Raw genomic sequence first — 56,222 nt, forward strand, 5'->3', positions numbered from 1 at the left:
CGTTCCACCATGCTGCTGATCATCCTGGGCGCCATCGCCCTGGCTGTGGGCTCGCTCACCGCCCTGTTCATCACCCGGACCACCAACAGGCAGTTGGGCCAGGACCCGGCGGTCATCGCGGACATCGCCGAGACCATTTCCAAGGGAGACCTCAAGCTCTCCTTTGAGGACAGGGCCAACGGCGTCTACGCGCACATGAAGGAGATGGCCACGCAACTGGCCGGCGTGGTCGCCGAGGTCAGGGAGAGTTCCTCCAACGTGGCCTCGGGCAGCCAGGAGATGTCCGCCTCTGCCCAGTCCCTGTCCCAGGGAGCCACCGAGCAGGCCGCGTCCATCGAGGAGATATCCTCGTCCATGGAACAGATGGGCAGCAACATCCAGCAGACCTCGGAAAACGCCAGGGCCACGGAAGAGATAGCAACCCTGGCGGCCACGGAGGCGGCAACCAGCGGCTCGGCGGTCAACGAGGCGGTTACGGCCATGAAGGACATCGCGGAAAAGATCTCCATCATCGAGGAGATCGCCCGCCAGACCAACCTGCTCGCCCTGAACGCGGCCATCGAGGCCGCCCGCGCGGGCGAACACGGCAAGGGGTTTGCCGTGGTGGCCGCAGAGGTGCGCAAACTGGCCGAACGGAGCGGCGTGGCTGCAGGGGAGATCGGAGAACTCTCCGTAACCACCATGGACGTGGCCGAAAAGGCCGGGAAAATGCTCGAGACCATGGTCCCGAACATCCAGAAGACGGCGGAACTGATCCGGGAGATCACCGTGGCCAGCAACGAGCAGAACGCCGGGGCCGAGCAGATAGGCCAGGCCATTTCCCAACTGGACGAGGTCATCCAGCAGAACGCTTCTGCTGCAGAGCAGATGGCCTCCACCTCCGAGGAACTCTCGGGGCAGTCGGCGCAGTTGGAACGAGCCATGGCCTTCTTCAAGGTCAACGGAAACTCGGCGGCGGCAGCCAGGCCGCGTCTCGCGTCATTGCCCGCTCCGGAGGCTCCTCCGCCACCCCGGGGCGTCGAGCTTGCGCTGGAGGGAGGCGACGAGGACTTCCAGCGGTTTTAATAACGCAACACGCCCCGTCCGGCACAGCCGGGCGGGGCGCTCTTCTTTCGGCAAAAGTAATACGGGATACCGTTTATTGATTGTAGTAGGCCATCCACAATCCTTCCATGACAAGCTCGGGACGGAGCTCGTCGATGCGCTCGCTGACCTGGGCGATGGTCCGGGCCAGCCCCCCGGTGGCGACCACAAAGGGGTCCCGCATACGCAGGGAGAGCTTGTCCACCAGGCCGTCGATCATGGACGCGAAGCCGAACACGAGCCCCTGGTTGAGGCACTCCTCCGTTGTCGTGCCCCAGCTCAGGCTGTCGCCGTCGATGGTCAGGTCCACGTTGGGAAGCTTGGCCGTGCCGCTGGCCAGGGCGGTCCGGGAGGACAGCACGCCCGGGCAGATAAGCCCGCCCTTGAAGGCGTTGCCCTTGACGCAGGCCAGGGTGGTGGCCGTGCCGAAGTCTATGACGATCAGGTTGTCGTGGTCATAGGTCAGCCGGGCGGACAGGCAGCCCACCAGGATGTCCGCGCCCACCTTTTCGGGCCGGGCGTATTCGTTGTCCAGATCCAGAAGAAGGTCGCGGCCCACGAACACGGCCTCGCACTCGAGAAAGCGGCGGGCCATGCGGCTGATGAGCGGATCGAGCGGCGGAACCACGCTGGAGATGACGCACGCCTCCACGCTGCGAGGCTCAACGCCCTCGCGCTGCAGGATCGCCTCGATCTTGAGGCCCCAGTCGTCAGCGGTGTTGGCCGGTCGGGTCGGCAGGGAATAGCTCTCGCCCAGCCCGTTCTCGTCGGCCAGACATATCTTGGTATTGGTGTTTCCGGCATCTAAAAGCAGTACGTTGCCCATGGCGTTCTCCTTTCCCGGAGGTTCTACCCTTTTCGGAACAAAAGACAAGGCCCGCGCCCAGGGGCGCAGGCCTTGCCGGGATAGCTGCCTGGTCAGAACCTTTCGAAGTCCCCGTCGTCATCGTCCATGTCAAGTGTCAGGCCCTTGCCCGTCCCCTTTGCCGGAGCCGCGTCCAGGGCCCGAGGCTCGGACCGGACCACCCGCTGCGAGGGGATGTTCCCGGCACCTGCCGACGCCTCCAGGCGGAAGTAGCCGATGATTTCCTGAAGCTGTGCGGCATGTCCGGCCAGGGTCTCGGACGAAGCGGCCACGTGCTCGGCCTCCGCCGAGTTCTGCTGCACCACACGGTCAAGCTCGAGAATGGCGTCCTTGATCTGGGTGGAGCCGGTGTGCTGCTCGGTGCTGCCCGCAGTGATCTCCTGAACCAGTTCCGCAGTGCGGGTGATATCCGGAACCATCTTTTCCAACACCTTTCCCGCCTCTTCGGCGATATCCACGCTGCTGGCGGAAAGCTGGCTGATCTCACCGGCCGCCACACCGCTCCGCTCGGCCAGCTTGCGCACCTCTGCGGCCACCACGGCAAACCCCTTGCCGTGCTCGCCCGCGCGGGCGGCCTCGATGGCTGCGTTCAGGGCGAGCAGGTTGGTCTGGCGGGCGATCTCCTCGATGATGGAGATCTTGTCCGCGATCTCGCGCATGGCCTCGATGGTCTGCGAAAAGGACTTGCCGCCGCGCTTGGCGTCTTCAGCCGCCTGGCGGGCGATCTTTTCCGTCTCCTGCGCGTTGTCGGTGTTCTGCTCGATGTTCGAGGTCATCTCCTCCATGGACGAGGAGACCTCCTCCACTGACGCGGCCTGGTTGGTGGCGCCGTCCGACAGCGCCTGCGAGGTGCCTGCCAGCTCCAGGCTTCCTGCGGTCACGCTCTCGGCCGAGAGCTGAACGTTATGGACCACTTCCCGCAACTGGTCGGACATGGAATTGAGCGCAACGGCCAGTTGCTCGAGCTCGTCCCTGGGCCTGCCTTCCCGTTCAGGCAACCGCTCCACGAACAAATCGCCCCGATTGATCTGAGTCATGGCCGAAGCCACCCTGCCGATGGAGGCGCTCATGGCGCGAGCAAAGTAGAGGATGACAAGAATAGCCACCACGACCATGACCAGGCTGATGCCGCCGGACCACAGGGCCGCGTTGGCAAGGGCGTCGTCCGCGGCCCGCTTTCCGGCCATGAACTCGTCCTCGTAGCCGGTGCCGAGAACAACCCAGCCCCAGGGACTGAACTCCTCGGCGGTCAGCAGGACCCGCTTGCCATGCAACGAGGTGCGGATGGTGACCGGCTTGCCACCGGCCTCCCGCGCCTTTTCCACGGCGGTTCGGTAGACGGTGTCCCCGCCATCGTCACGCACATCGGCCCAACTTCTCCCTTCCTGCCCGGAATCCTTGTGCATACGGACCACGCCCAGTGACTTTTCCATGCCGCTCAGGACGGTCAACGCGCCGGACTCGCCGAGCACGACGGACATGAGCCCCTCGCGCAACTGCTTGACGCCCTCCTGCAGGATGCCCACATACAGGCAGCCGATGACCTTGCCGTTCGCATCCTTGATGGGCCGGTACTGGGTCAGGTACCAGGCGTTCACCACGTAGGCGGTCCCCCGGTAGGTCTCGCCCGACCGGATGCTCCTGGCCACCGCCGAGGAACTGGGGATGTACGTGCCCACGGCCCGCTTGCCGTCGGTCTTCAATATGTTGGTGGCCACTCGCAACAGGTCGCCCTGTTCATTCATGGTCTGGAAGACCGTGCAGGTGGTCCCGGTCAGCTTCATGATCCGATCCACCAGCGGCGTACGCACGCCAGGGTCGGCATTGTTGCCCAGCCACTGCCCGCCCATCATCATCCTGGGCAAAGCGACGGTCGATTGGGCCTTGGTAATCTGATTCACCGCGTTCCACTTCGCCCGCTCTGCGGACAATCGCAGCCCGCCGCCCTGCTCCACCATGTCGAGCAGGACGCGCATGTCGTTTTCCAGTTCCTTGGTAAGGGTGGCGTGCTGCGTCGCCAGCAGGCTGGTTGCGTCGCCCACGGCCAATTCCATTTCGTGCTTGGCCTGCTTGTCAAAGAAACCCGCCAGGGTATCGCCGACAATCGCATTCCGCCACAGGAACATGGCCAGAATACAAGCGGCAGTTGCGCCGAGCAGCACCACGCCAAGCAATGTCATCTTGGGTCCTATCTTCACCTCAATATCCCCTTGAAATAGATTCCTTCCCTTCGGCTCGAACTCATACCCGAAGGTTTGATGCCATTGTACGACACGAGAAGAATTTTCCCATTATAATCCGGCATGATCCGCATTAAGTGCCCAATGGTGGTAATGAAGGACGGGTTGTATTCGCAGGGTAAATCACCTATACGGTTAAAGGAAAATCCAAGGAGGCGCCCATGAATCCGGCCACGCTCATACCGGTTCCAGACCCGCTGCCCATCCCCTACGGGTGGTTCGACGTGCTGCTCATCGTCACGTTTACGGTTCACATCATCCTGATGAACGCCCTGGTGGGGTCCGCTGCCATCGGCCTGGTCAGGTCGTTCAAAGGCAAGAGCCAGCTGGCAAAGGACATCGGGCAAAAGCTGCCGCCACTGCTCGCCCTGACCATCAACCTGGGCGTCGCCCCCCTGCTCTTTCTCCAGGTCAACTACGGCCACTTCGACTACGTCAGCTCAGTGCTCATGGGTGGCTGGTGGCTGGCCATCATCGGCGCGCTGCTCTTCTCCTACTACGGATTCTACTTCTACAAGTTCCGTTTCGAGTCCCTGTCCCTGAGCTGGCGCAGACTGATCTTCGGCTCGTCCCTGGCGGGGCTGCTCTTCACCGGGTTCATGCTCACCAACAACATCTCGCTGATGCTCGTCCCCAATAACTGGCTGCAATATTTCTCCGGCCAGGGCGGATTTCTCAACCTGGCCGACCCGACCCTCATCCCCCGCTACCTGCACTTCATGGTCGGGGCCGTAGCCGTCGGCGGCCTGTGGGTGGCCCTGCTCGGCCAGATGCGCAAAGAGGACGAATACGTGGAGTCGGGCATGAAGTGGCTGACCCACGCCACCATCGCCAACCTGGCCGTGGGCCTCTGGTTCCTCATGGCCCAGCCCCGGGAAATCCTGCTCGCCTTCATGGGCGGCAATGTCCCGGCCACCGCCACCCTGGCGGCGTCCCTGGGCGCGGCGGGCATGCTGCTCTTTTCGGGCTTCCGCAAGAACCCCAGAAGCGCGGCAGTGTGGGCGGTCATCACGGTCTTCCTCATGGCCTGCGCGCGCCATTGGCAGCGCGTACTCATGGTCTCCCCCTGGAAGGAAATGGACGCCATCCCGGTCACCCACCAGTACGGCTCCTTCTACCTCTTCCTCGGCTTCCTCGTGGGCGGCCTCGCCCTGATCGCCTACATGGTCAAACTCTACTTCAAAGCGCGCACGGGGAGGGCATAACCCATGGAATATCCCATCTGGCAACTGACCACCCTGGGCGGCGGCTTCTGGATCGCCCTGATCGCGACCCTGCATGTCTACGTGGCCCACTTCGCCGTGGGCGGCGGCCTGCTGCTGGTGCTTGTCGAGCAGGCGGCCTACCGCAACAACAACGTCCACCTGCTGGACTACGTCAAGAAGCACTCCCGCTTCTTCCTGCTCCTGACCATGGCCTTCGGCGCGGTCTCGGGCGTGGCAATCTGGATCACCATCGCGCTCCTTGCACCACAGGCAACCATCACGCTCATCCACCAGTTCGTGTTCGGCTGGGCGGCTGAGTGGGTCTGCTTCCTGGGCGAGATCGTGGCCCTGATCGTCTACTATTACACCTGGGAAAGCATGGACCGGCGCGACCACCTGACGGTGGGCTGGCTCTACTTCCTCTTCGGCTGGCTCTCTCTCTTCCTGATCAACGGCATTATCGGGTTCATGCTCACTCCCGGCGACTGGATCACCACCAAGTCCTTCTGGGACGGCTTCTTCAACCCGACCTTCTGGCCCCAGCTCGTGTTCCGCAGCTTCTTCTCGGCGGCCTGCGCGGGGTTGTTCGGCTTCGTTACCGCCACCCGCATCCAGGACGAGGACACGCGCCACGCCATGGTCAGGACCTGTTCGGTCTGGACCACCCTCGGCATCGTGGCCACCATCCTCTCCGGCCTGCTCTACATGGCCGCCCTGCCGCCCGCGCAGATGGAACTGATCACCCTCAAGTCCCACCGCGTGCTCGGCTTCATGACATGGTTCTGGATCTTTGCCGGGGTGACTCTGGTGGGCGGGCTGATCCTGGCCTTCAGGATGCCCCGGACCATGTCCTTTTCCCTGGCCATGCTGGTCATGCTCTCCGGCCTCGGCCTGTTCGGCTCCTTCGAGTTCATCCGCGAGGCGGGCCGCAAGCCCTATCTCATCTGGGATTACACCTATTCCAACTCCATTCAGAAGGCGATGGTCCCGGTCATCAACCAGGAAGGGGCCATCAAACACGCCAAGTGGGCACCGCCGGAACTCAAGGCGGGCATCACCGAGGCCAACGTCCTCAAGGCGGGGGAATTCCTCTACCAGCTCGAGTGCGCCTCCTGCCACGCCATCGGCGGCCCCATGAATGAAATCCGCAAGCGGACCAGCATGTACGACGAGAACGGCATGGACGCCTTCCTGACCGGCATGGGCAAACTGAACAAGTACATGCCGCCCTTTGCCGGGACCACACAGGAACGCAAGGCCCTGGCCGCATACATCGCCGTGACTTTGAACGGCAACAAGGCAACGACAGCGGCGACAATCCCCGACCCCGAGGCCGTGGAGCCCTCGCCCTTTGATCCGGACAGCGCGGAATACGCTCTGCTGGCCTGGGCCGACCAGGGCATGCGCTTCTTCGCGCAAAACGACAAATGGACCCTGCTGCCGCCCCGTAGCGTGGTCCGCGCACAGCTGGTCCTGCGGGACGGGCTGCCCGAGTTCGTCACCGACGGCGTGACCATCGAATACGCCGTGGAAGACGGCATCGAGGCGGCGGCCCCGACCGGCACCATGCAGCTTCTGGGCAGCCAGAACCGCTTCGAGGCGGATCTCGCCCTCAAGCCCTACCGCTCCGGCCAATTCGAGCCCCTGCCGGTGGTCACCCTGACCGCCAAAGTGGACGGCGAGACCGTTGCCACCGCCAAGGTGGCCGTACCCGTCAGCGACCAGATGGGTTGCCGCAACTGCCACGGCGGCGACTGGGCCGAGGACGGCTCCGGCGTCTCCCAGGGCACCGTGGAAAACATCCTGGCCGCCCACGACCGCATGAACAAAACCGACCACGTGGCCGCATCGGCCAAGGGCCCGATAACCTGCGCCAACTGCCACGCCGATCCGTCCCAGGACAGCGAAGGCCGCGACAACCTGCCCAGCCTGGCCGCCGCCATCCACGGCGTGCACGCGGTCTACATGGCCGGGCGCGACTCCGCACAGTCCTGCATGCTCTGCCACCCGCAGAACACCCTGCGCGACAACCACGGTGAGGCCGGTTTCGAGTGCGCCAACTGCCACGGCCCCCTCGAGGACCACGCCATCAGCCTGCTCAAGGGCGACCAGGAAGCGGGCCGCAAGGGCGCGAACAAGCTGCTGCCCCTGATCACGCCGCGCAACGTCGGCAACGCGGACGCGGTCAACCCGCGCACCCCGTGGGTCAACGAGCCCGACTGCCTCAACTGCCACGTGGACTTCGCCGCTCCGGACAGCGACTCCACCTTCAACGAGTGGACCGACGACGAGACCGAACTCTTCGCGGCCCGGCGCGACGAGATGGACGCCGTGAACTGCGCGGCCTGCCACGGCTCGCCCCACGCCCTCTATCCGGCCACGGACCGAGACAACGTCATGCCCGGCCAGTATATGGACCAGGCCCGGATATTCGGCGCCGCAGGATCCTGTACCGTCTGCCACGTGGATGAGATGGAAGACCCGGCCCACCACGCCGGCATGGGCCTGAACTAACCGCCCATACGACAACATCACAAAGGGCCGCCCGAAATCGGGCGGCCCTTTTGCTTTGGGTTGCGCTCCTGGGCGGGTTCGCCCATACTCCGGCTCATCATCAACAACCCCGGAGCGACCATGCTGGAAGGACTGTGGACACTGGAAAATCTCATCGCCCTGATCACTCTGGCCGGGCTGGAGATCGTGCTCGGCATCGACAACATCGTCTTCGTGGTCGTGGTCACCAACAAGCTGCCCGAGGCATCGCGCGCAACGGCCCGGCGGCTGGGCATCGGGCTGGCCATGTTCTCGCGCATCGCCCTGCTGCTCGCCATCTCCGCCATCATGGGACTGACCGCGCCGCTCTTCACCCTCTTCGACCACGTCGTGTCCGGCCGCGACATCGTCCTGCTCACCGGCGGCCTCTTCCTGCTGGCCAAGGCCACCCACGAAATCCACGACAAGCTGGAGGAGCCGGGGCTCGCCGAGACGCATGTACGCAAGCAATACTCCTATTTCTCCGCCATCATGCAGATCATGATTCTGGACCTCGTCTTTTCACTGGACTCGGTCATCACCGCCGTAGGCATGGCCCAGCACCTGACGGTCATGATCGCTGCCATCGTCGTGGCCGTAGGCGTGATGCTGTTGTTCGCCGGGCCGGTCAGCGACTTCGTGTCACGGCACCCCACGGTGCAGATGCTCGCCTTCTCCTTCCTCCTTTTGGTCGGAATATTTCTCATGGCCGAGGGCATGCACAGGCACATTGATCGCGGGTATATTTATTTCGCCATGGCGTTTTCGTTGTTTGTGGAGTTTTTGAATTTGCGATTGCGGAAGAAGAGGAAGGCCGCTCTTTAAGGAGCGGCCATTGATGATGGGATGCGCGCCTGCGGCGCGAGAGCCAGCGTTGGGGCCTGCGGCCCCTCGCTTCCGGGAATCGCGCTTGCAGCGCGTGGAGAGCCGGGTTCGGGGCTGCGCTCCCAAAAGCCCTCCATGCCCTCCCGGCGGGGTCCATTTCTTTTGCTGCGCCAAAAGAAATAGACGAAAGAAAAGGCGCTTGGAGGGGCATCCCCGCCCCGGTGCTCTCGGACGAGAATCTCAGCCAACCCGGTCGGCTTCGGACTTCGTTGAGTGAAACGCTCTGCCAACTTTATCGAACGGAGGCCGTCCCACTCCGTGCGGGTCCCGAAACAAGAGCCGCCGACCGGCTTGGTGAGCTTCTAGGCCCGTGAGCAAGGGGCTCAGGGCGGACCTCCGAAGGGGCAGTCGAAGCGCCGAATTTTTTCTTTCTTATTTGTACAGAGATGTTAGCTCGGCTTGATGGGAAAAGTTGTCCTTATTCCATAGCTGAATGCTAGCTCGATTAGTTGGGCAAAGGCCGGTTGCACCATCCGGCAAGCTACCGATCACCCCGGCAACGACCAGTAATCGAGCTCGGGGCTTAGAGCCGCTTGCACACGGTGAAGCCTAGCCCGAAGCGCGCCTACCCGTAGGCTTTCGCTTTTCGGGCAGCGGAACCGTGTTAGCGGCTCTTGGGCCCGAGAGCGCGCTGCAGCACAAAAAAGCGCGTCTTTTGCCTTCTTTTGGACGCGCTAGCCCAAAAGAAGGTCGGCCCGGAAGGGCCGAAACCCTTGCTCCGTCAATCGCCGCCGACAGGCGGCTTCCTTATCTCTTAAGGCCGCGCCGCCAGGCGCACCTTTTCATTCCCCCCGTTTTGCATTACACCATGGGCAAATCAATCAGGAGTAGTTCGATGCTTGATCTCAAGTTGATGCAGAAAAACCCGGATGTGGTCCGGGAGAGCCTGGAAAAACGCGGCTCGAAAATAGACGTACAGGAATTTACCGACCTCGACGCGCGGCGCAAGGCGCTCATCGGCGAAGTGGAAGCCCTCAAGGCCGAAAAGAACGCCGTGGGCCCGGAGATCGCCAAGCGCAAGAAGGCAGGCGAGGACGCCTCCGACCTGCTGGCCAAGATGGGCGAGGTTGCGGCCCGCACCAAGGAGCTCGACGCCGAGCTGGCCGAGGTGGAGGCCGCCCAGAAGGACTGGATGATGTCCGTGCCCAACATCCCGCACGACTCCGTGCCGCTGGGCCAGTCCGAAGACGACAACCCGGTACTGCGCTACTGGGGCGACAAGCCCGAGTTCGACTTCGCGCCCAAGGAACACTGGGAGCTGGGTACCGCCCTTGGCGGCCTGGACTTCGAGTGCGCGGCCAAGCTGTCCGGCTCCCGCTTCTCGATCAGCTTCGGCGCCATCGCCCGGCTGGAACGCGCCGTTGCCCAGTTCATGCTGAACACCCAGACCGAACTGCACGGCTACACCGAAGTCCTGCCCCCGGTCATCGTCAACAAGGCGACCATGACCGGAACGGGCCAGTTGCCCAAGTTCGAGGAAGACCTCTTCAAGCTCACCGACGACCGCGAGCTGTACCTCATCCCCACCGCAGAGGTCCCGCTGACCAACGTTTACGCAGGCGAGGTCATCGAGGAAGACGTCCTGCCGATCAAATTCTGCGCCCTGACCCCCTGCTTCCGCTCCGAGGCCGGGTCCTACGGCAAGGACACCAAGGGGCTCATCCGCCAGCACCAGTTCTACAAGGTGGAGATGGTCAACTTCGCCCACCCGGAGCACTCCTACGAGGCCCTGGAGGACATGACCCGCTCGGCCGAGCGTATCCTGGAGCTGCTGGAGCTCCCCTACCGGACCATCACCCTGTGCACCGGCGACATGGGCTTCGGCGCTGCCAAGACCTATGACATCGAGGTCTGGCTGCCCGGCCAGGACAAGTACCGGGAAATCTCCTCCTGCTCCAACTGCGAGGACTTCCAGGCCCGCCGCGCCAACATCCGGTTCCAGCCCAAGGACTCCAAGAAGAAGCAGTACCCGCACACCCTCAACGGCTCCGGCCTGGCCGTGGGCCGCTGCCTGGTGGCGGTCATGGAAAATTACCAGCAGGCCGACGGCACTATCAGGGTGCCCGAGGCGCTCAAGCCCTACATGGGCGGCATCGACGTCATCGGCCCCAGATAACGAGCGGCGAAAAAAACAACAAAAGGCCGGAGCGTTCACGCTCCGGCCTTTTCTTATTGTTCCTGTCGGTTGAAAATCGCTACTCCGCGCAATGCACGCAGAGTACGGTCTCGGGCATGGCCTTGAGCCGGGCCATGGGGATGGGGTCGCCGCAATCCTCGCACAGGCCGAAGTCCTCGTCCTCGTCCACCCGCTTGAGGGCCTCGGTCAGGCGGACGAGCCGGACCCTGGCCTTGGAGAGCTGCGCCTCGGCCACGGACTGGTTCACGATGTTATCCATGCGCGAGATGCGCCCGATGGCGTTGTCCGGGGCCACGGGCTTGACCAATTCCTCCAGCCGGGGAATTTCGGCCTTCAACTCCTCTATCTCATCCTGGGCGAAGCGTTTGAAAGCCGCCTTGTCCCGATCGTTCATTCGCCCAGCCTCCTCAGCCGGGCCATGGCATCCTCCAGCACCGGCATCTCCTTGGCGAAGCAGAACCGAACCAGCCCCTCGCCGACCTCGCCCTCGTAGAAGGCCGAACCGGGAACACAGGCCACGCCGGTCCGCTCCAGCAGGAACAGGGCGCGCGCCTTGGCGTTGCCGCCCGGCAGCGAGGTGACGTCGGCCAGGGTGTAGTAGGCTCCCTCGGGCACATGGGGCGTGAGCCCGATGTCCTTCAGGGTGGAGCAGAAGAGGTCGCGCTTGAGCTGGTGATCGTCCGACACGGATTGATAATAGTCCGGTCCAAGCTCCCTGAGTCCGCAGGCCGCGCCGAGCTGGAGCGGCGCCGGAGCGCAGACGTATACCAGGTCGTTGAAATGGCCGATGGCCAGCGCCCATTCCGGGTCGCAGATGGCGTAGCCCAGCCGCCAGCCCGTGACGGCGAAGACCTTGGAAAAGCCGGAGATGGTGATGGTCCGCCGGGCCATGCCGGGCAGGGTGGCCGGGGAAATGTGCTCACGCCCGTCAAAGACGAAGTGCTCGTAGATCTCGTCTGTGAAGACGAAAAGGTCGTGGGCTTCGGCAAAGTCTGCGATGCATTGCAGCTCGCTTCGGGTGAAGACCTTGCCCGCCGGGTTGGAGGGCGTGTTCAGAATGATGGCCCGGGTCCGGGCCGTGACCTTGGACTCCAGGTCTTCAGCGGTGAAATTCCAGTGGGGCGGAGCCAGGGTGACGTAAACCGGCTTGATCCCGAGGGAGGCCATGGTCACGATGTGGTAGCCGTAATACGGCTCGAAGACGATAACCTCGTCGCCCTCGTCCAGCAGGGCCAGGCAGGCGGCGTAGAACGCGCCCGTGGCTCCTGCGGAGACCACCACCTGCCCTTCGGGGTTCACATCCATGCCCGCATACCGCTTCTGCTTGGCGGCGATGGCATCGCGAAGCTCCACGCGCCCGTCGAAGCGGGTGTAGATGTTGCTGCCCCGCTCCATGGCCTCCTCGGCTCCCCGGATGACCGGGGCGGGCACGGGCAGGTCGCAGACCCCCTGCGCCAGGTTGATGCCACCCACGCGGGCGCATTCAATGGACATGTTGCGGATTTCTGACTGGGCGACCAGGGGACGGCGTTTGCTCACTTTCAATGACATGGGATCGATTCTCGCGTATGTGGATTGAACGTAAGGGAGAATCATATATGACTTTGCTTGAGAATAAAACCCTGGTGCTCACGGGAGCGTCCAGGGGAATAGGCAGGGCTCTGGCCCTGGAACTGGCCCGCGAGGGCGTCGGCCTGGTCCTGGGAGCCCGGGACGAATACCGTTTGAAGGAAACCGCGGACGCCTGCCGAAAGCTGGGCGGGAAGGCCATGTGCATATCCGGAGACGTGTCCTCGTCCAACGTGGCCCAGGAGCTGGTCCAGGTGGCCATCGAGCTGGGCAATTTCGCCGGATTCATCCACGCGGCGGGAGTGCTCGCCCCCGGCCCGGCGGTGTGGGAGTTGAACAAGACCCGATTCCGGGAGGTCATGGACGCCTCGGTCACGGGAGCGCACCAACTCATCCGGCACGCCGTCCCCCATATGCTCATGAACGGCGGCGGGCTGGCCCTGTTCTTCGGCTCCGGCGCGGCGGACCGCGCCCAGCCCGGCATCGGGGCCTACTGTGCGGCCAAGGCGGCCGAGGAACACCTGGCGCGCCAACTGGCCGCGGAAGCCCAGATTCTGACCACCATCATCTGGCGGCCCGGCATCGTGGAGACGCGCATGCAGGGCCAGGCCAGAACCGCCGAAGGGGAGAGCGCGGAGCAGATCAAGGCCGTGTTCACCCCGTGGAAGGAGGCCGGTCTACTCCTGACCCCGGAGGAATCCGCCCGGGGGCTGGTGGAGTTCCTGAAAGACGAGCCCGAAAAGTACAGCGGCAAGGTCGTCGACATTCGAGAAATCTGATAGGGTAGCCTATCTTTACCCGTCACCCCCCAAAAGGAGTCACCCATGAAACGCCTGATACCCGTCTTCTCTATGATCCTGGCACTGTGCCTGCTCGCCGCCTGCGGCAGCGACGAACCCACCTCGGAATCCAACCAGTCTCCCGAAGCGGCAGCAGTGACCGAAGCGGTGGGCGGCCCGTTCACCGAAGCTGAGTTCGAAAAATTCCTCAAGGACCTGCCTTCCATGCCCGGCATGACCGCGGCCAGCCAGCAGGCCATGGCCGACGGCGCAGAAGCGGCCCTCCCGGCTGCGATCAAGGCCAAGGCCAAGGAGCTGGGCTGGTCCGAGGACAGGTTCATGTACATGTACGGCCACTCCATGGCCGTGCTGAGCGTGGAGCAGCTCGGCGATATGCAGAAGCAGATGCGCGAGCAGATGGCTGACATGCCCGAAGCCCAGAAGCAGATGATGGAGCAGATGCTCTCCCAGCAGACCGGCGAGCAGATGGACGCCATCAAGGCCGAGATGGACAAGCAGGTCCCGGCTTCGGAACAGACCATCATCCGCGACAACATGGACGCCCTGTGCAGCGCCATGGGCATTCCCAAGCCCTAGATGATCGAACGGCTGACCCTGTGGGGGCTGGCTCCGGCCAGCCCCCGCACCGACATCCCCCTGCCCGGCAGCCCGGAGCGGAGCGCCTCTCGCCTGGCCGTGGAGGACGAGGCCGGGACGGTCTGGGTCCTGGAACGGCTGCGACCTGAGCAGGCGGACCGGCGGGAGCGCATCGGGTGCGCCCTTCTCCGGCTGGCCGAAGCTGGCCTGCCCGTGGCCCCCTACAGGCCCGGCCCGCAAGGACGGTTCGTCCTGGAAGCCGAAGGGGCGTGCTGGCAACTTTCACCGTTCGTCGAGGGCGATCCCCTGCCCCGTCCAAGCTTCATAGAAGACCCCGCGCGAGGCACCGCACTCGGGCGCTTCCTGGCAGACCTGGCCAGTGCCGGAGAAACGGTGCGTGAACCATGCCCGACGTTCACGCTGGAAGAATACGTCAACGAACTCTTGGCCAAGACGGCCGCACGACGCCCGGACGTCCACCGGGTCCTCCTTCCGGTCCTGCCGGTCCTGGCCCCGCTGTTCGAGGCGTGGCACGGCCTCCCGCACACCCTCTGCCAGGGGGACTTCCACCCCCTCAACGTCATCTGGCGCGGCACGGAAATCGGCGCGGTCATCGACTGGGAGTTCATGGGCGTGCGTCCGGCCCTGTATGACGCGGCCAACTGCCTGGGCTGCGTGGGCATCGAAGACCCGCGCGCCCTAGTGCGCGGCCTGGCTCCGGCCCTGCTCGCCGAGCTTAGGGACAGGGAAGCCCTGCCCCCCGAGGGATACCGGCTCCTGCCCGAGCTGGTGCTCGGCCTGCGCTTCGCCTGGCTCTCGGAATGGCTGCGTCGCAGCGACGAGGAGATGATCGAGATGGAACTGAGCTTCATGCGGCTGTTGGCCAACAGCCTGGACACCCTTACCCCTGCCTGGAACCGGCTTCTGGAGCACTGACCAATGCCCTTCGACAACACCTATGCCCGGCTGCCGGAAGACTTCTTTCAACGCATCACCCCCGTGCCGGTGGCGGCTCCGTCCCTGATCCGGCTCAACCGCGAGCTGGCCGAATCCCTCGGGCTGGACCTGCCCGATGACGACACGAAGCTGGCCGAGATTTTCTCCGGCAACGCGCTCCTTGAGGGCAGCGAACCCATTGCCCAGGCCTATGCAGGGCATCAGTTCGGCGGGTTTGTTCCCCAGTTGGGGGATGGACGGGCCATACTCCTGGGCGAGGTGGTCGACGCGCAGGGGCGACGCTTCGACATCCAGCTCAAAGGGTCGGGCCAGACGCGATTCTCCCGCAGCGGCGACGGACGCTCCCCCCTGGGTCCGGTCATCCGGGAGTACGTGCTCAGCGAGGCCATGCACGCCCTGGGCATCCCCAGCTCACGCGGGCTGGCCATGACCGCCACGGGCGAGACCGTCCGGCGCGAGACGCCCCTGCCCGGCGGCGTATTCACACGGGTGGCAGCAAGCCACATCCGGGTGGGGACCTTCGAATATTTCGCCTCCCGCCAACAGGAGACGCATCTCCGCACCCTGGCCGACTACGCCATCGACCGCCATTATCCCGAAGCGCGCGAAGCGGCCAACCCCTACGCGGCCCTGTTCGACGCCGTGTGCCGAGCCCAAGCCAGACTGGTCGCGCGCTGGCTGTGCGTGGGCTTCATCCACGGGGTCATGAATACGGACAACACAACAATCTCCGGAGAAACCATCGACTACGGCCCCTGCGCCTTCCTGGACCGGTACAACCCCGCCAAGGTTTACAGCTCCATCGACATGCAGGGGCGGTACGCCTACGACAACCAGCCGAACATCGCCCGCTGGAACCTGTCCAGTCTGGGCGGCTGCCTGATTCCGCTGCTCGACGAAAACCGGGAGCGCGCCCATGCCGTGGGCGAAGAGATTCTTGAGTCCTTCGGCCCGGTCTTCACCGAAGCCTACCACTCGGGCATGTGCCGCAAGATCGGACTGACCGGAGCGGACGGCGACTTCGCCCTGGCCGGAGAACTGCTCTCCCTCATGGCCCGTGACCGCGCGGACTTCACCCTGACCTTCCGCCTCCTGGGCGACAGGGAAAACCCGGCCCGGTTCGAAGGACTGTTCGCTTCGTCCGGCGAGATCACGGCCTGGAGGGAAAAATGGGAAGACCGCCTGGAGCAACAGGGAAGAGCGCCGGATACCGTGGCCGAAGCCATGCGCACCGCCAACCCCGCCTTCATCCCGCGCAACCACCGGGTGGCCGAGGCCATCGCCGCCGCCGAAAGGGCGGACTACGGCCCGCTCAACAGGCTCATGGAGGTGCTGGCCGAGCCCTACGCCGACCAGCCTGAGGACGCCGAGTACATGGATCCGCCAGCCCCGGACGAGGAAGTCCGGCAAACCTTTTGCGGCACCTAGGGCAAGCTTGACGATTTTTCAAAAAAAAGACCCGCCATCCGAGGATGGCGGGTCTTTTGTCTCTTTGTCGAAATCGCCTAGTCGTCGAGCTCCTCGGCCAGGGCCGCGATCTCCTCGCGAATGATCCGGGCGGCCTCGGCGGGCACCAGTTGGGCAATCTCCTCGCGCAGGGTGTGCTCCAGTTCCTGCACACGCGCCTCCAGTTGGGCGACCTGTGCCTGTAGCGCCTCCACGGAGGGGGCGGCGGGTTCCTCGGTCACGTCGGCGAGCAGATCGTCCACGTCCACGTCGTCGCTGATGTCCGTTCCCATGTCCGAAGGCATGGCCTCGGCCGCCAGGGCGTCTCCGAAATCCTCCACGGAAAGGCCGGACTCGACGCTTTCCTCCTCAATGTCGGAAACGTCGACCTCCACGTTATCCAGAAGGGAATCCATGTCTTCCATGGCGTCGTCGTCTTCCAGGGTGTCGAGGCCGGTCAACTGGCCGAGATCGGCGTCGTCCTCAAGCTCCGGCATGGCCTCGGCCTGGGGCTCGTCCATGAGCTCGTCTATGTCCTCGGCGGCCACGGCGTCCTCCACGGACAATTCCGGACCGCTCTCCTCCGCCAGGGACACGTCGACCATGTCCTCCGGCTCCAATGAAATTTCTTCCGTGATTTCTTCGACGGGCGCAGATTCCATCTGCTCAGACTCGGGGGCCGCAGCGACCGGTTCCTCGTCCAGAGCCTCTTCGATCATGTCTTCGGCCAGGGCCTCGGCCACGTCGTCGTCCAACTGCACTTCATCGACAAACTCGGGCATGGCCTCTTCGGGCTCAGCCTCCGGTTCAGCCAAGACTTCCATCTCAGGCTCAAGAGCCATCTCGGGCTCAAGAACCATTTCCGGCTCTAAGTCGACTTCGGGCTCGGCCTCCATTGCGGCTTCAAGCTCAATTTCCGGCTCAAGTTCGAGTTCCGGCTCCACGGCGACGGGCTCGGCCACATCTTCCAGAACCAAGGCATCTTCTTCGCTGTCCCCCACATCTTCCAGAAGCGCCCCAAGATCGGCCAGGTCATCCGCTTCGGAAACTTCCGCTTCGGATTCCTCGACCAGATCGTCGAGCTCGATGACCGGCTCTTCCCCGGCATCGAGTTCCTGGGCATCCTCTTCGGCGATGTCCTCGACCAGAGCGGCTACCGCGTCCGCCTCGGCGTCCACCGGAGCGGCCTCTTCCGAAACAACGTCCTCCAGGACCAGGGCCTCATCGTCCACCGCTTCCAGTTCATCATCAAGCAGGATCAGCCCTTCCTCTTCGGAGGCGGGTTTGACGATGGACTCGGGATCGGGAAATTCATCTTCCGCAGCAGCCTCTTCAAGGTCCTCGAGAAGGACCGGCTCATCGTCGGTCATGTCGTCGAGCATGATCGGCTCGTCTTCCTCCGCTTCTTCAGCGGCGGCACTCTCCTCTTCCAGGTCGTCGGAAAAGAGATCCTCGAGCTCCTGCTCGAAATCGGAATCGACGTTGTCGAGATCAATGACGTCGGTGTTCGGAGTCGCGTCGTTGAGCACATCCGCGACATCTACGGTGTCGTCTTTGGCGGAAGGCGGGGGAGCCGGGGTCATGGATACCTCCTGGGGGAAGGTGGGAAAAAAAAGGGGGAGCTGTCTTCCAGCCCCCCCTCAAGTCTACCCTAGCGATTTACTTCGGGTGGCAATCCTTACAGGCCACGGGGACATTCTTGCCCTCTTTCTTCATCTTCTTGTGGCAGCCGAGGCAGGAAGCGTCGGACTTCTTGCTGTGGAAAGCCTGGTAGAAGCCGGTGGGCTCCTTCTTGGCGGCCTTGCTGGCGTCAACGTGGCAGCCTTCGGAAGCGCAGCCCTTGACGGCGTCCTTGCTGGCGGCCTTGTGGTGGCAGGTCAGACAGTCCAGACCGGCGTCAGCATGTTTCTTGTGCGGGAAAGCGACCGCGGTTTTGGTCGCCTTGGCGCCTGCGGGGACCTCCAGAGTCATCTCGTCGGCGGGAGCGTTGCCGGCGATAACGGACGGCAAGGCGAACGCGCAGACCAGAGCGGCCACCATCAGGCTGATAAGCAGAACTTTTTTCATGTACCTTCTTCCTCCTGTTGCAAAAATTTAACAGTCACACTCTCTACTTATGCGGGGATAAATAAGTATCCTCCCCCTGTCAAGCGGGGGATGCCATCGTAGACGCTTGCTTTTACCTGAAAAGCCCCTTTGAAGGCAAGGGGTTTCCTCATTCCCCGCCCTTGTCCCCGATGGCGTACTTCCGGTGGTACCCGCGCGGGGTGAGCATTCTCTTTCCCGCCGCCCGGGTGGCCGAATTCCCCACGATGAGCACTGTCTGCATGTCCACACCCTCCACATCCACCTTGTCGAGGGTGGTGAGACGCACATCCTGCCCTTCCCGGTATGCGCGGCCCACCACGCCCACCGGGGTCGAGGGCTCCCGGCTCTCGCCGATGACGGCAAGGGCTTTGTCCAGGTGGTCGCTCCGCTTCTTCGACCGGGGATTGTAGATGGCGATGACAAAATCGGCCTGAGCGGCCAGGCGCAGCCGCTTTTCGATAACTTCCCACGGGGTGAGCAGGTCGGACAGTGATATCGAGGCGAAATCGTGCATGAGCGGCGCGCCGAGCAGGGCCGCCGCCGCGTTGAACGCGGCCACGCCCGGAATCATGGTGAACGGCACCGCGTCCAGCAGTCCCTCGGCCTCCAGAATCTCCAGAAGCAAACCGGCCATGGCGTAGATGCCCGCGTCGCCGCTGCACACCATGGCGGTCCGCTTGCCGGACCTGGCCCGCTCCACGGCCTCCCGGGCGCGCTCCACCTCACCCATCATGCCGGTTGAGACCACTTCCTTGCCTTCGAGCAGAGCGGGCGGAACCAGTTCGATATACCCCTTGTATCCGGCCACCACATCGGCGCGTTCCAGAGCCTTCCGGGCCGCCGGGGTGAGCAGGGACTCATCTCCGGGGCCGAGGCTGACGGCAGTAAGCATGGTCATCCTTCCTTCTTTTTCTCGCGGGCCACGGCCAGCGTCACGGTGTTGGTCTTGGTCTTTTCCACGAGCAGTTCCCCCCGGCCCGAAAGCAGCAGGGCCGAGGCTTCGGACACCGAAGCCACCCCCACACGGCGGAAAACCGTGCCCGACGGGTTGGGCGCGTCCACTGCGTCGAGCGTCTCCTTGGGATAGAAGACCGGCTTGACGTCCAGCGCCTGCGCCGCCTCAAGCAGGCCGGGTTCATCCGCCTTGAGGTCGATGCTGGCAAGCCCGCCGACGGCGTCCAGGGAGAGCCCGGCTGCATCGAAGACGTTGCGTACGTGGTTGAAAATTTCGTCGCCCGACACGCCCCGGCGGCAGCCTACGCCGAGCATGAGCACGCGCGGGTAGAGCCAGAGGGCGTCCGCGTCCGGGCAGTCGTCCTTCCAGGAGACCCAGACGCCGGGTTCGCCCATACGCCAGGAATCCGGATCAGGCACCGGGACAAACAGCTCCCCTTCGGCGCCGAGATAGCGGCCCGGATCGAAGACCTGCACGGGCTTCCCCTCCAGCAGCGCCCCGTTGACCACTTTCACCCGTTCGATGTTGCCGATGGTCATGCCAGCGTCGCGGGCCAGGACATCCAGGGAAGGCACGCCCGCCGTATCCGTGGCCGTAGTGATCACGGCCTGCCCCCCGGTGACGGCGGCGCAGCGTACGGCGAGGTCGTTGGCCCCGCCCAGGTGGCCGGAAAGCAGGCTCACCGCGAACCGCCCCTGTTGGTCGAGGACGGTCACGGCGGGATCGTCCGCCTTGCCTTTCAGGTGCGGCGCGATGCAGCGCACTGCGATGCCCGCCGCAGCAACGAACACGTGCCCGTCGAACGCGCCGAAGGTTTCGGCCACCAGCTCCGGCAGGGACTCGAAGGGATGCACGCCGTCATCGGCGAAACGCCTGGGCGCGTGCACGGTCCCGCCCAACTCAAGGGCGAGCTTCCGGGCCAGGGCTGTCCCCTGACGGGTGAGGGCGTAAAGGGCGAGGGTCTCTGACATTGGGCGAATGTAGCAGCTGGCTTCGGGATCGGAAAGAGGAAAGGAAAATGCCGGGGCGGACTGTCCGTCCACCCCGGCCATGAAGTTCTCGATGCGGCGAAGACCGGCTAGAACTTAACCTGCTTGGCAGCTTCCAGGGTCTTCTCGAAGTCCTCGTCCGTGTGGGCGAAGGAAGTGAAAGCGCACTCGAAACCGGCGGGAGCGAGGTAGATGCCCTGGGCCATCATCTGCTGCCAGTAGGAAGCGAAGGTGTCCGCGTCGCACTGGCCGGACTCGATCATGTTGGTCACGGGCTTGTCCGAGAAATACATGGTGAAGGCCGAGCCGACCTGGTTCAGGAAGGTGGGCTTGCCCTTGGAGGCCACGATGGAGGCCAGCTCCTCGGCAAAGGCCTTGGTCCGCGCCTCGAGGACGTCGTAGTCGCACTCCTGGAGCCGCTTCAGGGTGGCCAGACCGGCGGCCATGGCAACCGGGTTGCCGGACAGGGTCCCGGCCTGGAACACGCCGCCCACCGGGGCCATGTGCTCCATGATCTCGCGCTTGCCGCCGTAGCAGCCCACCGGGAAACCGCCGCCGATGATCTTGCCCAGGGTGGTCAGGTCCGGGGTGATGCCGTATCGTGCCTGCGCGCCTCCCAGGGAGAGACGAAAGCCGGTGATGACCTCGTCGAAGATGAGCACCGCGCCGTACTCGGTGCACAGGTCGCGCAGTCCCTTGAGAAAACCGTCCTTGGGCAGGACCAGGCCCATGTTGCCCGCTGCGGGTTCCACGATGACGCAGGCGATGTCGCCGCCGTCGGCCTCGAAGTGGGCCTTGACCGCGTCCAGGTCGTTGTACTGGGCCAGCAGGGTGTGCCTGGTGACCTCCTCGGGCACGCCGGGGGTGCCGGGCACGGTGGCAGCGGCGGAACCGGCGGCGGCCAGGAAGGCGTCGGCGTGGCCGTGGTAGTTGCCGATGAACTTGACGAATTTCTTGCGGCCCGTGTAGCCGCGCGCCAGCCGCAGGGCGGACATGGTGGCCTCGGTGCCGGAGGAGACCATGCGCATCATCTCCATGGACGGCATGAGCTTCTGAATCTCCTCGGCCAGGGTGACCTCGCCCAGGCAGGGCGCGCCGTAGCTGGAACCGGCGTCAATGGCCTTGTGCGCGGCCGCGGACACGGCCGGGTCCTGGTGACCGAGAATCTGCGGGCCCCAGGAGAAGACATAGTCGATGTACTTGCGTCCTTCCACGTCGTAGAGATAGGCGCCCTTGGCGTTCTCGATAAACACGGGCTCGGAGTGCACGTATTTGCAGGCGCGCAGGGGCGAGTTCACGCCGCCGGGCATCAGGGTCTGGGCTTTGGCATAGAGGTCTTTGGAGTTCATGCTCACCTCGATTTGATATTTATTTGAAATAGACCATGGAGGTCTTCTTGAGTTCCTTCAGGGAGCGGAGCACGCAGTTGTCGTCGATGCCCGATTCCTTTTCCAGTTCGGCCACCACCTCCAGGGCGTGGCCGGGGCGCTCGCCGTGGATCATGGTGTAGACGTTATAGGTCCACTCCGGGTAGATGCGGCGCACATAGCAGTGGGAGATTTCCGGCCGGGCAGCGAAGAGCTCGCCGATCTCGTCGGTGCGCTCGTCAGGCACGCGCCAGGCGACCATGGCGTTGTGGCCGTAGCCCGCCTTCTGGTGCCGCAGGGTGGCCCCGAAACGGCGGATGATCTTGCGCTCCTTCAGGTCGGAAATCAGGTCCAGAACCACCTGTTCGTCCACCCCGACCTGGTCGGCGATGGTTTTGAAGGGCTGCGCGGTATCCGGCAGGTCGGTGCCCGCCAGGGCCAGTATCTTCTCTTCGGTCTCGGTGAATTGTATTGCCATGGCCGTGATCTATACCCGTCCGTGCCTCGGGATGCAACCGGACAAGGGAAAGACCTTGCGGGCGGAGACGCCGTTTTTCCGATTCCTCCTTGCCAGCGGCAGGCACGGACCGTAAGATGTCCTCTTGCAAACCAAGCAAGGAGACTTCCATGAAAATCGCCGTACTCGGCTCCGGCGCATGGGGCACCACCCTGGCCCACATGCTCGCCAAGAACGATGTGGACACCGTGCTCTGGGCCCGAGAGCCCGAAGTGGCCGAAGCCATCCGCACCACCCGGGAAAACGTAACCTTCCTGCCGGGCGTGCAGCTGTCGGAGAAACTCCAGGTGGAGTCCGACCCGGCCGCCGCGTTTCAGGGGGCGGACTACTTTCTGGTGGTCATCCCCAGCCAGTTCATCCGCCCGGCCCTGGAGTCGTTCCGCGACCTGCTGCCGGATAAGCCGGTCATCGTCTGCGCGTCCAAGGGCATCGAGCTGGACTCCCTCTCTCCCATGAGCCGGGTGGTGGCCGAGGCGCTGGAAGGCAAGCGCCCGCGCTACGCCTCCCTGTCCGGCCCCTCCTTCGCCGCCGAGGTCAGCCGCGACATGCCGACCACGGTTTCTCTGGGCTGCGAGGACCACGAGCTGGGGCGCGAGCTCCAGGCCGCATTCTCCACCCCGGCCTTCCGCGTCTACTTCACTCCGGACTACCGGGGCGTGGAGCTGGGCGGCGCGGTCAAGAACGTCATCGCCATCGCTGCGGGTATCGCCGACGGCCTGGGCTTCGGCCACGACGCGCGGGCCGCGCTGATCACGCGCGGGCTGGCCGAGATGAGCCGGCTGGGCATGGCCATGGGCGGCCAGCGGCGGACCTTCATGGGGCTCTCCGGCATGGGCGACCTGGTCCTGACCTGCACCGGCGACCTCTCCCGCAACCGCCAGGTGGGCCTCAAGCTCGGCGCGGGCCGGAAGCTGGACGACATCATCGGCGAGATGAAGGCCGTGGCCGAAGGCGTCAAGACGACCAAATCGCTTTATAATCTTTCGCAAAAACTCAAGGTGGAGTTGCCCATCACCGAACAGGTGTATAGGATATTATATGAGGACAAGGACCCGACCGAGGCCGTCAAGGACCTAATGAGCCGGGACCTGACAGACGAATAACCAAGGAGTCCCCATGCGTATCCTTTCCGCCGCCCTGCTGATCCTGGCCCTGCTCTCGCTCGCCGCCTGCTCGCGCCCGTGGGTCAACCCGAACATCCCGGACTCCAAGCAGGCGGACTACCAGTTCGACAAGGACTCCACCGACTGCGGCATCCTCGCCAGCGAGAAGTATCCGCTGAGCAAGAACCAGCAACTGCCCCTCTACGAGCAATGCCTGCAGGACCGGGGCTGGATCAAGCGCGAACCGGGTGACGGAATTCCGCTGAACCGCTAACCGCCCGACGGAGGGCCCATGGACCAGCGCCCGGTGCTTGTGCTCGGCTCCACCGGCTATGTGGGAGGCCGCCTGGTGCCGCTCCTGCTGGAGCGGGGCCATCGCGTGCGCGCCGCCGGACGCAGCGTGGAGAAAATCCGCAGCCGTCCCTGGGGAAACAACCCCGGAATCGAGGTGGTCCGCGCGGACATGCACGACCCGGATTCCCTGGTGGAAGCGGCAAGAGGCTGCCGCGCCGCCTTCTACCTGGTCCACTCCATGACCCGCCCGGGCCGCGACTTCGCGGCTCAGGAGCGCGACGCGGCCTACAACATGGTCCGCGCCGCCGCCGAGACCGGCCTTGAGCGGATCATCTACCTGGGCGGCCTGGGCGAGGACCGGGACGACCTGCCCCTGTCCAAGCACCTGCTCTCCCGGGCCGAGGTGGGACGCATCCTGACCCTGGGGCCGGCACGGGTGACCACCCTGCGCGCGGCCCAGATCATCGGCTCCGGCTCCTCCTCCTTTGAAATGATCCGCTACCTTGCGGACAGGCTGCCCGTCATGATCGCCCCGAAGTGGGTGCGCACACGGACCCAGCCCATCGCCATCCGCAACGTGCTCGGCTACCTGGCCGGGTGCCTGGAGAACGAGGCCACCGCAGGGCTGACCCTGGACATCGGCGGCCCGGACGTGCTGAGCTACACCGAACTCTTCCACCGCTACGCCGAGGTGGCCGGGCTGCCGCCCCGGCGCATCGTGGCCGCGCCCTTTCTCTCGCCCCGGCTCTCGGCCTTCTGGGTCTCGCTGATCACCCCGGTGCCCATGCCCCTGGTTCGCTCCCTCATCGAGGGGCTCAAAAACGAAGTGGTCTGCCGTGACCATCGCATCCGGGAGCTGGTCCCACAGGAGCTGCTTTCCTGCGCCGAGGCCATCCGCCGCGCCCTGGACAAGACCGGGCAGCAGATGGTGGAGACCTGTCTCTTCGACGTGGGCAGCGCGTGCATGCCCGAATGGGCCGGAGCCAACGACCCCGGCTATGCGGGCGGCACGAGGTATGAGATGGGCTACCGCGCCCGCCTCCAGGGGGACCCGTCCAAGGTCTGGGATACGGTCAAGCGCATCGGCGGCGAACAGGGCTGGTACTATGGAGACGTGCTCTGGCGGCTGCGCGGGTTCATCGACCGGCTGCTGGCCGGCCCGGGCATGTCGCGCGGGCGGCCCCACGGCGACACGCCCCGCGTGGGCGACGCCCTGGATTTCTGGCGGGTGGTGGCCAGCGACGAGGGCAGGCGACTGCTGCTCAAGGCCGAGATGCGGCTGCCGGGCGAGGCCCTGCTGGAGTTCAAGCTGCGCTCCCAGTGGGCCAATGCCGTGGACATCTCCATGACCGCCAAATTCCTGCCCCACGGCCTGACCGGCATGCTCTACTGGTACGCCATGTATCCCTTCCACGTGGCCCTGTTCGGCAACATGATCAAAAATATTTCCCGCCAGGCAGGCACGCACCTCTACGACGGTCCCAGACGGACCGGGAGGGAGCAATGAGCAAGACACTGCGCACCGGCCGGACCACCGGCACCTGCGCCACGGGGGCGGCCATGGCGGGCGTGCGCTTCCTGCGCACGGGCGAAATCCCTGCGCGAATTGCCGTGCCGCTGCCCCCCGGCGGCGTCCTGGCGGTGCCTATTGACCGCTTCGAGCCAACGGACGCGGGCGTGCGGGTCACCGTGGTCAAGGACGGCGGCGACGACCCGGACGCCACACACGGCCACGACATCCAGGCCGTGGTCACCCTGACCGAACACGGCCCGTGTCCCTTTGAAATCACCGTGGACGGCGGCCGCGGCGTGGGCCGCGCCACCCTGCCGGGCCTGCCCGTGGGCGTGGGCGAGGCGGCCATCAACCCGGAGCCGCGCAAGCAGATCGAGGCCGGGGTCCGGCTCGCCGCCGGAGGCATGACCAAGGGCAGAATTTCCGTAATCATCGAGGTGCCCGAGGGCGAGGCCATCGCCCAAAAGACCATGAATCCCCGCCTGGGCATCCATGGCGGCATTTCCATCCTCGGCACCCAGGGAATCGTCAAGCCGTACTCCCACGACTCGTGGAAAGCGACCATCGAGGAGGGGCTCGACGTGGCCCGCGCCCAAGGCCTCGATCACGCCGTGTTCACCACGGGCCGCCGCTCCGAGCGGCTCTACCTGGAAGCCTGGCCGGAGACGCCCGAGCTGTCCCTTGTCCAAGCCGCCGACTTCTTTCAGTTCGCCATGGAGGCAGCCGCCGGGAGGGGCTTTGCCCGCGTCACCTGGTCCCTGTTCTTCGGCAAGCTGGTCAAGCAGGCCCAGGGGCTGGCCTACACCCACGCGGGGACCCACCCCGTGGACTTCGCCCGGCTGGCAGACTGGTGTTCCGACGCCGGCTGCTCCATGCTTCACCGCCAGAACATCCTGGACGCCAACACCGCCAGGCAGGTCCTTGACCTGCTAGCGGACGATCCGGCCCGCCCGGCACTGATCCGCGTGCTCGTGCGGGAAGCGACACGGACCGCGGAAGCCTTTTCCGGCGGCAGGTGCACAGTGGATTACGCGGTGTTCGACTTTGACGGGGAGCGGCTGGGATGACCGCAAAAGTGCATACGGAAATCAGGGATGACTGCCTGCGGGTCAAGGCGACCGGCTGCATCGATTCCATTGAAGACTTCATCGACTATGTCGACCCGTTGATGCACAAGCTCGCCGAGTCCGGGATAAAACGTGTTCTGGCGGACGAACGGAAGCTGGCCTCGAGGCTGGACTACGTGGACATCGTGACGCTGACCAGGCGCTTTGCCGACAGGAGAATGGATCAGCCGCTGGGAATCCGCGTCGCCGTCCTGGCATCGGAGTCCACGCCCGAGTTCAACAGGAATTACGAAACCGCAGCCAACACCCGAGCCATGGTCTACAGGGTCTTCCACGACGAAGAGACGGCGCTGGCGTGGCTCCAGGAGCGCGCCTGCCTGATCGGGGAATGACGCGGAACGACACTTGGGCACTTATCGCAGTATCCCGCATGATTGAATTCCGCAGGGACTCGCCGACAAAACATGGACTGTTTTGAAATCGCAGGGTAATATTAACGCCATGCCGGTCAGCATGAAAATAGAAGTAAAGGGTGGGCGCCTGCATGTGTGCTCATCCGGCACCATTGGCTCCACCCCGGAATTCCTCGCCTACGTCAGGCCCCAGATCGCGAAGATCAAAAAGCATGACATACTGCGAGTCCTGTCGGACGAACGCGGAATAACCTTTGAGCTGGACTATGCGGAAATAGTAGAACTGGCCGAAACTGTCGCCAACCTGGCGGCCCGCCCTCTGGGCATCCGCGTCGCCGTGCTCATGTCGGCAACCACCCCGGAATTCCACCGCAACTACGAGACCGCCGCCGTAAACCGGGCCATGGTCTACCGCGCCTTCGACGACGAAGAGGAGGCGCTTGCCTGGCTGAGGGAACGGGGGAAATGACCGGAAAAGCAAACGGCTCATCCGACCAAGACGCGCCCGCCCTGATGAGCACCCATGACTCTGAGCGTGAAGCACGGTTTCTCCCCGTATGCCCGGAGCGGCCCCTTGACCTTGTTCATTTGCTTCTGGTGCCCTCCAAAGGGTCTAGGGCGTTGCCCCAAATAACGGCATACTCTCAGGTTTTACTGAAAGTTGTTGCCATATTCTAATAGAAAGCACGTACGGGATAGAATAGCATAATGCCAAAACAGAATATGCAGCTAAACGCGGATGGCGTGTTATATCCCGACGAACTCGCCCGGTTCCTTCGACGCGAAAGATTCCTCCGGGGGCGCTCCGCAAGCTGCAAGCAAATGCATTTCTTGAAAGCCAAGCAACGGGTTACGTCAACTTGAGGGATTGAGAAGAATCATGCCGACAAGCTATCAGTCTGAAATCAAGGGTGACTACCTCTACGTGATTGCGAAAGGCTCGGTGGATTCCCTGGACGAGATGTTGGCCCACATCAGAAACGTGCATGCAAAACTGGCGCAATCCGGTCTGCTCAAACTGTTAGTGAATGACACCCAATGCCATATGCACCTGAACATCGACGGGATAGCTACCGTAATCAAAGAAGCATATGAACAGGAGTGGCTCGTAAAGCAAGCCAGGGTGGCGGCTGTCAGCTCGCCCATAAACTTCCCCATATTGCAGCATACTTTCAAGTCGACAGAAGAGGTTATGATCTTCACCGACGAGAAGGACGCAGAAGTGTGGCTCGCCAGCAAGTAAGAGGCTGCCGCTTCTCCTCTCATTCCAGAAACAAGCCAAAAACATAGGCTGCGTGGACATGCTCCTGTCGGAAACCACCCCCGGAATTCCACCGCAACTACGAAACCGCCGCCGTGAACCGGGCCATGGTCTACCGCGCCTTCGACGACGAAGAGAAGGCGCTTGCCCGGCTGGGGGAACGGGATCGGGTGAGAGAAGAATGAAACGGGGGCTTCTCCGGCCCACGTGACATCAGCAGAAAACAAACTGCCTGGCGTTCAGGATTTTAAGAATCCTTTCCCCAAGCTTTCAGGAATAGCTGGGTAGCCTCATTCCGCTCTTCCACAGGCCTGTTTTCAAGCTGAGCAGCCATGAGATTTGCGCGTTGGATCAACATATCGACATCCTGTTCTCCTGCATGCGACTCTTCCAATCCCCTCAATTCGCGAACCAACTCGGGAAGATATTCCATTTCGTTTTGTTGGATTTGGCCTATGGATAGATTAAGCGCCGCCATTGCTTGGCGTACGGCCATTACGCAGTTGTCCGGTTGCTCCGTCCTAAGGGCTGCGACGTCGTTATAGCAGCTCCGCGCCGCCGAGAAATCGCCCCCCCTACAATAATAGAGGATAAGATTAATCGCCGCCTGGGCCATTGTCTGGGCAATATCTTGACTGCCCAAGTGCGCCATCCTGACCTTCTTTAACTCGCCGTAACGTTCCCCCGCAGCTGAGAGTTCACCGGCTTTCGCCAGATCGTAAATGAGATTAAAAGCAGCCTTGGCCAACACGACGGCTATTATCGAATCTTCAGGATAGTCCTTTCTGATAGATGCAATCTCGGCGTAGAGCTTGTTTGCAGTAGAGAAGTCTCTGGTCTGCCCCAACTCGTCGATAAGATGGGCTGCCGCTCGTGCCTGCGTGACGGCAATGTACCGGTTGTTCGGGTATTCCTCCCTGATTGCCGCGATGTCGGAATAGCGCTCTTCGGCCCCTTGCGTGTCACCAGCCTTGTTGAGATAGTTGATGAGATTGAACGCGGCCTGCATCATTGCCTCGGCGACTTCCTGATTTTCCGGGTGGTCCTTCCTGATAGCAGCAATGTCAGAGTAGCGCTCCCTCGCCGCCTGGAGGACCTCCGCCTTACCTAACCACGCAATATAGTTGGATGCCGCCCGTGCCGTTGTAACGGCAATACTCGGGTTATTCGGGTAGTTTTCTCTGATTGCGGAGATGTCGGCATAACGCTCCCCTACCGCTTGCGTGTCGCCATCCTTGTCGTATTCTTTTATGAAATTGCAAGTCGCCTTTGCCATTGCCTCGGCGATTTCCTGATTCTCCGAGTGGCGCCTCCAAATTTCGACAATATCGGCATAGAGGTCCTTCGCCCTCTGGGAGTCAACGGCTTCACCTATATAACTAATCAGATTAACTACTGAATTAATCATTGCCATGGCAATCCGTTGGTTCTCTGGGTATGCGTTCCTGAGTGCCACTATGTCTGCGTAGCTCTTCTCTGCGGCAAGGAAGTCGCCATCCTTACCAAAATATGTCGTGAGATTAAACGCCGCCATTGCCTGACGCACGTCGATCTCCTGATTGTCAGGGTGTCCCTCTTTAATAACTGCAATGTCGGCATAATGTGCCTTTGCCGCCTGCAAATCGCCGATTTCACCGAAATATTTTATAATATTGACAGATGCCTGCGCCGCTATAACGCTGACTTCCTGATTCGTTGGAAGATCATGGCTATATGCCAAAATATCGGCATATTGTTGCTGCGCCGCTTGCATGTCTCCGGACCTGCCAAACATGCTAAGCATATTGACTGCAAGCATAGCCCAATACAGAGCGGCCTGCTCCCCGGCATCTGCTGGGACCTTGATCAAACTCGGAAAGGCGGGATGGTCTGCATAATCCTGCCGGAGCCTGTCAAGAAAGGCGGCTGTCGCCAGCGGCGCTTTATCCCACGCCGTTTTCAATAGAGTGGCGCGATATTTATGTTCCGACAATGCTCGCGGTTTGTCCGACAGGAAATCCAGCACGAACAGTTCGCCAACCAGATCAGGTTCCCAGGGCCTGATGATTTGGATGAATCGCTCATCATGCTTTACGGCGATTCCCCCGAGGGCCAGAAAACGTGCCTCATTTTCCACCAACTCAGAAATAGGAGTGACGCATTCCGGCAATTCGTGAGAATTGGTCACCCCGCCGACCATGGTTGCGAAGGCGAGCAGGGCCAGATCCGCTTCGGTCACGCCGCTGGGGTCCCAGAACTTCTCCTTTTCCCGCTTGATGACGGACTGGAGCAGGGACTCCCTGTCGCATTCCCGGCCGCATTTTCCGGTGGCGACCTCGTTGGCGTAATAGGCCGCGAACAGGGGACGCCGTCTGGCGTCGATCTCTTGCAGCTTGGTCAGGTGCGCGTCCCACGAGTCCGGCCGGGCAACACCGTGGGTATCGAAAAAGAATGCGAAGATGGAGGTGGCGATTTCCTCTCCGCCCTCACCGAGGACGATGTCCGGCCCATGGTGCCTGCGCCCGTATTCGTCGTCTTCGCCCAGCGCCGCAAGGGACTCCATGCTCTTGTCCCGTTCCAGCAGCAGCACCCGGACGGCGTAGTCGAATTCTCCGCGCCGGTTGGTCAGCAGCTCGAGTATTTCCTTGAGGCGCGGCTCCTCCTTGGTGGCGTAGTCGATGACGATCAGCGTGGGCTGGTTGGGCTGCCATTTGGCAAAATCGAACCCGGTGTCCAGAAGGATACCCGCGCGCCACGCGCCGCCGTTGCGCTGGCAAAACTCCAGCGCCAGGCGGCTCTTGCCCACGCCGCCGGGGCCGGTGACGGATTTCCAGGCGAATCGCTTGGGACAGTTGAGGAACTCGTCAAGGGTCGCCATCTCTGCCACACGACCGGCAAAGGGGATATACTGGGAGCGGTAGACGAACTGCTGCCGGTCGTTTTCGGCGGCATACGTATCCTTGAAAGCCGGCTGGAGGTTGACGAGATTGACCAGAAAATCCAGCGTGTCTTGCACCTCTTCCAGTGCGCCCATCTGCCGGAGCATGGCCTGCAACTCCAGAGACAGGGCCTCCCGGTGTTCGACGTCGCCCTCCGCCCGGTTGGCGGGCCTCTCCAACTGAGCCTTGACCTGATTCATGGCCTCGGTCTTCTGCGACGTCTGGGAGCTGAAATCGTTGAGCCTGTCTATGAGGTCCTTGGCCCACTTGCGCTTTATGAGCTGGCTGAGCAACTGCTGCTTGATGCCGTCGGCCAGCATCTTGCCCGCTCCCTTGGCAACGGAGACCACCACGGGCGTGATGAGCTTGAGGCCCAGCAGAACCTTCCAGCGGGCGATGCCTAGATCCTGCTCCAGCCACTCGGCCAGGTGTTTCGAAAGATCAACGTCGGAGAGCGCGTTTACAAGTGCCTCGCGCCCGGCAAGCTCGGCGACGAGGCTTTCCATGGCCCGGGCATCTGCATGAGGAGAACGCGTCATACCGGACAACCTATATGAACAGACTCAAATGTCAAGGGGACAAAAAGGCAGGGAACCGAGACAACACCTCGGTTCCCCTGGATAATCTCTCAATCGGGAAGAGCCGTAACCGGTCTACTTCCCCTCCTGAAACGCCTCCCAGTCGGCCAGGAAAGCGGCCAGCCCCTTGTCGGTCAGAGGGTGCTGCATGAGCTGCATGATGGTCGCGTACGGCAGGGTGATGACGTCAGCGCCGATGAGCCCGGACTCCAGAACGTGCATGGGGTGGCGGACCGAGGCGACCAGGATTTTCGTCTCGAAAGCGTAGTTGTCGAAGATGGTCCGCATCTGGTCCACGCCCTCCATGCCGGAGTGGCTCAATCCGTCCAGCCTGCCCACGAACGGGGAGACGTAGGTTGCCCCGAGCTTGCCTGCCAGCAGGGCCTGGGCCGGAGAGAAAACCAGGGTCACGTTGGTCTTGATGCCGCGCTCAGTCAACTCCCTGAGCGCCTTGAGGCCTTCGGCGATCATGGGAATCTTGACCACCACGTTGTCGCCGAAAGACACCAGGTCCTTGGCTTCCTTGATCATCTCTTCCCGGGTGGTGCCGATGACCTCCAGGGAGACCGGGCCGTCCACCAGCTCGCAGATGAGGGCGGCCTGTTCACGCCAGTCGCCGCCCTCGCGGGACATGAGTGTGGGGTTGGTGGTCACGCCGTCCAGCAGGCCGAGTTCCTTGACTTCGCGGATCTGGTCGAGATTGGCGGTATCGAGAAAGAATTGCATGCGTCCTCCTTGATCTGACGCGGACAGGATGTCGCGCTTGGATACACAATTACGCATAGCACAAAAGTTATCCCGAGAAAACAGGGGGGTTGGAGCCGAGCCGATGCATTATCCTTTCCCCTTGCGCGGGAATGGGGTACATTGCCCGCATGCCGACCATCGAACCCGTCCGCGTCGTCGGGCTTGCCCCTGGCTCGCTCCGGCTCACCCCCTCCGCCCGCCAGATCCTGGAGAAGGCGGACCTCGTGGTGGGCGGCAAGAGGCTGCTTGAGGCCTGCCCCGTGACGGGCGTGGAAAAGCTGCCCATCGCCGGGCCGCTGGCCCCCATCCTCAAGACCATCCGCAAGCAGGCGGACAAGGGCCGCAGGGTCGTGGTCCTTGCCGACGGCGACCCCCTCTTCTTCGGCATCGGCAAGCGGCTGGGCGAGGAGCTGGGCCGCGAGAACCTCGTGGTGGAGCCCAACGTCTCCACCATGCAGGTGGCCGCCGCCCGCCTCGGGCTGCCGTGGCACGACATGGACTTCGTCTCCCTGCACGGGCGCGACGACTACTCCCCCCTCTACGCCGCCCTGGTCCGCGCCGACCTCATCGCGGTCTTCACCGACGCGAAGAACTCTCCGGCCGAGGTGGCCCGCGCCCTGCTCGAACGCGGGGCCGACTGCTTCACCATGACCGTGCTGGAAGACCTGGGCACCCCGCAGGAGATCGTCCGCACCCTGCCACTGCCCGACACCTGGGGCATGGAGTTCTCCCCGCTGAACCTGGTGGTGCTTGAGCGGCAGTATCCGCCCGAGATCGAACTGGCCCTGGGCATCCCGGACCACTTCTACCTGCACCAGAAGAACCTGATCACCAAGCTGCCCGTGCGCGCCGCCGGGCTGGCTCACCTGGGAGTCATGCCGGGCTCCACGGTCTGGGATCTGGGCGCGGGCTCCGGTGCCGTGTCCATCGAGGCCTCCCACCTGGCCCGGCGCGGCCATGTCTTCGCCGTGGAGCGGCACAAGACCCGCGCGGCCATGATCCGCGAGAACATCCGGCGTACCGGCGCGTGGCTGGTGGAGACCATCCTGGGCTCCATGCCAGAATGCCTTGAGGGCCTGCCCGACCCCGACCGCATCTTCATCGGCGGCGGACTGGGCGGACCTGCCAATCAGGACAGCGAACTGCTCGACGTGGCCTGCGAACGCCTCAAGCCGAGGGGCCGCATGGTCGTCCACACCATCCTTCTGGATTCCCTCCACGCCGCCAAGGACCACTTCCAGAAACGGGGCTGGCATTTCGGCGTGACCCAACTCCAGGCCTCGGCCACGGACTCCCTTGCCGGAGACCTCCGCTTCAAGGCCCAGAACCCGGTCTTCATCCTCTGGGCCGAAAAGCCGTAAGCGACTCTTCTGCTAATTCCTTCATTGTAGAATCAGGACTTAATGCCGCCTGTCGGCGGCGATTGTCGGGTGATTTCGCCTCCGGCGGGCAAGGACTAGCGCCCTTGCATCCCCTATGGCGCACCTTCGGTGCGGACTTGTGCTCAAGGGAGCTGGTTACAGTCCCTGAGGATACCGTCTAGTCGCCGCTCATCAAAAAAACCACCACTCCCCATGACACCGGCAGGCGGGCGGGAAATGGTGAGCTGCAAGGCGCGAAAAAGGCGCAAGGCCGAAGTGTACACCCGTACGCGAGGGTTTGCGCATTTTGAGCAACGCAGCAGATCGCCGTTTTTTCCTCCCCGCTTAAAGGGGGAGGCCTCACGGAATTCTCGTCTAGAGTATACTCGCTTCATTTCAACCGGCAAGGCGGAAGGGCGAATGGATTGCAGGCGTAGCCGGTTGGGGAAAACCCACAAACCAAGCAGAAAGGATTTTCTAATCCAGCCCCCTCTCCCCGTGACAAGGGCAGGCGGGCGGGAAATGGTGAGCTGCAAGGCGCGAAAAAGGCGCAAGACCGAAGCGTACACCCGTACGCGAGGGTTTGCGCATTTTGAGCAACGCAGCAGATCGCCGTTTTTTCCTCCCCGCTTAAAGGGGGAGGCCTCACGGAATTCTCGTCTAGAGTATACTCGCTTCATTTCAACCGGCAAGGCGGAAGGGCGAATGGATTGCAGGCGTAGCCGGTTGGGAAAACCCACAAACAAAGCAGAAAGGATTTTCTAATCCAGCCCCCTCTCCCCGTGACAAGGGCAGGCGGGCGGGAAATGGTGAGCTGCAAGGCGCGAAAAAGGCGCAAGACCGAAGCGTACACCCGTACGCGAGGGTTTGCGCATTTTGAGCAACGCAGCAGATCGCCGTTTCCCGCCCGCCTGCCTAGCGGTTTTCGAGGCGGCAGTGCTGGCTGTAATATGCCGTGCCATCGCCCATGTCCGTGACCATGGGTTTGATGATGACGTTGGCGTTGTGGCCCATCTTCATCCACCCGCCCCGACGCATGACCACGGCCCTGGGGTGCAGGGTCTCGTCCACGTCGACCTGGACCTGCATGGCCCCCTGGGGAGTGACCAGATAGACATCCTGGGCCGGGTTGAGCGGAGCCCAGGCAGGGTTGCGCTTGGACACCCACACCCGGGGGATGCCGCGCTGATCCTTTTCCGCGATCTGGGAATGCAGGGTCTTGCCGCGCACCACGGTCAGGAGCTGGAGGGGATAGTCCGGGTCGCGGGCGGGCTCGGGCGTCAGGCTCTCGGGAAAGCGGTAGAGACCGTCCGGGTGGCCGAAACGCATGCCCTCGAAGGCCACGTAGGGATGGCGGGCCTTGATGAAGCCGTTGGTCCGCAGCTCCTCCAGGGAGAAACCGCCCTGTCCGAGGCTCTCTTCCAGGCATGCCTCCGGGTCGGGCATCGTGACGGGCTCGGCCAGACGGGACCCCAGGTCGATAAGGATATCGAAATCCGCACGACACTGCCCTGGCGGGTTCGCGGCCTTGGCGCAGTACTGAACATAGTTATGAAGAAAGGAGCCAAGCACATCCTCGCGCTCGAACATCAGGGCGGGAGGCAGGATCACGTCGGCAGTCAGCGCCGTGTCGTGAAAGAAGCCGTCCACGCAGACCACGAAGGGTTTGCGGAAGGCGTCGGCAACGGCCAGGCAGTCGGGCACCTGGTTAACCACGTTGTGGCCGTCCACCCAGATGAATTCCACCGGCGGATCGGCCCGCCGCAGCTCGGCCCCAAGGTCCTGGACCAGGAAGCGGCGCTGCTCTGCGGGGGCGTCGACCATCAGGTGCTCCCACGAGCCCAGGTTACGGGCCGAGGAGACGTTGAAGTAGGTCCCGCCGCCGGACACGCCCACATTGCCGGAGATCATGGCCAGGGCGTTGATGAAGCGGACGTTCTCCCCGCCGTACAAATGGCGCTGGAGACCCCAGCCGATGATCGTGGCCACGTTGCCGGTGTCCGCGTACCAGTCGTAGAGCATCTCCACGTCGGCAGTGGGCACCTCGCACATGCGAGTCAGGTCGGCCAGGGCGCAGCCGTCGATGAGCCCGCGCAGGGCCGGCCAGTTGGCGCAACGGTTGAGCACCCACGGGTTGAGGTCGCCGGCCTCAAGGTAAAGCTTGAGCACGGCGGCGGCCAGGAACCGGTCCGTTCCGGGCCGGATGATGATGTTCACGTCGGAAAATTCGGGGGTGCCGTCCCCTCCCGGCGAGATGGTCAGCACCTCGGCTCCGCGCTTGCGCGCCTTGTGCACGAGCTGGAGCTGATGGATGGAGCAGCGGGTCAGGTCCCGGCCCCAGTTGATGATCCGGGAGGCGTTGAGGATGTCCTCGGGATCGTTATGGTGCAGCACACCGAAGTCCCGGATGGAGGCGGTGATGCCCGTGTCGTCGCACACCGAGCCGTAGGTGGTGGAGGCACCGAGCTTCTTGAAGAAAATGGGGCTGGCGGCTGCGAGGATGCCCCGATAGCCGTGGCCCCGCACGTGCAGGATGGTCTCGGGGCGGACGCGGGCCGCGTCGAGCCGGGCCGCCACAAGATCCAGCGCCTCGTCCCAGGAGGCCTCGCGAAACGCACCGTTCTCCTTGATCAGGGGCGTGGTGATCCGGTCGTCTGCGTCCAGCCGATCAAAGTAGCGGGTACCCTTGCGGCAGCAGAATCCCTTGGTGAAGGGGTGGGCCGGGTTTCCCCGGACGCTCCGCTTGGCCTCGTCGACCACGAGGGAGCAGCAATCGCCGCAATCCATGGTGCAGGCGGTGATGGTTGGCATGGTTATCCTCCGGAAGACAGGATGGGCGATTCTGCCCGCAAGATCAATTCCGAATATGTGAAGACCGGGTTAAGCCTAGAGACGGGTGCCCTGGGCCGTGGAGATGATCCGTCCGCTCCCCGGCGTCTTGCCTTCCAGGTATTCGGGCTTCAGGAAACGGTGGAGGGCCTCCTCCAGGAGGTAGTGGGCCACGGTGGTATCCAGGCAGGGGCCGTGGGGCCGCTCGTTGAGCACGCCGAAGACCGGCAGGGGGTAGGTGTCCTGGATGCCCGAGGCGAGGTCGCGGTAGCAGGCAACGGCAATGATCATACGGGGCCGCATCTGGACCACGATACGTCGCGCCACGGTGCCGCCCGTGGCCACGGCCAGGTTGACGCCGTACTTGTCGTGCAGGTCCAGCAGCCCGGCTATGGGGCACTTGCCGCAACGCACGCAGTTGTTGATGTCGTAGGTCAGCCGCCGGTCGCACTTGGAGTTCTGGAGGCAGTGAGGCATGAGCAGGAGCACTTCCTCGGGCTTGTAGCGCCCGGCCTCGGCAAGGACCAGCTCATTGTTCACCGAGATGAAGGAGAGCATGATCGACTCCTTGTCGATCCCCATGGCCCGGCCGAGCAGGACCATGACCGGCAGGAAGAGCTTGACCGTCAGCCCCCGATAGCGGCGCGAGCCCGGTAACGGCCTGCGCAGGATGATGTTCAGGAACAGCCCCCAGTAGGCCACGGACACGAAGCAGATGAAGAACACCACCAGCGCGCCGAGAACCCAGGCTGCCGCGGGATGGATGGACTTGAGCCCCACGTAGGGCACGATCCAGAGGGCCGCCAGCATCAGGCAGAACACGAAGCAGGTTCCGCTGATGAGGCCGATGAAAAGCCGCTTCCTGGAGCGGCGGATTAAGGGCTCCTGGCTCATGGACATGGGGTCCTCTTCGCTACTTGCATTCCTTCATGTAGCCGCAGGCAAAGGCCGTGGCGTCCATGGCCTTCTTCCCCTGGGGCTTGACTTCCGGGGTCAGGTAAATCTTGTCCGCCGTGGTGATGGCCAGCCTGCCGTCCATCTCGCCAAGCACGGTCCCCGGCTCCACTTTGGAAGCCGCTTCCTCGCTGATCTCGCCGGGAGAAACGTTGAGCCGGATCGTCTTGCCGTCACCGTTGGTCCAGTCGAAGAACGCGCCGGGCCACGGGTACATGGCGCGAATCTGGTTGTGGATGGCCTGGGCCGGACGGTTCCAGTCTATCTCGCCTTCCTTCTTCTCCAGCTTCTTCGCATAGGTGGCGATGGAGTCGTCCTGGGGCTTGAGATCGTAGGCTCCGGTCTGGAGCCGGGCAAAGGCCTCGCAAATGCAGATGCCGCCCAGCTTGGCCAGCTCGTCGTGGATGGTGCCCGCATGGTCGTTGTGGCCGATCCTGAGCGCGCGCTGGACCAGCACCGGGCCGGTGTCCAGCCCCGCCTCCATCTTCATGATGGAAATGCCGGTGACCACGTCGCCGCTCTCGATGGCCCGCTGGATGGGCGCGGCCCCGCGCCACTTGGGCAGCAGCGAGGCGTGGATGTTGAGCGGGTGGATTGCAGGGACGTCGAGCACGGCCTGGGGCAGAATCAGCCCGTAGGCCGCCACCACCAGGACGTCCGGCTTGAGCGCGGCCAGTTCGTCGATGGCCGCCTGCTCCTTGAAATTCTCCGGCTGGAAGACCGGAATATCGTGCTCCAGGGCCACCACCTTCACCGCCGAAGGCTTGCACTGGCGTCCGCGCCCGCACGGACGGTCGGGCTGGCTGTATACGCCGACCACGTCCGCGCCATCGAACTCAAGCAGGATGCGCAAGGCCTCGGCCGCAAAATCCGGCGTGCCCATGAACACGGTCCGCAGGGGCTTCAGTTTCACCGCGCCCCAGGATTCCGCAGAACTCTCACCACCGTTGGCGTTGATCTCTTCCATATCCCTACCCCGCTATTTCTGCCACTTGAGGGCCTTCTTGCGGTACATGGACTTCTTGAGCCGTCCGGCCTGGTCCGCCAGGGTAACACCCTCCAGGTGATCGATCTCGTGCTGCAGGATGATGGCCAGCAATCCGTCGGTCTCGATGCACACATCCTTGCCTTCCCTGTCCATGGCCGTGACCTTGACCCGCTCCTTGCGCTTGACCTTGAGGTTGAACTCGGGGCAGCTCAGGCACCCCTCCTCGCTCTCCACCTCACCGTCGCACTCCACGATCTCCGGGTTGATCAGCACGCGCAGCTCGCCGCGCTCCTTGGGGCCGGTCTGGTCCACGCAGATGAGCCGGATGGACTCGCCCACCTGGGGCGCGGCCAGTCCGACTCCGTCGCTCTCGTACATGGTCTCGACCATGTTTTCGATGAGTTCTTCAAGCTCCGGCGTCACCTCGGAAATGGGCTCGGCCTTGGCGGCCAGTACTTCGTCCGGCCAGGTACATATCTTCAATTTCATTTTGGTTGCCTCCGGCGGCTGGGGCAAGGGGAGAGGAAAACCCTTTGCAAAGGGTTTTCCTCTCCCCTTCCCCCAGACCCCCATCCCCTCTCTTTTCCGAAACTCTTTATCGCGCCACAGGAAGTCCGGCGGGGGGTGGTAGTGTTGTATGCGGCGTCTCGATACGTTGTATTAGCTTATTAAGCACGGAAACTCAAAAGGGGAGCAGCGTTGGGGCAATATTTCCCCTTCCTTAAAAATTCCGATTAGTTGCTCCGTGTTTACAAGAAAAAGAGGCCCCGGCAAAATCCTTCACGGGATTGCCGGGGCCGCTTGAAACCGTAATTGAAACTAATCCTGCTTCTTTTCGCGCAGCCGGATGCCGAGCTCCCGGAGCTGCTTGCTCGGCACCGTGGACGGGGCCTCAGTCATCAGGCAGGTGGCCTTCTGGGTCTTGGGGAAGGCGATGACGTCGCGGATGGACTTGGTGCCGGTCAGGATCATGACCAGACGGTCCAGGCCGAAGGCGATGCCGCCGTGGGGCGGTGCACCGTACTTGAGGGCGTCCATGAGGAAGCCGAACTTCTCCTGGGCCTCCTCGTTGTCGATGCCCAGGGCCGCGAACATCTTCTCCTGCATCTCCGGGGTGTGGATGCGGATGGAGCCGCCACCCACCTCGTAGCCGTTAAGGACCAGGTCGTAGGCACGGGCAATGGCCTCGCCGGGCTGCTCGGCCAGCACCTCGAGCTGATCGGGCAGGCAGGAGGTGAAGGGATGGTGCCGGGCCACGTAGCGCTTCTCGTCGGCGTCGTACTCAAGCAGCGGGAAGTCGGTGATCCAGACGGGCTTGAACTCGCCCTCCTTGATCAGGCCGAACCGCTTGGCCAGCTCGCAGCGCAGGTTGCCCAGGGCGGCGTTGGCGATGTCCGCCGGACCGGCCTGGAAGAAAAGGATGTCGCCGGGCTGGCAGTTGGAGCGCTCCCGAAGGGTGGCGACCTCGTCGTCGGAGAAGAACTTGACGATGGGCGACTGCCACTCGCCGTCCTCTTTGACCTTGATCCAGGCCAAACCCTTGGAGCCGTAGATCTCGACGTACTTGGTGTACTCGTCGATCTCCTTGCGGGAAAGCTCGGCGCCACCGGGCACGACCATGACCTTGACCAGCTCGGACGAGGCAAAGACCTTGAACTTGGAGCCCGCGAACACGTCGGTGATATCTATGTGCTTGAGCTCGAAGCGAAGGTCCGGCTTGTCCACGCCGTAGTCACGCATGGCGTCGGCATAGGTCATGTGCGGGAAAACCTCGGGCAGTTCCACGCCGATGGTCTCCTTGAACATGTTCTTGACCAACCCCTCGGCCATATCCTGGATGAGCTTCTCGTCAGGGAAGGACATCTCGATATCGATCTGGGTGAACTCGGGCTGACGGTCGGCGCGCAGGTCCTCGTCGCGGAAGCATTTGACGATCTGGAAGTAGCGGTCCATGCCGGAGACCATGAGCATCTGCTTGAAGAGCTGCGGGGACTGCGGCAGGGCGTAGAACTCGCCCTGATTGACGCGGCTGGGCACCAGGAAGTCGCGCGCGCCCTCGGGCGTGGACTTGGTCAGCACCGGGGTCTCGATCTCCAGGAAGCCGAGCCCGTCCAGATAGCGGCGCACGGATTGGGCGGCCTTGTTGCGAATGATGAAATTCTTGGCCAGGGAGGGACGGCGCAGGTCCAGGAAGCGGTACTTGAGACGCAAGTTCTCGCCCACCTCAACGCGGTCCTCAATGGGGAACGGCGGAGTCTCGGAGGTGTTCAGCAGCTTGTAGTCGGTGACTTCGATCTCCACCTCGCCGGTGACCATGTTCGGGTTGGACATGCCCTCGGGGCGGGGCCGGACCTTGCCCTTGATGGCGACGACGTATTCCGGACGGATGGCGTGAGCGCGCTCGTGCACCTCGGCGTTGTCCTCGGGATTGAAGACCACCTGGGTCAGCCCCTCGCGGTCGCGCAGGTCGAGGAAGATCAGGCCGCCGTGGTCGCGGCGGAACTGAACCCAACCCATGAGGCAGACCTCTTCGTCCATGTTGGCGGCGGTCAGCTCGTTGTTGTGGTGGGTCCTGCGCCAGCCGCCCAGGTCCTCGATGACGCGAAATTCGCTGTAGTCTCTCTCTTCTTGATGTTCGGACATTGTCTCTCCAGTCTCTCTCATTAGATGTCGGCCCGGTCGCCCGCGCCGCGTATTTCGTCGTTTACAGACTCGCCAGGTACAGGGAGCGGTCCAGGGTCTCCTGGTCGCGCTCCTCGTCCATGTACTTGACGGTCACGGTGTTGTTGGCCAGCTCCTCGCCGCCCAGGATCAGGCAGACCCGGGCGCCGGACTTGTTGGCCGCGCGCATGCGGGACTTCATGGACCCGCCCGCGTAGCTGGCCTCGCCGCTAAGCCCCTTTTCGCGGAGCTGCTGGGCGAACAACATGGCCTCGTTGGCGGCTTCGTCGTCCACCACGGCCAGATAAAAATCGGGCCGCGCCAGCTCGGCCTCGTCCATCAGCAGGGCAAGGCGCTCCATGCCGCAGGCGAAGCCGGTGCCGGGGCAGTCGGGGCCGCCCAGGTTCTTGACCAGGCCGTCGTAGCGGCCGCCTCCGGCCACCGCCGTCTGGGAACCGATATCGTAGGACGCCACCTCGAAACAGGTGCGCACGTAGTAGTCCAGGCCGCGCACCATGCGGGGATTGAGCTCATAGGCCGCGCCCGCGCCGTCCAGGATCGCCCTCACGTCCGCGAAGTGCGTCTCGCACTCGGGGCAGAGGTGATCGGTGATGACCGGAGCGTCCTGAACCAGCTCCTTGCAGGTGGGCACCTTGCAGTCGAGCACGCGCAGGGGATTGGTCTCCATCCTCCGGCGGCAGTCCTCGCAGAAATTTTCCTTGTCCTTGGACTTGTAGTAGTCGATCAGCGCCTGCTTGTAGGCCGGGCGGCACTCATGGCAGCCCAGGGAGTTCAGCTCGATGGTCAGCTTGGTCAGGCCGAGTTCATTCAGGAAGGAGCGGAGCATGAGAATGAGCTCGGCATCGGCCTGGGCCTCGGGCGCGCCGAAGATTTCCACGTCCAGTTGGTGGAACTGGCGCTGGCGGCCCTTCTGGGGGCGCTCGTAGCGGAACATGGGACCGAAGGTGAAGAATTTGGAAATTTTGCCCGGCTGATGAGTCTTGGACTCCACAAAGGCCCGGACCACGCCCGCCGTGGCTTCGGGGCGCATGGTCAGGGAGCGGTTCTTGCGGTCCGGAAAGGAGAACATCTCCTTGCCGACCACGTCGGTGTCCTCGCCGATGGACTTCTGGAAGAGCTCGGTCTTCTCCAGGATGGGCGTGCGCAACTCCCCGAATCCATAGCGGGAAAACACCTCGCGCGCCTTGGCTTCCATATAGGTGAATTTCGCGGCCTCTTCAGGGAAAAGGTCCGCGAATCCCTTGATCTTTTGAACTTTAGCCATGTTGTATCTATATTCCTTAATGATTGTCTGATGGCTGGAAACGAATCTGGTTAGAACATTCGAAGCGGATTGTCAAAACGGGAGTGCTGCCCTTGGCGGACGCGGGTTCAAAGGCCGGGGGAGCATGAAGGGAAAGGGATCAGTCGTCGTCGCGGTTGCGGACGTCCTTGCGCCAGTTGTTCAGGGGGGCATAGCACCCCTGCCCTGCGTGCTGGGAGCGGCGGACCTCCTCGCCCTCGTCCGGGTCGAGCATGAGCCTGCAGATGTAGCGGTTGCCCGCCTCGTCCCAGGCCAGGGCCGGACAACGGCGGGTGTAGCCGTAACGCCGATGGGCCTCCGAACAGGGGTCGCGCAGGCAGCACCAGCCGCAGCCCACGCACGGTTCGCACTCGTCCGTGAGCGGCTCGATGGCGGGCGCACCGCCGAAGATGTCGAATTCCGAATCGGCCATGGGGGTCGGATACCGTCAGGCCGCGCAAATGGCAAGCGGCCCGACCAGGGCAGACGGCTAGAGAACGAAGTCCTTGATCACCTGCCAGCCGGTCTTGAACTGGTAGAGGGCCTGGCCCACGAGCACGACATTGCACAGGCCGTGGAGCAGCGGCAGCACCCTGCGCCTAGCCTTGTTCCGGTGCATATACAGGCCCGACAGCCCGCCGAAGAATAGCAGCGGCAGCATGGCCAGGGCCGTCTCGTAATGGTCACCGGTGACGAAGTTCACCTGCCACTTGATGCGGGCCACGGCGAAGCCGCCGATCAACCCCGCAAGCCAGAGGACGATGGCCGCCGCGCCCAACGCCACATGGCGGTTCCACAGGAACTGCCTGCGCATGGACAGATGTTGCGACAGGAACCGCTTCATGCCGAGGTACGCGGCATAGATTCCGATAAGCGTGGCCAGCACCTGCATGGCCGGATGTATCCAGAGCATTGAGATCCTCCCTCTCCGCCAAGACGGTTTGGAGGCAGTGTACAGTAAACAGAACGTCAGGAGAAGCGGGTCAGGAAAAAAGCTTGGGTTCCAGCGCTGCCCAGACCATGTCGGGCGTCAGCTCGTTCATGCACAGGAAGTGCTCTTTGGGGCATTTCTTGGGCCCGTGCAGCCCGCAGGGGCGACAGTCCAGGCCCGCCACCTCGACCACCGTGGAGTTCTCACCGCGCGGAAAGAAGCCGAGCTCCCGCACCGTGGGGCCGAACAGGGCCACCAGGGGCGTGTCCTGGGCCCAGGCCAGGTGCATCGGGCCGGAATCGTTGGTCAGATACGCGTCCAGCCGACCCAGATAGGCGGCCAGCTGCGGCAGGGACAGCCTTCCCCCCAGATCGATGGCGTCAGGGGCATCAGCGCCGTCCAGAACCCGCCTGGAGGTCTCGACCTCGTCCGGGCCGCCAAAGACCAGCACCTGCGCCCCTGCCTGGGACGCACGGGTCACGATCTCGCTGAAATACCGCTCGGGCCAGCACTTGGTGGGCCAGGTGGAGCCGGGGTGAACACCCAAAACGGGGCGATCGCCGCAGTGTTCGCGCCAGAAATTGTCAGCATGGGCCACGGCCTCAGGGCCCAGCGCCAGCGGCGCCTTGGGCGCGGGCGGCTTGATTCCCAGGGGCGCGAGCAGTTGAAAGAGCCGCTCCACCTCCTCCAGCTCCTCAAACCGGCGAGGCACGGTCTCGGTGTAGGCCAGCCGGTTGAACCATGGCGAGTCATAGCCTATGCGCCGCGAAATGCCTGTGGCTCCTGCCACCAGCGCCGAGCGCAGGCTCCGGTGCGTCGAAATCCAGAGGTCGAAGTCCTGCCTGCCGATCTCCCACCCCAATCTGACCGCCGCATTCAGGGACTTCTGCCCGCCGCGCTTGGCGAACGCATGCACCTCGGCGATCTCGGGCTGGGCCGCGAATACCGACTCCACGCCCGCGCGCACGTAAAAATGGATCTCCGCTTCCGGGAAACGGTCCTTGAGCGCCCTCAACAACGGCAAAGTGAGCACGGCGTCGCCCAGAAAGGCGGTCTGCCATACCCCGATCTTCTTGTACTCACGCATTGTGCGACTTAGTATCCTGTCAAACGGTTTCAGGCAACGGTTGATCTGAACACGCGAAGGCCGTATCCTCGGTCCCGGCACACAAACCGCAACCAACGCCCTGGAGGCTACCATGAAATACATCCTGTTCGAAGACTTCTCCGGTGCACCCGTCCCGGTCATCTTCCCCAACCGCATCGACCATGCCGAAATGCGCGAACAGATGCCCTACGCCAAGGCCCTTTCCGCCGGATACGTCTCCCTCAGGCCCGACGGCTTCCACTGCCACGGCAACTCCAAAAGCCTGGAGCTCCAGGCCGCTCCCGGCGACGCCCAAATCATCGCCGACAAATTCGAAGACCCTGAAAGTTAAGAACGCCTCCGGCGGTCGGGGGGAAAGGGAAGAACGGATGCCGGTCCAGTCGTCAGTTTTCGGATCAGAAGTAGTACACGCAGCGAAGTTCGCCCTTGGCCGCGTTGAGCTTGTTACCGAACTCCGTGTCAGAGTCCCCGATCGGCAGGGTGAGTCGGGGTCTTAACTCGAGGTTTGACGTGAGCAGGTAGGAGGCTTCAGGGTTGAGGGAGAGGCTTCGATCGCCGAGGTTCATGATTACAGTCGCTGTCGTGGTCAGGTAGAGGATGTCGAAAGGTTCCTTCTGGGACACTCGGAAATACAGGTAGTCCTTCCCGGCGCTGCTCTTGTTGTAATCTGACGACACCTGTTTGCTTTTGTTCAGGTCGGTGGCGATTCCCGTGGACTGATAGGTGTCGTAGGCAGCGTGGACATAGTCGTAGTAGGATTTCAATTGCTCTGAGGTATACCCCTCCCCGTTGTGGTAGTATTCGAGGAGATAGGTCGTTTCGCTCTCGGTCAGGTAGCGTGCGCCCAGAAGAAAGCTCCAGGCATCGTGGTTGTGGATACTGCTGGTCCCGTCGTCGTTGAAAACCGTCTGCTCATGGCCCAATCGGACCGCCGTTTCTCCATGGATGGCGAAATTTTCGGTGATATTCGCGGCAAAGTCGACGCCGAAGGACGTGTCGTAATAATCGCCGGTCATTGCCATGACATCCATGTCCACATCGGAAATCAGAAAGTAGAGCTTTCCCCCGTAGAGAACACTTTCTTTCGTCGCCAATCCCGTATTTACCCGCTCCCATACGGGGACGACCACCGGAGTGAACGCAAATGTCTTCAGTGGGCCGTCGAAGCTGAAGATGGCATCGACGACACCCATGACGTAGCCCTCACGGCTCTGGTCCGGGTCGTCCACGTCCTTGGGGCGGCTGGCGAAACTCACGGGGTTCCAGGCATACCCCTTGCCCCATTTGAGGACCTTTTTCCCTGCTTCCAGCGTGAACTGGGGGTCCGGTCTCCATGAGGCCACCCCCTCTTCGAGCAGGACCTGCCCGGCCCAATGCTTGTCGTCCTTGAAAAAACGTTCCGACGGTTCGTCCGGCTCGCTCACCGACGACAGGGGCAACTGACTCCAGGCAACGTCGGCGCGCGGGCGGGCATATATCCCGAACGTTTCGTATTTAACGGAAAGTTCGGGCTTGAGTTGCAGCAGCAAGTCCGTCTGGAGTTCGTCCTGTCTGGACTTGAAGAAGCGTTGCTCGTATGCCGCCGAGTTCCTGTTCAGGACGCGTTCGTACATCCGCAACTCGGCCTGCCCCCAGAATTCGAAGTGCTTTTCCTCTACGGCTGGAACGTCGAAATTCGCATCATAGAGGGGCTCGTCCTGGGCAAGGGCCGATGTTGCGGCAACCAGGGCGAGCGCCACACAGAGAAGCGCCCCGCGCCAGGCTCCGGCTTTCATCACTCTGTTTCCCGCCATTACCGGCGCAGGGTCTCGATCCGCGGCAGGTAATTGAGGGTGAAGACTTCATCAGAGAAATCCCTGGCCTTCATCCTGGCGAAGATCATTACGGACAGGTACCCCTTGTGGAGCGGGCTGTCCGTCTCGACAATGGCCGGGCGGACGAATCCGTCGCCGAAGTCGGTCATCTTTTTGAAATGCAGGGTCTTGATCAGCATCCCGGACGCCGCGAGACACTTGATTTCCGTTGGAACAAGCCGGTCCTTGGCCACCAGCATTTCCAGCTTGTCGTAGGCCACGTCGTTGGTCTTCGCCTTCAGGTGGAGAACGTAGGCGTCGTCGTTTTCCTCCATGGACTCGGGCGCGTACTCGACGCTGTAGTCGAGCCGCATGATGTCGGCATTGTTGAAGATGCCGCCCGTCACCGATTGCAGGCTGGTTATCCTGACCGGCTTGGCCACGCTCGGGATATGGAGCCACATGTTGTCGCCCAGGCGCAGGGTCGCGCGGCCCTTTTCGCTGGATGGCTCCAGAAACACGGAAGCCACCATGTCCTGCCCCTTTTTGATGGTGTACAGGACGTATTCCCGCTTGCTCCCGTCCGGCTCGATGTTAATGAGCTTGCGGTAGGATTCGTAGCTGACCGGGGCAAGGTTGCGGTCCACGGCCTGGAGCACATCCCCGGCATCCATGGCGGACGCCTGCCCGGTGCCAAAGACAAGGCAGATGACGGTCAGGAGAAGAACATGTTTTATCATATGCATTTTCTTTGTCCCCTTGAGGTTACACGTGGCCGAGCGCATCGACGGGTTCCATCCGGCTCGCCTTCCATGCGGGTTGCAACGCCGCCAGGGCGGAGGCGACCAGGACGATGGCCGACAGGAAGAGCATTTCCCCGGGGTTGATGTCCGGTCGCACGATCAGGTTGTCCATGCGTCCGAAGGAGAAGGCCACTCCAGCCGCCTTGAAGGCCAGCAGCCCGCCCACGCCCAGGATCAGCCCGAGAGCCGTCCCCAGTATGCCGAGGAGCACGCCTTCGGCCACGAAAAGCGACATGATCGTTCCGGGGGAGGTCCCCATGGCGGCAATGGTCCCGATTTCCCGCACGCGCTCGAAGACCGACATCAGCATCACGTTGAGCACGCTGATGAGGACGATGGCGACCATGACGATCTTCACCGTGATCAGCATCAGGTCGATCATGTTCGCGATATTGGAGAACGGCGAAAGCTTTTGCCAGGTATGCAGCTCAAAGGCGGGCTTGCCCTTCTTGTTCAGGAATCCGCCGAGGGTCGCCGTGAGCGATGCTGCGACCGGCTTCAGGCGGTTGAAGTCGGAAACCCGGACCACGATCTCGGTGACCTCGCCCGGTTTGGTGCGCAGTAGGCTGCGGGCGTCTTCGATGTGCATGTAGGCGTCCTTGCCGCCCGGGCCCATGATGTCCTCGATGATACCCGCCACCTGGAATTCCATGCCGTTGACGGAGCCGTCCTTGTTGGTCGCGACCAACACCACGGAGTCGCCGGGCTTCATGCCCAGGCTCTTGGCCACCTTTTCGGGGACGATGACCTGGCCCTTCTTGAGCAGATCCTCGCCCGGGCCGGGGGCTCCCTGCTTCATCCTGCCCACCAGGGACGGACAAACGGCCATTTCCCGTTTCGGATCGATTGCCGAAAGCCTGACGTTGGTGCTTTCCATATAGTTGCTGAGGACCGCACCGAGCTTCAGCCTGGGGGCATACGCCTCCACTCCGGGAGTGCCATCGAGAGTTTTCGCGATTTTTTTGTACCCCTGTCCCTTCATGTTCAGATTGAGGGGCATGGTGTCTATGGACGAAAAGTACCCCTTGCGGTGAATCTGCAGGTGACCGATGCTTGAATCCGTGATGATGCCGATCATCATGGACTTGAACGATCCGGCGAGGCCCGAGAACATGACGACCATGCACACGCCGATGACGATGAGCAGGGAAGTGAGGGCCGTACGACGTTTGTAGCGCGCCAGATTGCGCAGGGCGATCTTGAATATGTTAAGCATGGTCATTGCCTCCCTGGACAAGCGGGTTCCCGTCACGCAGCATGCCGTCCTCGATGCCGTGCACCACGTCGGCGTGTTCGACGATGCGCGGGTCGTGGGTGGAGAAGACGAAGGTGGTCCCGTAGGTGTCCCGCATTTTTTTCATCAGATCGATTATCTTGTGGGCCGTGTCGTGGTCGAGGTTCGCGGTGGGCTCATCCGCCAGCACCACCTCCGGGTTGGTCACCAGAGCACGGGCCACGGCCACGCGCTGCTTCTGGCCGCCCGAAATCTGATCCGGCCGCTTGTCCTTCTGGTCGGCCATGCCGACGGCCTCCAGCACAGCCATCACGCGTTCCCGCCGCTCGGCTGCGGGAGTCCGGGTGATCATGAGCAGGGGGTATTCTATATTCTCGTACACGCTCAGGACAGGGATGAGATTGAACGACTGGAAAATGAAACCAAGGTGTTCGCCGCGAAAATGAGCAGCTTCCTTTTTCCCCAGGGTGTCCACCCTGGTGCCGGTCACCCGGACCTCGCCGGACGAGGGCTTGTCCATACAGCCGATGATATTGAGCAGTGTTGTCTTGCCGCTTCCCGAAGGTCCGACGAACGTGACAAGTTTCCCTTTTTCGATGGAGACGGAGATCTGTTTCAGGGCCTCAGTTTCAACCTGCCCCGTCAGATATTTTTTCGAAATGCCGTCCAGTTCAATCAGCGACATGGTTTTCTCCTGTACACATGGCCTAGGGAAAATCCCCGGTCATGCCGTTAATTCCGTTTCGAGGCCCCCCCGGCCATCGCCCCAAACCCGGGCCTGCTGCCTCCATAATTCTGAATTGCTTCCAACAGTCCGGAAAACTGATCCGGCCGCAACACGGCCTTTTCCTGGAGCAGAAGACGAAGCACCTCGTCTTTCATTTCGCCTTGATTTACAGAAATCTTTTGCTGAATGGCCCGAATCGCCCTTTCGTCGGCAACGGGTTTGGCCAGCAACTCCAGCATCCGTTTTCTCAGTTGCATCGTTTCCCGGCGAATACGGTCTGCATTGGTCTTGAAGGCCTGCGCATAAGGTTCCAGCACTTTCCATTGTTCGGGTGTCACCTGCACGCTTTCATACCGCGCCGCAAAAAATGGGTCTCCCGAATGGCGGGAAGCCTCCGGCGGCATCGGATTTTGTCCGGGAAAATACTGCATGCCCCAGAACAGGACAAAGGCGATATTCAATCCCACCGACAAGGCCAGCAGCGACCGCTTCAGATAATACATGGTTACAACCTCCCCCCGCCGTCGAATCCGGCCAGCACCGCGGCCTCGATCGAACCGCCGGGAGCCGCACTCAGGGACGCGGAGACCGTATTCTCCGTCCGCATCATGCCCCGTTCAGAGACCGATCCGCCATGACTGTTCCACCCGAGAAGACCTCCCAGAAGCAGGCCGACAGCCAGGGCGGATGTCATGGCCGTCATCCCCAGTCCTCTGCGGACAATCTCTCGGAAGCGGCTTTTGATCGGGGCATCGAAATACTCTCGTGAAGCTCGAGCCATGATCCGGAATTCCAAATCGCCCGGCATCGCCGGAGTGCCCAGAGAGGTAAGAGGTGCTTCCAATGCCGCCAGCTCCGCCAAACGCGCGCGGCAGTCCGCGCACCCATCGAGATGGCGTTTCATATCCCGCAATTCCTGTTCGGGCAGTTCGCCGTCCAGGTAGGCGGAAAGACGTGTATGGCAATTTCGGCAATGCATTTGTGTCGGCCTCATCTTCATTAAACGATCCAATTCCGGGAAACCCCCGCCTTCGAACAAAAAAAGTTCAACGCGATTTCAATTCCTTTCGCATCGCCTCACGGCCCCGGGACAGCAACCGCTCGACTCCCTTGCGTGACGTTTCAAGCACTGCGGCCATTTCATCATAGCCGAGCCCTTCGTAGTAACGCAGCACCACGGCCATGCGCTGTCTAGGGGGAATGGCATCCAATGCCCGGCGAACACGAGCCGCGTCCTGGCTCATGATCAATGCCTCCTCCTGTCCGGGGGACGGATCGGCCAACTCCGGATAATCGTCCGACTGTCCGGGCTTTTTCCTTTTGGCATGGTCCAGGCAGAGTCGAGAAATGATGATGTAGAAAAACCTCTTGAAACGTGCGGTACGGCGATATCGGGCCGACGCGGAAAGCAGCTTGATGAAGGCGGCCTGAACGATATCTTCGGACTCATCCCTGGAGCCAAGGAAACGATAGGCCACGCCCCAGGCCCAGGACTGGTGCCGCCGGACGAGTTCGCCGAAGGCCTGCCGGTCCCCGTTTCCCGAGGCTTCCAATAGGGCCTCGTCCGGGAGTTGTGATTCCTGTCGATCAGGCAATCCGCCGTCTCCTGATGTTGTTGAGGCTCGCCCAGAATAGCCCGAGCATGAACAGCACCACCCGCTCCACGGCAGACAACATGCCCTCCACGGCCTGTGCTTCGTCGAACTGCTTGCTTGGGTCTTCCATGCCTTCATTTTCCATCAGGACGGGCCTCCGGCGTCAGATATCTGTTTCCATTTGACGACGGTGATTCCCCGAGGGGGGAACTCTCTGTAGTCTTCGTACTCAATGAAAGTGGGCAATATTAATATTGCTTTGTCAATCTAGCGCATTCGAAAAAATATCAAAAATCATTTTGTAAATAAGAGATGCCCCCCGGTTGTCCGGACCGTCGAAGGGAAAAGTCTGGTGAGTCTGGGATTAACGATACCGCCAAAAGCGCCTCCCATCACCCTCGCTGTCGGAGACGCCCTGGGGAGCACCCCCCGTTGGCAAGCACCGCCGAAGGCTCCCCTGACTCTAAGAATCGCGCTTATCATTTGCCCTGCAGGAGCAGCTTCCAGCGCTTGGCCTCGTCCCAGTTGAACCCGCCTGGCACGCAGGGCCAGATGGAGTTGTTCTGGAAGAGCGGCTCCCGGGCGAGGGGGTACGGCGAGACCTTCGCGGCTTCGGCAAAGAGCGGGCTGTGCGGAATGGGCGTGTAGTGGGCGAGATGAGGACGGAAGCCGTAGGACCGGACATGCTCCACGGCCTGTTCGACGTTGCCGAGGTCCTGACCGGGCAGACCGAAGAGGATGTAAACGCCGATATCGTCGAGATCGAAGCCGGCGTCCAGGAGATTGCGTGCGCCGTCCTCCCACTCCCTGCGGGTGAGCTTCACGTCGTGGCGGTGGTCGAAATCGGTGGTCTCAAGGCCAAGGCGCACGGTATGCAGCCCTGCCCGCTTGAGGCGGGCGCAGACGTCCGCGCTGAGCCGCCGCACGTGCATGGCGTTGGGCGTGTGCAGGCGAAGGGAGAGGTCCTCGGCGTTGATGCGGTCGAGCACGGGCCAGAGCCAGCGGTCCGGGTTGATGAGCAGGGCGTCGTCGTAGAAGGCGAAGTCGCGCACACCCCGATCATACTCGGCGCGCAGGGCGGAGAACACGGCGTCGGGAGCGCTCTGGGTGAAGTCCGGGTACAGGGCGCGGCTGGCGCAATACTCACAGGTAAACGGACAGCCCCGTGAGCCGAGGATGGGCGCGTAATGAGGCTCGGCGTAGAGATCGAGGGCCAGGGACAGGCCCGCGTTGGGCGGCAGTGAGGGCGCGGGCAGGCCGAGCCGTTGCCAGAGCGAGGCCCAGTTGGCCGGGAGCTCCATGGAGCCCTGCATGATCAGGTCGGCGCGGGCATGGGCGCGGGCATGTTCGGTGCAGAGGGTGGCGTAGGTGCCGCCGAGGACGCGGGGGACGTCGGGCCAGAGTTCGGCGGCGATGTCGAGGACCTCGAGCGCGCCGGGATACCAGTAGGTCATGATGGACGTGACCAGGACAAGATCGGGCGCGGGATCGAGGGCGGCCAGGGCTTCCCGGACCATGTCGCGCGGGAGTCCGTAGCGGGAGTATCGCCGGTCCATGAAAGCCAGCGGCTCGGGGAGCGGCAGTTCCTCCTTGGGGTAGTGGCCGGTGCCGTACTTGCCGGGCGAGGGCCAGCGCGCGTCCTCCCAGGTGCGATCCAGGCAATCCACGAGGGCCACGGACGCTCCGGCGGCGCGGAGCATGTCCAGGCAGGCGAGCAGGCCCACGGGCCGCGACCAGACATTGAAGGCCGCGAAGTCGAATATCCAGGGATTGATGCCCAGTATGCGCGGGCCTTCGGCAGGGCCGGACCAGGGGATGTGCGGATGCTCGGGGCGGCTCACTTACTGATAGAAACGGGTGTAAAGATTGATGGCGAGGGACACGGCCAGCAGGACCACGATGGCCACGAGCAGCATGTTGGTGGTCCGGTTGCGCTTGGCCACGCGCTCGGCCTTGGACTTGGTGAACATCCCGGTGATCAGGAAGACCAGCCCGAGTATGATGATGAGTTTGGTGAGGATGCCCATGGGGAGGGTGTAGCGGATTTGGCCGGGAATGTCTTGCCCCGGAAAATGGTAACGTGATATGGAGAGCATGCTCTGCGGCTGGCTGCTTCAAACATCACAGCCGAACATGAAACAATATTCTTCCTCTTCCCGTGTCCTCTCGGATTTGGCGAATCTTACGTACGTCCTGCCGTCAGCTTTGGCGCGCCCTTTCCCCTTTCCCTATTCATCTGATTTCCCTTGGCCCGACTTCCCATCCGACGCGCCTCGGACCAAGGGAGGGTGTACGCCATGTTGAAGCGACTCCTGAAAAAGCCCGAAGCCAGATACTGCGCCATTATCGCTGTCCTCAGCATCATCCTGTGGATAGCCATGGGCCAACTCAGTGCCTACATCATTTTTTTCGGCGGGGCCGGACTCCTCATGTACGGACTCCCCTACGCCGTAGGGCTTCTCCTGCTTCTTGTCGGTGTCTATTCCATAAGCGGAGACGCCATCCGGGGCGTGCTGAAATGGTCCGGCCTCACACTGCTCGGGCTGTTTCTGGGCACCGGCCTCCTCTCGCTGGTGGCGGCTTCGCCGTACCTGGTGGACAAAACCCTGTCCACGAGCGAGGTGTATAGATACCGTTTCTCCATCGTGATGGAAACGCCGGATGGCCCCACCACCGTCGGCCACGTCGTGACCATGGACAAGAAGCGGTTCAGCCTGTCAGGAGCTCCCAGCGGAACGATGCTCATGCGCAATTCGCTACGGGCGCCCAGCAGCTATGTCGTGGGCGACGGGGTGTATGTGGGATACGCCAACCACAAGACGGGCATTCTTGCCGGTTTGTTCCCGGCGGTCCTGCGCCGACATGGCCTTCCCCTGCATGGCAGGGATTATACGGGCCTTGCGCTGGAGGTGGACAAGGAGTTGTTCCCCAGGTTGTTTGCCCATGGCCTGAAGCACCATGACGAGAAACTGCTCGCCCTGTACGAGTCGCTTCTCGCCCAAGGGAAATACAAAATCTTCGTGGAATTGCTTGGCGGAGAAGTGGAAGACCCCCAAAGGCCCGGGCAGTTGTGCAGATACCTCCTTGCCCTGGAGGCGGAAACCGCAAGAGGCAGGAGGCGGGCCGAGACCGAAGTTCGAGTCATCCGCGACGTCCTCACCACCGGAGACGGGAAAGAACATGTCCGCCTGCACCCTGTGGCCGGATTCCTGCACATCCCCCTCGGGAAGAAACTTGGCCTGCAAATGCGCTTCTTGCCGCGCGACCTGGTTTCACTTCCCGGTCGCCTGGCCGTGGCAACGGGCAAAACCGGCTTAGCGCCCGGAAACAGGCACCAGGTGCCAAACGAACTGCTTGAGAAACAGTATTTCGGAGGCCTTCAGCTTCAGGGAGACGACGCCCGCTTCCCTCCCGAAGAGTATCGCGCGTTCAAGGCAGGCAAAGGCGAATACACGGTCTGGTTCGAAGTGCTCGACGGTTCGTGCGATTATGAGATTCCTAGCCCTTGATCCAGATGATCCCGGCCTGCCTGCCCGTGTCGCGATTCGGGGAGGCGCACGCCTTGCGGTAGGAGAAGAAGGTGTCGTCCATGCCCATGGTGCAAAGGTCGAAGGAGAAGAGCTGTTTCTCGGGCACACCCGCCGCCATGAGCTGGTCGCGGGTCATGCGCCAGAGGTCGGCGCGCTTGGTTTCCGGGTCGAAGTACTGCTTGAAGCCGGGACCGAAGTCGGTCTCGAAGTTGACGAACTCGGCAGCGGCCGGACTCAGGGACGGGCCGCGCACCGCGAAGACGTCCTTGGGGTCGAGACCGTAGGTCTCGCAGAAAAAGCGCACCCCCTCGCCGGGGAAATTTATCTTGTTGCCGCGCCAGCCCGCATGCAAACCCGCCACGTAACGGCCCGAGCGGTGGGCCAGGAGGATGGGCTGGCAGTCGGCGGTCTTGATCACCAGGCCGTGACCTGGCGTGGCCGTGGTCATGCCGTCGCCCTCCAGCATCGCGTGCTCCTCAGGGGCGATGGGCGCAGGGTCGGCGTGGATCACCCCGCCGTGAACCTGGTTGCACTCGCACCAGCCGGTCAGCTCCAGGCGGTCGAAGACGAGGCGGCGATTTCCGGCCACCTTGTCGGGCTCGTCGTTGACGTCAAAGGAGAGGTTGGCCGAGTCATGAGGCGGCTCGGACAGCCCCCCGCGCCGGGAGGTGAAGGCGCAGCCCACACCGGGGATGCCCACGAACTCAAAGGGGAAAAACGCTATGGCCGCCATAATTCCTCGTCGGTGCACACGGCCTTGACCGGCATGTCCCACTCCTCGGTGGGGATGCGATCGACCAGTTGGAACTCGTAGCCCATGCCGATGGTCAGGGTGGCCTGCATGGCCCCATTGGCCAGCAGCCGGTCATAGTAGCCACCGCCGAAACCGAGGCGGAAACCGCGCCGGTCAAAACCTATTCCCGGGATCAGGGCCAGATCCGGACAGCACTCGCTCATGGCCGGGCACTTTGTGGCGTCGGGTTCCATGATGGCAAAGGGGCCAGGCGCGAGGTCGTCCCGACACACGGCACAGGCGATGTCCATCTCCCCGTTCCGCTCGGGACGGCAGCGGGGCAAGAGCACGCGGGCCCCCCGCTCCCAAAGCTCGTCCAGCAGCGGGCGCACGTTCACTTCCCCCCGCACGGGCCAGTAGAGGAGCACCTCGGCGGCTTCCAGCCACTCGGGCAGGGCCCGGACAAACTCCAGAGCCCGATCACTGCGTTCCTGCCGGTCACTTTCGGAGAGCAGCAGCCTTTTGTCGATGAGCCGCCGCCGCAACCGTTCCTTGTCATTGATGTTCATGGAGCGCAGGGTAACACGGCAGGGAGCGACAATCCAGCATCCGGAAACGCCCTCGTCGCAGGCGGCGGGAGAACCCGCTTGGGTTTCGCTTCGTCTTGATGTATCCTCCCGCCGACAACGAAACATACCGAGCCGGAGAATCCATGCCCGCTAACATACTGGTCCTCGACGACGAAAAAAACTATCTGCTCATCCTGGAATCCATCCTGGAGGACGAGGGGTACGACGTGACCACCCTGTCCGACCCGGAGATGGGACTGGCCTACCTCGAAGACTCCGAGGTGGACGTGATCCTGACGGACATGAAGATGCCCAAACTCACGGGCCAGGACGTGCTGGAGCACTGCAAGAAGAACTACCCGCACATCCCGGTGCTGATCATGACCGCCTTCGGGTCCATCGAGGCCGCGGTGGAGGCCATGCGCATCGGCGCCTTCGACTACATCACCAAGCCGTTCGCCAACGAGGAGCTGCTCCTGTCCATCTCCAAGGCCGTGCAGTATGCGGCCACCCAGCAGGAGAACATCCGCCTCAAGCGCGAGATCCGAGACCGCTACTCCAAGGGCAACATCATCGCCCGGGCCAGGGGCATGCAGCAGGTACTGGACATGGTCGACCGCGCCGCGCCGTCCAAGTCCACCGTGCTCATCCTGGGCGAGTCCGGCACCGGCAAGGAAGTCATCGCCCGTGCCATCCACACCAGCTCGCCCCGCAGGGACCAGCCGTTCGTCACGGTCAACTGCATGGCGCTCAATCCCGGCGTGCTGGAGTCCGAACTCTTCGGCCATGAAAAGGGCTCGTTCACCGGGGCCACGGCCATGCGCAAGGGCCGCTTCGAGCAGGCCAACAAGGGCACCCTTTTCCTGGACGAGATCGGCGAGCTGACCCCGGAGCTTCAGGTCAAGCTGCTGCGCGTGCTCCAGGAGCACCAGATCGAGCGAGTGGGCGGCGCCGAGACTTTTGACGTGGACATCCGCATCGTAGCCGCCACCAACAAG

At 62.8% G+C, this 56,222-nt stretch carries 53 protein-coding genes (2 of these 53 running past the window's edge); 20 read left to right on the top strand and 33 right to left on the bottom strand.

Annotated features, from left to right (window positions below):
* Nucleotides 1-1,065: the 3' portion of a methyl-accepting chemotaxis protein gene (locus GM415_RS02865; RefSeq protein ID WP_158946323.1), read on the top strand. Its footprint begins 867 nt before the window's first position; the window shows 1,065 of its 1,932 coding nt (coding positions 868-1,932); its start codon lies beyond the left edge, outside the window; the stop codon is at nt 1,063-1,065.
* Nucleotides 1,066-1,138: 73 nt separating this feature from the next.
* On the opposite strand, the gene GM415_RS02870 is transcribed toward GM415_RS02865, so the two are convergent.
* Complete coding sequence (locus tag GM415_RS02870) at nt 1,139-1,909, bottom strand: type III pantothenate kinase (protein ID WP_158946325.1); 771 nt, start codon at nt 1,907-1,909, stop codon at nt 1,139-1,141.
* A gap of 92 nt (nt 1,910-2,001) precedes the next feature.
* Nucleotides 2,002-4,146, bottom strand: a complete 2,145-nt coding sequence (locus tag GM415_RS02875) for a methyl-accepting chemotaxis protein (protein WP_158946326.1) — start codon at nt 4,144-4,146, stop codon at nt 2,002-2,004.
* A gap of 203 nt (nt 4,147-4,349) precedes the next feature.
* Here GM415_RS02875 and GM415_RS02880 point away from each other — a divergent pair, with 203 nt between their 5' ends.
* From GM415_RS02880 to serS, 4 genes are all read left to right on the top strand, one after another.
* Nucleotides 4,350-5,393 carry a hypothetical protein gene (locus GM415_RS02880; RefSeq protein WP_158946327.1) on the top strand — a complete coding sequence of 348 codons (1,044 nt, stop codon included), beginning with the start codon at nt 4,350-4,352 and terminating at the stop codon, nt 5,391-5,393.
* 3 nt (nt 5,394-5,396) lie between these two features.
* Nucleotides 5,397-7,907 (top strand): cytochrome ubiquinol oxidase subunit I, encoded by a 2,511-nt coding sequence (locus GM415_RS02885; protein ID WP_158946328.1) that lies wholly within the window; start codon nt 5,397-5,399, stop codon nt 7,905-7,907.
* 120 nt (nt 7,908-8,027) lie between these two features.
* A complete protein-coding gene (locus GM415_RS02890; RefSeq protein ID WP_158946329.1) occupies nt 8,028-8,750 on the top strand; it encodes a TerC family protein in 723 nt (240 codons plus the stop codon).
* Nucleotides 8,751-9,645: 895 nt separating this feature from the next.
* Nucleotides 9,646-10,926, top strand: coding sequence for a serine--tRNA ligase (gene serS, locus GM415_RS02895; protein ID WP_158946331.1), 1,281 nt, complete (start codon nt 9,646-9,648; stop codon nt 10,924-10,926).
* A 79-nt stretch (nt 10,927-11,005) separates the two neighbouring features.
* Here serS and GM415_RS02900 read toward each other — a convergent pair whose 3' ends face one another.
* Nucleotides 11,006-11,341, bottom strand: coding sequence for a TraR/DksA family transcriptional regulator (locus tag GM415_RS02900; RefSeq protein ID WP_158946333.1), 336 nt, complete (start codon nt 11,339-11,341; stop codon nt 11,006-11,008).
* Nucleotides 11,338-12,498, bottom strand: coding sequence for a pyridoxal phosphate-dependent aminotransferase (locus GM415_RS02905; RefSeq protein WP_158946335.1), 1,161 nt, complete (start codon nt 12,496-12,498; stop codon nt 11,338-11,340). The genes GM415_RS02900 and GM415_RS02905 overlap by 4 nt, the downstream gene beginning before the upstream one ends.
* Before the next feature lie 47 nt (nt 12,499-12,545).
* On the opposite strand from GM415_RS02905, the gene GM415_RS02910 reads away from it, so the two are divergent.
* The 4 genes from GM415_RS02910 to GM415_RS02925 are packed head-to-tail and all read left to right on the top strand — an operon-like array spanning nt 12,546 to nt 16,277.
* Nucleotides 12,546-13,295 carry an SDR family NAD(P)-dependent oxidoreductase gene (locus tag GM415_RS02910; protein WP_158946336.1) on the top strand — a complete coding sequence of 250 codons (750 nt, stop codon included), beginning with the start codon at nt 12,546-12,548 and terminating at the stop codon, nt 13,293-13,295.
* Between the two features lie 45 nt (nt 13,296-13,340).
* Complete coding sequence (locus GM415_RS02915) at nt 13,341-13,892, top strand: hypothetical protein (RefSeq protein ID WP_158946337.1); 552 nt, start codon at nt 13,341-13,343, stop codon at nt 13,890-13,892.
* Nucleotides 13,893-14,828, top strand: a complete 936-nt coding sequence (locus GM415_RS02920) for a phosphotransferase enzyme family protein (RefSeq protein ID WP_158946339.1) — start codon at nt 13,893-13,895, stop codon at nt 14,826-14,828. It abuts the gene before it with no gap.
* A gap of 3 nt (nt 14,829-14,831) precedes the next feature.
* A complete protein-coding gene (locus tag GM415_RS02925; protein WP_158946341.1) occupies nt 14,832-16,277 on the top strand; it encodes a protein adenylyltransferase SelO in 1,446 nt (481 codons plus the stop codon).
* Nucleotides 16,278-16,354: 77 nt separating this feature from the next.
* Here GM415_RS02925 and GM415_RS02930 read toward each other — a convergent pair whose 3' ends face one another.
* The 6 genes from GM415_RS02930 to ahbB form a co-directional block, all read right to left on the bottom strand.
* Complete coding sequence (locus GM415_RS02930; protein WP_158946343.1) at nt 16,355-17,878, bottom strand: hypothetical protein; 1,524 nt, start codon at nt 17,876-17,878, stop codon at nt 16,355-16,357.
* A gap of 76 nt (nt 17,879-17,954) precedes the next feature.
* Nucleotides 17,955-18,362: a cytochrome c3 family protein gene (locus GM415_RS02935; RefSeq protein WP_158946345.1), complete on the bottom strand. Its 408-nt coding sequence runs from the start codon at nt 18,360-18,362 to the stop codon at nt 17,955-17,957.
* Between the two features lie 148 nt (nt 18,363-18,510).
* The gene (cobJ, locus tag GM415_RS02940) at nt 18,511-19,275 is read right to left on the bottom strand and encodes a precorrin-3B C(17)-methyltransferase (protein WP_158950733.1); all 765 of its coding nucleotides are present in this window, start codon (nt 19,273-19,275) and stop codon (nt 18,511-18,513) included.
* A 2-nt stretch (nt 19,276-19,277) separates the two neighbouring features.
* The gene (locus GM415_RS02945; protein ID WP_242012329.1) at nt 19,278-20,390 is read right to left on the bottom strand and encodes a cobalt-precorrin 5A hydrolase; all 1,113 of its coding nucleotides are present in this window, start codon (nt 20,388-20,390) and stop codon (nt 19,278-19,280) included.
* A gap of 26 nt (nt 20,391-20,416) precedes the next feature.
* Nucleotides 20,417-21,676: a glutamate-1-semialdehyde 2,1-aminomutase gene (gene hemL, locus GM415_RS02950; protein ID WP_158946346.1), complete on the bottom strand. Its 1,260-nt coding sequence runs from the start codon at nt 21,674-21,676 to the stop codon at nt 20,417-20,419.
* A gap of 19 nt (nt 21,677-21,695) precedes the next feature.
* Nucleotides 21,696-22,172 (bottom strand): siroheme decarboxylase subunit beta, encoded by a 477-nt coding sequence (ahbB, locus tag GM415_RS02955; RefSeq protein ID WP_158946348.1) that lies wholly within the window; start codon nt 22,170-22,172, stop codon nt 21,696-21,698.
* A 149-nt stretch (nt 22,173-22,321) separates the two neighbouring features.
* On the opposite strand from ahbB, the gene GM415_RS02960 reads away from it, so the two are divergent.
* From GM415_RS02960 to GM415_RS02990, 7 genes are all read left to right on the top strand, one after another.
* A complete protein-coding gene (locus GM415_RS02960; protein WP_158946350.1) occupies nt 22,322-23,314 on the top strand; it encodes an NAD(P)H-dependent glycerol-3-phosphate dehydrogenase in 993 nt (330 codons plus the stop codon).
* Nucleotides 23,315-23,327: 13 nt separating this feature from the next.
* Entirely contained in the window at nt 23,328-23,588 is a 261-nt protein-coding gene (locus GM415_RS02965; RefSeq protein WP_158946351.1) for a hypothetical protein, read from the top strand.
* 18 nt (nt 23,589-23,606) lie between these two features.
* Nucleotides 23,607-25,115, top strand: a complete 1,509-nt coding sequence (locus GM415_RS02970) for an SDR family oxidoreductase (protein WP_158946352.1) — start codon at nt 23,607-23,609, stop codon at nt 25,113-25,115.
* The gene (cbiD, locus tag GM415_RS02975; protein ID WP_158946353.1) at nt 25,112-26,188 is read left to right on the top strand and encodes a cobalt-precorrin-5B (C(1))-methyltransferase CbiD; all 1,077 of its coding nucleotides are present in this window, start codon (nt 25,112-25,114) and stop codon (nt 26,186-26,188) included. Before GM415_RS02970 ends, cbiD begins: the two co-directional genes overlap by 4 nt.
* Complete coding sequence (locus GM415_RS02980; RefSeq protein WP_158946354.1) at nt 26,185-26,580, top strand: hypothetical protein; 396 nt, start codon at nt 26,185-26,187, stop codon at nt 26,578-26,580. The genes cbiD and GM415_RS02980 overlap by 4 nt, the downstream gene beginning before the upstream one ends.
* Before the next feature lie 121 nt (nt 26,581-26,701).
* Nucleotides 26,702-27,070, top strand: coding sequence for a hypothetical protein (locus GM415_RS02985; RefSeq protein ID WP_158946355.1), 369 nt, complete (start codon nt 26,702-26,704; stop codon nt 27,068-27,070).
* Nucleotides 27,071-27,481: 411 nt separating this feature from the next.
* Nucleotides 27,482-27,844 carry a hypothetical protein gene (locus GM415_RS02990; RefSeq protein WP_158946356.1) on the top strand — a complete coding sequence of 121 codons (363 nt, stop codon included), beginning with the start codon at nt 27,482-27,484 and terminating at the stop codon, nt 27,842-27,844.
* A 265-nt stretch (nt 27,845-28,109) separates the two neighbouring features.
* Here GM415_RS02990 and GM415_RS02995 read toward each other — a convergent pair whose 3' ends face one another.
* Entirely contained in the window at nt 28,110-31,286 is a 3,177-nt protein-coding gene (locus tag GM415_RS02995; protein ID WP_158946357.1) for a hypothetical protein, read from the bottom strand.
* A 147-nt stretch (nt 31,287-31,433) separates the two neighbouring features.
* Nucleotides 31,434-32,084 carry a fructose-6-phosphate aldolase gene (gene fsa / locus GM415_RS03000; protein WP_158946358.1) on the bottom strand — a complete coding sequence of 217 codons (651 nt, stop codon included), beginning with the start codon at nt 32,082-32,084 and terminating at the stop codon, nt 31,434-31,436.
* A 149-nt stretch (nt 32,085-32,233) separates the two neighbouring features.
* Here fsa and cbiE point away from each other — a divergent pair, with 149 nt between their 5' ends.
* Entirely contained in the window at nt 32,234-33,466 is a 1,233-nt protein-coding gene (cbiE, locus tag GM415_RS03005; RefSeq protein ID WP_158946359.1) for a precorrin-6y C5,15-methyltransferase (decarboxylating) subunit CbiE, read from the top strand.
* Nucleotides 33,467-34,381: 915 nt separating this feature from the next.
* On the opposite strand, the gene GM415_RS03010 is transcribed toward cbiE, so the two are convergent.
* The 9 genes from GM415_RS03010 to GM415_RS03050 form a co-directional block, all read right to left on the bottom strand.
* Nucleotides 34,382-36,277 (bottom strand): molybdopterin-dependent oxidoreductase, encoded by a 1,896-nt coding sequence (locus tag GM415_RS03010; RefSeq protein ID WP_158946360.1) that lies wholly within the window; start codon nt 36,275-36,277, stop codon nt 34,382-34,384.
* Between the two features lie 75 nt (nt 36,278-36,352).
* The gene (locus tag GM415_RS03015) at nt 36,353-37,189 is read right to left on the bottom strand and encodes a DUF116 domain-containing protein (protein ID WP_158950737.1); all 837 of its coding nucleotides are present in this window, start codon (nt 37,187-37,189) and stop codon (nt 36,353-36,355) included.
* A 19-nt stretch (nt 37,190-37,208) separates the two neighbouring features.
* Nucleotides 37,209-38,216 (bottom strand): methionyl-tRNA formyltransferase, encoded by a 1,008-nt coding sequence (gene fmt, locus GM415_RS03020; protein ID WP_158946361.1) that lies wholly within the window; start codon nt 38,214-38,216, stop codon nt 37,209-37,211.
* 12 nt (nt 38,217-38,228) lie between these two features.
* Complete coding sequence (def, locus tag GM415_RS03025) at nt 38,229-38,726, bottom strand: peptide deformylase (protein ID WP_158946362.1); 498 nt, start codon at nt 38,724-38,726, stop codon at nt 38,229-38,231.
* A 330-nt stretch (nt 38,727-39,056) separates the two neighbouring features.
* Entirely contained in the window at nt 39,057-40,880 is a 1,824-nt protein-coding gene (aspS, locus tag GM415_RS03030) for an aspartate--tRNA ligase (RefSeq protein ID WP_158946363.1), read from the bottom strand.
* 61 nt (nt 40,881-40,941) lie between these two features.
* Complete coding sequence (gene hisS, locus GM415_RS03035) at nt 40,942-42,183, bottom strand: histidine--tRNA ligase (RefSeq protein ID WP_158946364.1); 1,242 nt, start codon at nt 42,181-42,183, stop codon at nt 40,942-40,944.
* Nucleotides 42,184-42,322: 139 nt separating this feature from the next.
* Nucleotides 42,323-42,634, bottom strand: a complete 312-nt coding sequence (locus tag GM415_RS03040; protein WP_338419788.1) for a hypothetical protein — start codon at nt 42,632-42,634, stop codon at nt 42,323-42,325.
* 57 nt (nt 42,635-42,691) lie between these two features.
* Nucleotides 42,692-43,114: a DUF4079 family protein gene (locus GM415_RS03045; protein WP_158946365.1), complete on the bottom strand. Its 423-nt coding sequence runs from the start codon at nt 43,112-43,114 to the stop codon at nt 42,692-42,694.
* Between the two features lie 70 nt (nt 43,115-43,184).
* Nucleotides 43,185-44,219 carry a glycosyltransferase family 9 protein gene (locus tag GM415_RS03050; RefSeq protein WP_158946366.1) on the bottom strand — a complete coding sequence of 345 codons (1,035 nt, stop codon included), beginning with the start codon at nt 44,217-44,219 and terminating at the stop codon, nt 43,185-43,187.
* Nucleotides 44,220-44,331: 112 nt separating this feature from the next.
* Between GM415_RS03050 and GM415_RS03055 the strand changes: the two genes are divergently transcribed.
* The gene (locus GM415_RS03055; protein WP_158946367.1) at nt 44,332-44,571 is read left to right on the top strand and encodes a hypothetical protein; all 240 of its coding nucleotides are present in this window, start codon (nt 44,332-44,334) and stop codon (nt 44,569-44,571) included.
* 64 nt (nt 44,572-44,635) lie between these two features.
* On the opposite strand, the gene GM415_RS03060 is transcribed toward GM415_RS03055, so the two are convergent.
* The 10 genes from GM415_RS03060 to GM415_RS03105 form a co-directional block, all read right to left on the bottom strand.
* Nucleotides 44,636-46,015, bottom strand: a complete 1,380-nt coding sequence (locus tag GM415_RS03060) for a hypothetical protein (protein ID WP_158950741.1) — start codon at nt 46,013-46,015, stop codon at nt 44,636-44,638.
* A gap of 17 nt (nt 46,016-46,032) precedes the next feature.
* Entirely contained in the window at nt 46,033-46,773 is a 741-nt protein-coding gene (locus GM415_RS03065; protein WP_242012330.1) for an outer membrane lipoprotein-sorting protein, read from the bottom strand.
* 25 nt (nt 46,774-46,798) lie between these two features.
* Nucleotides 46,799-48,052 carry an ABC transporter permease gene (locus GM415_RS03070; protein WP_158946369.1) on the bottom strand — a complete coding sequence of 418 codons (1,254 nt, stop codon included), beginning with the start codon at nt 48,050-48,052 and terminating at the stop codon, nt 46,799-46,801.
* A complete protein-coding gene (locus GM415_RS03075; protein WP_158946370.1) occupies nt 48,045-48,755 on the bottom strand; it encodes an ABC transporter ATP-binding protein in 711 nt (236 codons plus the stop codon). The genes GM415_RS03070 and GM415_RS03075 overlap by 8 nt, the downstream gene beginning before the upstream one ends.
* 47 nt (nt 48,756-48,802) lie before the next feature.
* On the bottom strand, nt 48,803-49,300 hold the full coding sequence (locus GM415_RS03080; protein ID WP_158946371.1) for a Spy/CpxP family protein refolding chaperone: 498 nt from the start codon (nt 49,298-49,300) through the stop codon (nt 48,803-48,805).
* Nucleotides 49,301-49,302: 2 nt separating this feature from the next.
* Nucleotides 49,303-49,776, bottom strand: coding sequence for an anti-sigma factor family protein (locus GM415_RS03085; protein ID WP_158946372.1), 474 nt, complete (start codon nt 49,774-49,776; stop codon nt 49,303-49,305).
* Between the two features lie 67 nt (nt 49,777-49,843).
* Nucleotides 49,844-50,392 (bottom strand): RNA polymerase sigma factor, encoded by a 549-nt coding sequence (locus GM415_RS03090; protein ID WP_158946373.1) that lies wholly within the window; start codon nt 50,390-50,392, stop codon nt 49,844-49,846.
* Nucleotides 50,385-50,537 carry a hypothetical protein gene (locus GM415_RS03095; RefSeq protein WP_158946374.1) on the bottom strand — a complete coding sequence of 51 codons (153 nt, stop codon included), beginning with the start codon at nt 50,535-50,537 and terminating at the stop codon, nt 50,385-50,387. Before GM415_RS03095 ends, GM415_RS03090 begins: the two co-directional genes overlap by 8 nt.
* Before the next feature lie 334 nt (nt 50,538-50,871).
* Complete coding sequence (locus tag GM415_RS03100) at nt 50,872-52,233, bottom strand: B12-binding domain-containing radical SAM protein (RefSeq protein ID WP_158946375.1); 1,362 nt, start codon at nt 52,231-52,233, stop codon at nt 50,872-50,874.
* Nucleotides 52,234-52,488 carry a hypothetical protein gene (locus GM415_RS03105; RefSeq protein ID WP_242012331.1) on the bottom strand — a complete coding sequence of 85 codons (255 nt, stop codon included), beginning with the start codon at nt 52,486-52,488 and terminating at the stop codon, nt 52,234-52,236.
* Nucleotides 52,489-52,689: 201 nt separating this feature from the next.
* Between GM415_RS03105 and GM415_RS03110 the strand changes: the two genes are divergently transcribed.
* Nucleotides 52,690-53,901: a hypothetical protein gene (locus GM415_RS03110; protein WP_158946376.1), complete on the top strand. Its 1,212-nt coding sequence runs from the start codon at nt 52,690-52,692 to the stop codon at nt 53,899-53,901.
* Here GM415_RS03110 and GM415_RS03115 read toward each other — a convergent pair.
* Together GM415_RS03115 and GM415_RS03120 are read right to left on the bottom strand one after the other, a co-directional pair.
* Complete coding sequence (locus GM415_RS03115; protein WP_158946377.1) at nt 53,891-54,655, bottom strand: purine nucleoside phosphorylase YfiH/LACC1 family protein; 765 nt, start codon at nt 54,653-54,655, stop codon at nt 53,891-53,893. The genes GM415_RS03110 and GM415_RS03115 overlap by 11 nt on opposite strands.
* Nucleotides 54,643-55,224 carry a 5-formyltetrahydrofolate cyclo-ligase gene (locus tag GM415_RS03120; protein WP_158946378.1) on the bottom strand — a complete coding sequence of 194 codons (582 nt, stop codon included), beginning with the start codon at nt 55,222-55,224 and terminating at the stop codon, nt 54,643-54,645. Before GM415_RS03120 ends, GM415_RS03115 begins: the two co-directional genes overlap by 13 nt.
* 143 nt (nt 55,225-55,367) lie before the next feature.
* Here GM415_RS03120 and GM415_RS03125 point away from each other — a divergent pair, with 143 nt between their 5' ends.
* Nucleotides 55,368-56,222 carry the 5' portion of a sigma-54-dependent transcriptional regulator gene (locus GM415_RS03125; RefSeq protein WP_158946379.1) on the top strand. The gene runs 525 nt beyond the window's last position, so only the first 855 of its 1,380 coding nucleotides appear in the window; its start codon is at nt 55,368-55,370; its stop codon lies beyond the right edge, outside the window.

Origin of the sequence: Pseudodesulfovibrio cashew, assembly GCF_009762795.1 — a bacterium.
Taxonomy (GTDB): Bacteria; Desulfobacterota; Desulfovibrionia; order Desulfovibrionales; family Desulfovibrionaceae; genus Pseudodesulfovibrio; species Pseudodesulfovibrio cashew.

Excerpts from the sequence above, each read along its gene's own strand:
- GM415_RS02870 (WP_158946325.1), bottom strand. The coding sequence starts at position 1,909 with ATGGGCAACGTACTGCTTTTAGATGCCGGAAACACCAATACCAAGATA.
- GM415_RS02880 (WP_158946327.1), top strand. The coding sequence starts at position 4,350 with ATGAATCCGGCCACGCTCATACCGGTTCCAGACCCGCTGCCCATCCCC.
- GM415_RS02885 (WP_158946328.1), top strand. The coding sequence starts at position 5,397 with ATGGAATATCCCATCTGGCAACTGACCACCCTGGGCGGCGGCTTCTGG.
- GM415_RS02890 (WP_158946329.1), top strand. The coding sequence starts at position 8,028 with ATGCTGGAAGGACTGTGGACACTGGAAAATCTCATCGCCCTGATCACT.
- serS (WP_158946331.1), top strand. The coding sequence starts at position 9,646 with ATGCTTGATCTCAAGTTGATGCAGAAAAACCCGGATGTGGTCCGGGAG.
- GM415_RS02900 (WP_158946333.1), bottom strand. The coding sequence starts at position 11,341 with ATGAACGATCGGGACAAGGCGGCTTTCAAACGCTTCGCCCAGGATGAG.
- GM415_RS02905 (WP_158946335.1), bottom strand. The coding sequence starts at position 12,498 with ATGTCATTGAAAGTGAGCAAACGCCGTCCCCTGGTCGCCCAGTCAGAA.
- GM415_RS02910 (WP_158946336.1), top strand. The coding sequence starts at position 12,546 with ATGACTTTGCTTGAGAATAAAACCCTGGTGCTCACGGGAGCGTCCAGG.
- GM415_RS02915 (WP_158946337.1), top strand. The coding sequence starts at position 13,341 with ATGAAACGCCTGATACCCGTCTTCTCTATGATCCTGGCACTGTGCCTG.
- GM415_RS02920 (WP_158946339.1), top strand. The coding sequence starts at position 13,893 with ATGATCGAACGGCTGACCCTGTGGGGGCTGGCTCCGGCCAGCCCCCGC.
- GM415_RS02925 (WP_158946341.1), top strand. The coding sequence starts at position 14,832 with ATGCCCTTCGACAACACCTATGCCCGGCTGCCGGAAGACTTCTTTCAA.
- GM415_RS02930 (WP_158946343.1), bottom strand. The coding sequence starts at position 17,878 with ATGACCCCGGCTCCCCCGCCTTCCGCCAAAGACGACACCGTAGATGTC.
- GM415_RS02935 (WP_158946345.1), bottom strand. The coding sequence starts at position 18,362 with ATGAAAAAAGTTCTGCTTATCAGCCTGATGGTGGCCGCTCTGGTCTGC.
- cobJ (WP_158950733.1), bottom strand. The coding sequence starts at position 19,275 with ATGCTTACTGCCGTCAGCCTCGGCCCCGGAGATGAGTCCCTGCTCACC.
- GM415_RS02945 (WP_242012329.1), bottom strand. The coding sequence starts at position 20,390 with ATGGCCGGGGTGGACGGACAGTCCGCCCCGGCATTTTCCTTTCCTCTT.
- hemL (WP_158946346.1), bottom strand. The coding sequence starts at position 21,676 with ATGAACTCCAAAGACCTCTATGCCAAAGCCCAGACCCTGATGCCCGGC.
- ahbB (WP_158946348.1), bottom strand. The coding sequence starts at position 22,172 with ATGGCAATACAATTCACCGAGACCGAAGAGAAGATACTGGCCCTGGCG.
- GM415_RS02960 (WP_158946350.1), top strand. The coding sequence starts at position 22,322 with ATGAAAATCGCCGTACTCGGCTCCGGCGCATGGGGCACCACCCTGGCC.
- GM415_RS02965 (WP_158946351.1), top strand. The coding sequence starts at position 23,328 with ATGCGTATCCTTTCCGCCGCCCTGCTGATCCTGGCCCTGCTCTCGCTC.
- GM415_RS02970 (WP_158946352.1), top strand. The coding sequence starts at position 23,607 with ATGGACCAGCGCCCGGTGCTTGTGCTCGGCTCCACCGGCTATGTGGGA.
- cbiD (WP_158946353.1), top strand. The coding sequence starts at position 25,112 with ATGAGCAAGACACTGCGCACCGGCCGGACCACCGGCACCTGCGCCACG.
- GM415_RS02980 (WP_158946354.1), top strand. The coding sequence starts at position 26,185 with ATGACCGCAAAAGTGCATACGGAAATCAGGGATGACTGCCTGCGGGTC.
- GM415_RS02985 (WP_158946355.1), top strand. The coding sequence starts at position 26,702 with ATGAAAATAGAAGTAAAGGGTGGGCGCCTGCATGTGTGCTCATCCGGC.
- GM415_RS02990 (WP_158946356.1), top strand. The coding sequence starts at position 27,482 with ATGCCGACAAGCTATCAGTCTGAAATCAAGGGTGACTACCTCTACGTG.
- GM415_RS02995 (WP_158946357.1), bottom strand. The coding sequence starts at position 31,286 with ATGGAAAGCCTCGTCGCCGAGCTTGCCGGGCGCGAGGCACTTGTAAAC.
- fsa (WP_158946358.1), bottom strand. The coding sequence starts at position 32,084 with ATGCAATTCTTTCTCGATACCGCCAATCTCGACCAGATCCGCGAAGTC.
- cbiE (WP_158946359.1), top strand. The coding sequence starts at position 32,234 with ATGCCGACCATCGAACCCGTCCGCGTCGTCGGGCTTGCCCCTGGCTCG.
- GM415_RS03010 (WP_158946360.1), bottom strand. The coding sequence starts at position 36,277 with ATGCCAACCATCACCGCCTGCACCATGGATTGCGGCGATTGCTGCTCC.
- GM415_RS03015 (WP_158950737.1), bottom strand. The coding sequence starts at position 37,189 with ATGAGCCAGGAGCCCTTAATCCGCCGCTCCAGGAAGCGGCTTTTCATC.
- fmt (WP_158946361.1), bottom strand. The coding sequence starts at position 38,216 with ATGGAAGAGATCAACGCCAACGGTGGTGAGAGTTCTGCGGAATCCTGG.
- def (WP_158946362.1), bottom strand. The coding sequence starts at position 38,726 with ATGAAATTGAAGATATGTACCTGGCCGGACGAAGTACTGGCCGCCAAG.
- aspS (WP_158946363.1), bottom strand. The coding sequence starts at position 40,880 with ATGTCCGAACATCAAGAAGAGAGAGACTACAGCGAATTTCGCGTCATC.
- hisS (WP_158946364.1), bottom strand. The coding sequence starts at position 42,183 with ATGGCTAAAGTTCAAAAGATCAAGGGATTCGCGGACCTTTTCCCTGAA.
- GM415_RS03040 (WP_338419788.1), bottom strand. The coding sequence starts at position 42,634 with ATGGCCGATTCGGAATTCGACATCTTCGGCGGTGCGCCCGCCATCGAG.
- GM415_RS03045 (WP_158946365.1), bottom strand. The coding sequence starts at position 43,114 with ATGCTCTGGATACATCCGGCCATGCAGGTGCTGGCCACGCTTATCGGA.
- GM415_RS03050 (WP_158946366.1), bottom strand. The coding sequence starts at position 44,219 with ATGCGTGAGTACAAGAAGATCGGGGTATGGCAGACCGCCTTTCTGGGC.
- GM415_RS03055 (WP_158946367.1), top strand. The coding sequence starts at position 44,332 with ATGAAATACATCCTGTTCGAAGACTTCTCCGGTGCACCCGTCCCGGTC.
- GM415_RS03060 (WP_158950741.1), bottom strand. The coding sequence starts at position 46,015 with ATGAAAGCCGGAGCCTGGCGCGGGGCGCTTCTCTGTGTGGCGCTCGCC.
- GM415_RS03065 (WP_242012330.1), bottom strand. The coding sequence starts at position 46,773 with ATGATAAAACATGTTCTTCTCCTGACCGTCATCTGCCTTGTCTTTGGC.
- GM415_RS03070 (WP_158946369.1), bottom strand. The coding sequence starts at position 48,052 with ATGCTTAACATATTCAAGATCGCCCTGCGCAATCTGGCGCGCTACAAA.
- GM415_RS03075 (WP_158946370.1), bottom strand. The coding sequence starts at position 48,755 with ATGTCGCTGATTGAACTGGACGGCATTTCGAAAAAATATCTGACGGGG.
- GM415_RS03080 (WP_158946371.1), bottom strand. The coding sequence starts at position 49,300 with ATGTATTATCTGAAGCGGTCGCTGCTGGCCTTGTCGGTGGGATTGAAT.
- GM415_RS03085 (WP_158946372.1), bottom strand. The coding sequence starts at position 49,776 with ATGCATTGCCGAAATTGCCATACACGTCTTTCCGCCTACCTGGACGGC.
- GM415_RS03095 (WP_158946374.1), bottom strand. The coding sequence starts at position 50,537 with ATGGAAAATGAAGGCATGGAAGACCCAAGCAAGCAGTTCGACGAAGCA.
- GM415_RS03105 (WP_242012331.1), bottom strand. The coding sequence starts at position 52,488 with ATGCTCTCCATATCACGTTACCATTTTCCGGGGCAAGACATTCCCGGC.
- GM415_RS03110 (WP_158946376.1), top strand. The coding sequence starts at position 52,690 with ATGTTGAAGCGACTCCTGAAAAAGCCCGAAGCCAGATACTGCGCCATT.
- GM415_RS03115 (WP_158946377.1), bottom strand. The coding sequence starts at position 54,655 with ATGGCGGCCATAGCGTTTTTCCCCTTTGAGTTCGTGGGCATCCCCGGT.
- GM415_RS03120 (WP_158946378.1), bottom strand. The coding sequence starts at position 55,224 with ATGAACATCAATGACAAGGAACGGTTGCGGCGGCGGCTCATCGACAAA.